This window comes from Desulfopila sp. IMCC35008 (assembly GCF_010646885.2).
Classification (GTDB): Bacteria; Desulfobacterota; Desulfobulbia; order Desulfobulbales; family Desulfocapsaceae; genus Desulfopila.
Genome location: NZ_CP050700.1, coordinates 4357718 through 4415388, shown reverse-complemented (window position 1 = coordinate 4415388; position 57671 = coordinate 4357718). Strand labels below are relative to the sequence as shown.

The following is a 57671-nucleotide window of genomic DNA, read 5'->3' as shown; positions in this document are numbered from 1 at the left end:
TTTACCACTCAGCGGGCTAAAAAGGAGGGCTATACCCAGGTGCTGTGGCTCGACGCCTGTGAACATAAATACATCGAGGAGGTAGGCACCTCAAACATCTTCTTTGTAATCGGTGACGAGTTGGTTACACCTCCCCTGGGAGGCTCTATACTCGAGGGCATTACCCGCGATTCTGTGTTAAAGCTTGCTGAAATGTGGGGTGTGAACACTATGGAACGGCCCATCTCCATTGATGAGGTAATTCAGGCAAGCAGGGACGGCAGTCTAAAAGAAGCATTCGGGACCGGAACCGCAGCAGTTATTTCCCCGGTCGGTGAATTCTATTACAAGGGTGAGACGTTTTCCGTAAACAATGGGGAGACCGGTGAACTCAGCGAAAAATTGTACTGTGAGCTGCAGGCCATTCAAAAAGGGGAGACTGAGGATCCTTTTCAATGGGTTGAGCGTGTAGGCTAGGCTTAAACAGTATTTTTGTAATAACGTATTTTCAGCCAGTTGTATCGGATGTTTTTATTCGGACAACTGGCTGATTTTTTTTTGATGAGCGGCCTTGATTTTTAATCAAGCGCGCATATATTTTTGGCCAGTTTACGATACCCGCCCGTGAATCGGGCGAAAACTAACGAAGCAGGGAACCATACACTCATTCAATGGGCCCGTTCGACAATACTAACTAAATTAATTTTGCAGGAGGAAGTAATGAAAATTCGTCCATTGAACGATCGTCTTTTGGTCAAGCGGCTGGAAGAGGAAGAGAAGACAGCCGGTGGCATCATCATTCCAGACAGTGCTAAAGAGAAACCCGCAGAGGGTGAAGTTGTAGCAGTTGGTCCTGGTAAGCTGAACGATAAAGGTGATCGTATTGCGTTGCAGGTTAAAGAAGGCGACCGCGTTCTCTTTTCCAAATATGGTGGAACCGACGTGAAGCTTGAGGGTGATGATTTTCTTATCATGCGCGAAGACGATATCCTTGGTGTAATCGAATAGTATCGGTTGTAAAACTTACTTCTTTCAACCCGCACAGACGGGTATAACAGATAACGGAGAATTTGATAATGGCTGGAAAAGACATTAAATACGGAGTTAAGGCCCGCGAGTCCATTCTTGCAGGCGTAAACACCCTTGCTGATGCAGTAAAAGTTACCCTCGGACCGAAAGGTCGTAACGTCCTGATCGAAAAATCCTTCGGCGCACCAACCATCACCAAAGATGGTGTAACCGTTGCCAAAGAGATTGAGATCAAGGACAAGTTTGAGAACATGGGCGCTCAGATGGTTAAGGAAGTTGCTTCTAAAACCTCTGACGTTGCCGGTGACGGTACCACCACTGCTACCGTACTCGCTCAGGCTGTTTATACCGAAGGTGCCAAGCTTGTAGCAGCAGGCGGCAACCCGATGGAGATCAAGCGCGGAATTGACGCTGGTGTTGAGGTTGTTGTTCGAGAGCTCGCCAAGATCGCTACCCCGACCAAAGAGCAGAAAGAGATTGCTCAGGTTGGTACCATCTCTGCCAACTCAGATGAGACTATCGGTAACATCATCGCCGAGGCCATGGACAAAGTTGGTAAAGAGGGTGTTATCACCGTTGAGGAAGCAAAAGCCATGGAGACCACCCTGGACGTGGTTGAGGGTATGCAGTTTGATCGCGGATACCTCTCTCCGTACTTTGTAACCGATCCGGATCGCATGGAAGTATCCATGGAAGATCCTTACATCCTGCTTGTAGAGAAAAAAGTTTCCAACATGAAGGACCTGTTGCCTTGCCTTGAGTCTGTAGCCAAAATGGGTAAAGGTCTGTTCATCGTTGCCGAAGATGTAGACGGCGAAGCACTTGCAACTCTCGTTGTAAACAAGCTGCGCGGAACCCTTAATGTTGCTGCTGTTAAAGCACCTGGTTTTGGTGATCGTCGTAAGGCAATGCTCGAAGATATCGCTATCCTTACCGGTGGTCAGGTTATCACTGAAGATCTCGGCATCAAACTCGAGAATGTGACCGTAAACGATCTCGGAACCGCTAAGCGCATTGTTGTGGACAAAGACAACACCACCATCGTTGACGGTGCTGGCGACAAAGCGAAGCTTGAAGCACGTGTTAAGCAGATCCGTACCCAGATCGATGACACCACCTCCGATTACGATCGTGAGAAGCTTCAGGAGCGTCTGGCCAAGCTGATTGGCGGCGTTGCTGTTATCAATGTCGGTGCTGCTACCGAGGTTGAGATGAAAGAAAAGAAAGCTCGTGTTGAGGATGCATTGAATGCTACCCGCGCAGCTGTTGAGGAAGGTGTTGTTCCTGGTGGTGGTGTTGCGTACATCCGTACCCTGAAAGCTCTTGAAGCCCTTGAGCTGAAAGGTGACCAGAAGCACGGAAAAGAAATCCTTCTCCGCGCTCTTGAAGAGCCGGTACGTCAGATCGCTTCCAACGCCGGTCGCGAAGGTTCCGTTATTGTTGAGCACGTAAAAGGACTCGAAGGCGCAATGGGTTTCAACGCTGCAACTGAGGAGTACGAAGACCTGATCGCAGCCGGTGTTATCGATCCTGCAAAGGTTACCCGTACCGCACTGCAGAACGCTGCTTCCGTATCCGGAATGCTGTTGACCACCGAGTGCGTTATCGCCGATATGCCGGATGATAATGAAGGTGGCGGAATGGGTATGCCTCCGGGAGGAATGGGCGGCATGGGCGGAATGGGTGGAATGGGCGGCATGATGTAAACCGCTTCCCTACCCGTTCGGACATAGTCCGTACCTTGTAGTTTAACAAAAGGCCTGCTAAAACGAGCAGGCCTTTTGTTTTTGTTAAATCAATAGTAAAATATGTTGACAATGGTACATTGATAATGTATTTATCTTTGGCCTAATCGCATGGCGATGTAGCTCAGATGGTTAGAGCATACGGCTCATATCCGTAGTGTCCGGGGTTCAATTCCCTGCATCGCCACCATTACACAATCCAGTATCGTCCGATACTGTCCAAAAAGGCCTGTTATTACAGGCCTTTTTCTTTTCCTGTTGTCCAGCTAAATCCAGTACGGTATACTGAAATCCAGTAGTTTTGGGGGCCTTTTAGACCCCAAAAGGCCCCCAAAGCAATTTGGAAGCCCCCAAAAAGTCGGGAGAGCCTATGCCTAAACGGATTGTACCGCTTTCAGAAACCAAAGTCAGAACAGCAAAGCCCAAAAAAAGCCCCCAAAAACTCTTCGACGGTGGGGGCCTTTTCCTCCTCGTTACCCCTTCAGGGGGGAAATTGTGGAATTTGAAATATCGCTTCAACGGCAAGGAGAAAAAACTCTCCCTTGGCTCATATCCTGAGATTTCATTAGCCGAAGCCAGACAGAGGAGAGAGGAAGCACGGACTCTGGTGGCAAACGAGGTTGACCCGGGAGAGATCAAAAAAGCACAGCAGGCAGCAGAGAGTGCGCAAGCAGACACATTTGAGGTGATTGCCCGTGAATGGCACTCACGATTTGCACCGACATGGGCTAAAAGCCATGCCGGGAAAATCATTCGCCGATTTGAGTTGTATGTCTTTCCTTGGATAGGAACAAAGGAGATAACCTCCATTTCAGCAAAAGAAATGCTGGAAGTGCTACGACGGGTTGAAGAGAAGGGCATTATCGAAACCGCTCATCGGATTCAGCAGAGTTGCGGACGAGTTTTTCGTTATGCCATTGCTACAGGAAGGGCTGAGCGTGATCCTACTGGAGACCTGCGTGGCGCACTCCCTCCAGCAAATACCAAGCACATGGCATCGATTATAGATCCAAGGGAGATCGGTGGGCTGCTCAGAGCCATCGACGGTTACAATGGAAGCATTGTTACCCGGTGTGCCTTACAGTTGGCTCCTCTGGTTTTTGTTCGTCCAGGAGAGCTTCGACACGCTGAATGGACAGAGATCGATTTTGATGCCAATGAATGGCGTATCCCTGCAGAGAAAATGAAATCAAAATTTCAGCACATCGTCCCCCTGTCGAAGCAGTCAGTGAAAGTGTTAAGGGAGATAATGCCACTGACAGGTAAGGGGAGATATGTCTTTCCAAGTCCAAGGACTGGCAACAGGCCAATGAGCGATAATGCAGTACTGGCTGCGTTGAGACGTATGGGGTACGAGAAGGATGAGATGAGTGGTCACGGCTTCCGAAGTATGGCCAGTACACTTCTCAACGAACAGGGATGGAATCGTGATGCGATTGAGCGACAACTCGCTCATACTGAGAAAAACAGTGTTCGAGCATCATATAATTTTGCTGAATATTTACCTGAACGGCGAAAAATGATGCAGAGTTGGGCGGATTATCTGGATTCTCTCAGGTTAAACAAACAGAAAAGATGACCATGTGGTCAACAGTTTGTAATTATTGCATAAAAACATAAAATATCTTGGCTGTAAACTCCTGTGCCGTGTAATATGGTGCAATAAGAATCGATTCCGTTTGATTTGGCGGATTTTTCTTTTTCACCGAGAAGTTATTGAAATTTATGCATAGCGATTCAATCTGATTCAGTCTGTTGGATCCAGATTTCCCGTCCGTGTCTCCATGTATGATTTGGATGGGACCTGAGACAGCTGCTCACCTGTCATTGTTAGAAGACAGAGCTATCCGGTATCCGATCAATGTGACTTGTGGCGGGTACACATCATGAAAATATCATTGATTTCTCCTGCATGGGAGAGGTTTACGTCTACTTCCATCTGTTGCATCACAAGCAGATGCCCTGATTTTTCCGTACTCCATATATTGGAGACACCTTCAATCTGCCGGATCAGAGCTGGACACAGGTCTTGTCCAAAAAGCAAAAACGGAATCATGACTATTTGCCTGAAAAAATAGGAGAATGACATGGTTTTACCAGAAACTGGATTTGTTCGTTTGCAAAGCATCATAGGAGATTCAAAGAGCAAACCACCTATACCGGCGATCATTCCTGTATCCAAAAGTACTTGGTGGGCAGGGGTGAAATCCGGAAGGTTCCCAGAGCCAATAAAACTTGGCCCGCGTATCACCGTCTGGAGGGTGGAAGATATCCGTGAACTAATAGAAAACAATTCAGCTTCCCAAGCCACCTCCGAGTGATGAAAATCGAGGTGCTTCCGATCCGGATATTTCGTTCTATAAAAGATTAAAGATGATTAAAGAAAGATTAGCTGTTTTCTGCCGCTCTCTGTAACGACCGTCGGTAAGGGGATTGAAAGAAATCTGCGATTGGGTTTTACGACTGCTATGCCCCCACCTTTACGACTGCTATGCCCCTTTCGTGCGACCGTAATGCCCCCTCGTGCGACTGCTATGCCAACCATCTACGACTGTAATGCCCCCTCCTTGCGACCGTTATGCCCCTCTCGTGCGACCGCTGTACCTCCATTTATTTTCTAAATGCGACTGCTATGCCCCCCCAAAAAAATTAGAGGGCCAAATGGACCTGAAGGCAAATTTTCCTATCGTTTTTGAAGCAAAATAGGAACTGCTATCTGGAAGTAAAATGGCAGAAAGACACTTAGGTTAGCAGGAGTATTATACAACTCAACCATGCAAGTCAGGCACTTCCCTGTCAATTAGAAAACGAATCGAAAAATCCTCCAATGTATTTAATTGAAATGGACCGCAAGAAAAATATTGAAGCATCTTCGTTGATACAGAACGGAAACAGGCTATAACAAGCAATCATGATCTATGATTTTTCGCAGAAAAAAAGGAGCACACAAAAATGCCAATTCCAGGAAATCTCTTGACGACGGCCATGGCAGTCATGCCGCAAACGGATGTAAAACAGGCCCTGACCCAGGCTCTATCTTTAGATGTGCCATTCTGGCCGCAACTTCCTAACTACAGTTACTATGAAGACATGTATGTGCAAGCCGCCGAGCATTTTCCAGGTATTGTTCTTGATTTGACTCAAAAGACGCTGCGTTTTTCTATGGACAAATTTATAGAGGAATTTGAAGAGACGATGAGTCATTTTGATGATCCGACCTATTTTGATATCAGTGAGCAATACTCCGTTGTTTATCATGATTTTCTTTCGCTTGGTCTTGCAGAGAAGCCAGCTATCCGAGGTCAACTAGAAGGACCTGTGAGTTTCGGATTCAATATCCATGACCAGAATGATAGGCCTATTCTCTTTGAAGACACTATACGACCTTTTATGTTCGAATTTATGGCGAAGAGAATTAATGTGCAGCTTGCAAGGTTAAAAAAGAAAAACCCAAACGCATTCATGTTTATTGATGAGCCAGGGCTACAGTTCATCTTTTCAGCCCTTTCAGGGTATGGGGAACTGCAGGCAAAAAATGATCTTGAAGCTTTTTTGGCCACTGTAGACAAGCCACGTGGTATACATCTCTGTGGAAATCCCGATTGGGACTTTTTGCTCAACCTGGACCTGGATATCCTGTCATTAGATATCTATACTAACGCCGAACGATTCTCCTCCTGTACAAAATCAATAAAAATATTTCTCGATAGAGGCGGTATCCTTGTTTGGGGTATTGTCCCAACAGGATACGAAGCTTTTGGAAAAGAAAGTCTTGGTTTTCTCTCAATGAAACTGGAAGGGGTTTGGCAATATCTGGGCCAAAAGGGAATAGAGATTGAGCAAATCGTTAAACAGAGCATGCTTTCTCCCGCAACTTGCTGTCTGGTAAACCCAGATAAAGGCAAAACTGTAGAAAATGCTTTTTCAATGACTAACCAATTATCTGAGATGCTCAAAGATAAGTATTTATAGCTTTAGCCAAGATACAGCACTCAATTATGGCGTTTTAAAGATTACGTATGGTTGCTAGGATATCTGTTGTTCAGATAGAGAAGCTACCTGTCTCTCTGAAATTACAGTTGTGTCAATAATAGTCTGAAATTTCCCAACTGCTTGACATGTTTACTTCAAGTAGACACCCTCAGGTAGCCTTTTCCTCTCCTCCCGCATCAGGGTGCCATTTGCGAATCTGTAAAAGCTCAGGGAATGCATGGGGCTTAAATACAGACTTTTCAAGCAGCATACGTAAACACTCTTCAATTCCTTCAGTAATTGTGGGGTGCGGGTAAATGCTCTTTAATACATCAACCACTCCTTTTCCCTGGTCCATAAAATGGGCAATGGACATGATCGTGCTGGATACCTGCGGGCCGGCAGCCCGCATGCCAAGTATACGTTGTTGCTCATCATCACTGATGATAATCTTAACAAAACCATGGGTAGCCCTCATGGCAATAGCTCGATTACACAGCGCATTGGAGTAATATGCGACCCGATAGGGGATTTTTTTCTGACGACAAGCCTTTTCGCTTAATCCCACTGCGGCGACAGCAGGATAGAAAAACATGACTGTTGACATGTTGTCATAATTTAGAGGCCAGCGTTTTTTGCCGAACATGTGTTTTGCTGCATACCGGCCTTCCATTTCAGCAATATTGACAAGGCCGGGATGGTGGGTAATGTCGCCTGCTGCATATATATTGTCAGTGACGCAGCAGTTCTCGTCTGTTCTGAGTATTCCTCGCTTTGCAGTATCAATTCCGAGTGTCTCCAGCCCTAAGCTGCTCCGGTCAAATTCCCGGCCAATGGATATAAACACAGCATCCGCCTCAATAACTTGAGAGTGACCGTCATGGAAATCCAGAATTACCTGCAGGTATTCGGTAAGGGGAAGTATCGAGCGCAGCTGAGCTGACTGGATGACCTTCACGCCGTTGCGCTCCAGGTTGTCCTTGACGAAGGACGAAACATCTTCATCCTCATAGGGGATAACACGCTTGGCATGGTCCACCAGATATACCTGGGTTTGTCCGAAGTTCGAGAAAATAGTGGCATACTCACAGCCGATGATGCCTGCACCAATAATAACCAGCCGTTCGGGAAAACACTGCAGGTTGAGAATACCGTCGGAATCGAAGACCCGCTGCTGGTCAACAAGAATATTCGGAAAAGTTCTCGGTTTCGTGCCCGTCGCAATGAGGAAATAGCGAGCCTTGACCTGTTCCCGCTTTCCATCTGGATACTGTATCTCCATTTCATTGTTGGAGAGAAATTTTCCCCGGCCGCTTTTAAGTGTCAGGGATCCCGGCCCATCCCACCTCGCAGGTGAGTAACTCTCGATCTGGGAAAGCATCTGGTATTGCTTTTCTTTGGCTGCCTGCAGCACCGTTCTTCGTACGGCGCAATAATCAACCGACAGAGAGCTGGCCTCATACCCTCTGTCCTTTTTATTGGCAATTGCATAATCTTTTGCTACCTCCCACATGGTCTTTGACGCCAGGGCACCCCACATGATTCCAGCACCGCCGATTTCTGAGCCTTCAATAATGCAGACATGCTTGCCGAAGTCCAGGGCCCGCATCGCACCGGCAAAACCTGCAGGGCCGCATCCAAGCACGCATAAGTCATAAACTTCAGGAGTTTTCTGAGCCACAAATCACCTCTCACTGAGGGGGATATAAGATCTTTTTTGTGCGCCGGTATAGATTTGGCGCGGTCTGGTTATCCTCAGATTCTGATCGTGCAGTTCCCGCCAGTTTGCTATCCAGCCGGGCATTCTGCCGATTGCGAACATCACAGGGTACATATCCAGCGGAATGCCTATAGCCCGCAAAAGAATACCACTGTAGAAGTCGACGTTCGGGTAAAGTTTGCGACTGATAAAAAAGTCGTCTTTTAAGGTTTTTTCCTCAAGCTCCAGCGCAATATCAAGCAGTGGGTCGCTTTTGTTGAGCTCTGCAAGGAGGTCATAGACCTTTTCCTTGAGGATGAGGGAACGGGGATCAAAATTCTTATAGACCCGATGGCCGAAGCCCATAAGCCTGTAATCGTGGCTTTTATCTTTTGCCTTGTCAAGATAATAGTCAACTGGCCGACCCGAGGATCTTATGTCTTCCAGCATTTGAACCACGGCTGAATTGGCACCGCCATGCAGAGGTCCCCAGAGTGCACATACCCCTGAAGCGATGGAGCTGAACAGGTTTGCCCGGGAACTGGCGACGGTTCTTACCGTAGAGGTAGAGCAGTTTTGTTCATGGTCGGCGTGAAGTATCAGAAACAGTGAAAGGGCTCGTTCGACAACAGGGTTAGGGATATATTCCCGATAGGGCTCTGAAAACATCATGTGCAGAAAATTGGCACAATAATCTAAATTAGGATTCGGGTGATTAAAGGGTTTCCCGACGGACATTCTATAGGACCAGGCAGCTATGGTTCGCACTTTGGAGAGGAGCAGTGCGGCAGTCCTGTCAAAACCATGCCCTTCTGAATAGACTTCCAGCACATCGGGGTGAAAACACGAAACCAGATTGAGCATTGCAGAGAGGATCGCCATGGGAGGTGCAGACTCGGGAAATCCGGAAAAGTGATGGGTGAGGTTGCCGTGCAGAGCAGTGTGTTCCGCAAGTGCGTTGCGAAACTTGGTCAGGGTTTTCTCATCCGGAAGTTCACCATAAATAAGCAGTGAACATATTTCCACAAAACTCGCCTGTTCGGCGAGTTCCTCAATAGGATATCCTCGATAATGGAGAATGCCTTTCTCTCCATCAACGAATGTGATACTTGAGAAGCACGACCCGGTATTACCAAAACCCGGGTCCATTGCGATGCAACCGGATTGTTCGCGCAGCAGCCCGATGTCGAGACATTTTTCGCCCTCGCTTCCGATTGATACACCAAGGTTATAACTGGCATCGCCAATAGTCAAGGTTGCTTTTTCACTCATTGGACCCTCCTTGAGAAACGTTGATTGCGAAATATTGGTTTTGATTATTGCATGTTCCCTCTGTCCAGATACGGTTTATCCAACCGAGGATTCGTCAACTATGTGATCGCCATTATAAATTGCAGGAAATGATTTACTCGATTTCTGAAAGACGGTTTGGCATTTCAGGTTTTCTACAATTTCCTCACGAATGCATGACCATATTCTTTGCAACGTTTTTTGCTTTCCTCGTCTGGTGCCCATGTGAGACGAAGGCCCTCGTCAACAACTTCAAAGCCTGAGTCAACCAATCTTTCACTGATTATTTTTGCCGCTTCACCACTCCAGCCATAGCTACCAAATGCAGCGGCTTTCTTATTTTTGAATTTCAATCCTTTTATCTCCTCTATCAGACCGGCAACGGCAACAAGGATACCGTTATTTACTGTTGGAGAACCTACGAGGATTGCTTTTGACTTAAACACCTCGGTAATTACATCGTTTTTGTCTGTTTTGGCGAGGTTGTATAGCTTTACGGTGACTGTTGAATCAGCCTCTCTTATTCCCGCCGCTATCTGCTCGGCCATGATTCGAGTGCTATCCCACATGGTATCGTAGAGCAGGGTAACCTGGTTTTCCTGATAACTGTCCGCCCATTTCAAGTAGTGTTCCACGATCTGTGCGGGGTTGTCGCGCCAGATGATACCATGACTTGTACAAATCATATCGAGCGGCAGATTGAACCCAAGTACTTCATTGATTTTCTTTGTGACCATTGGGCTGAACGGTGTAAGAATATTTGCATAATATTTTATGCACTCAGCCATTAACTCATTTTGATCGACCAGGTCGTTAAACATATGTTCTGAAGCATAATGCTGGCCGAAACCATCGTTGCTGAATAAAATTTCATCCCCAGTCAGATAGACGAACATGGAGTCGGGCCAGTGAAGCATTGGTGCTTCAACAAATATGAGATCTTTTGAACCGAGAGAGAGCTTATCTCCAGTCTTCACAACCTGGAAATTCCAATCTTGGTGATAGAGCCCTTGTAAAGATTTTATCCCGTTTTTGGTGCAGTAGATAGGCACATCCGGTATGTGCCGCATCAGTTCAGGTAATGCTCCGCTATGATCGTTTTCAGCATGACAAGCGATGACATAATCAATCTTCTCAAGATCAATGTGTTGTTTCAGGTTTTCAACATATTCATTGGCAAATGGAGTCCAGACTGTATCGATCAAGGCAACTTTCTCTTCTTCAATCAAGTATGAGTTGTAAGAAGACCCCTTGTGCGTGGAGTACTCGTCACCGTGGAATTTTCTCAATTCCCAGTCTATCTTACCTACCCAATGGACGTTATTTTTTATATGAAAGCTCATGTTTGCTCCCGAGTAATCATTATTGGTTGGGGATACTTTTTTTCTTGTTGCTTAAAGGGCGACAGCATGCAGCTGCCACCCTTTGTTAAAAAAATTATTCCTTATGGATGCACTCAGCAGGGCAGGAGGCAATAGCCTCATCAACGCAATCCTCATTTGAATCTGCAGCTTCATTTACATAAGCCTTCCCTTCATCGTCATCGAAGGAAAAAACAGATGGGCAGATCTCGACACAGGCTTCACAACCGATGCATTCATCTTGGTCAATTTTTACTTTTTCAGACATAGCTATCTCCTTTTGCTTGGTCTTTGTTATACAGAATTCATATAGTCTCTCCTGGCTGACTATCAAATAGGCGGTGCTATAGTTACCAGAATTCTCATCCGCGTTTTCGCTCTCACACCATGGGGTTCACGTATTTCAGATATGAGGATATCCCCTTTGGTCGCCGGTATCTCTGAATCCTTTTCGCCAAGAAAGTATCCTTCACCCTCGAGGACCTGTATGGACAACTCGCCATCAAGGTCATGGGAATGAACTGGAAATGTGACCCCTTCATCGAGATTGAAATTTATGATCTTGAAGTTTGGTGAATCTTCAACCAGGAAGAACCGTTTCATTACTCCCTTGTCAAATTCATTTGTATTATCCAATTTGAGAACTTTCATAAATCTGCTCCTATTGATTTCTTTTTTATTGTAAGGCTGCTTGAAAATTTTTCGAGCAGCTGCATTTATTTACCGCGATCATGATACGTATCGTTGATAGTCACTGAGATGAGCGCGTTCTTTGTTCTATGTATAGCAACTAGTGTGCCAATAGTTATATGACGAGAATACAGCTAGTTGCGGGTTATGTTGTGAAAAAGAAACTATTCTGATGTTGTAAACATGAATACAATGTTGTATATTTGTAACTATGGATACTTTTCAATCAGTTACTGACATTGCTCTAGATCTTACAGCTGATCTCAGCGCAGATGACCGTTACGATCGATTACTGAGGACCCTGCATCGTGTGATACCCTTTGACGCAGCAACTCTCTTACAGGTCAAAGAAAACAAACTTACACCACTGGCAGCAGTAGGGCTCACTCCAGACGCAATGGGGAGGATCTATGATCGAAAAGAACATCCCCGCCTTGATATCATCTGCAATTCAGATAAGCCTGTCTTATTCTCCAAAGACAGCATGCTTCCCGATCCTTTTGATGGGATGATAGTCTCTGACCCACAGGGTTGCGAACATATTCATGCCTGTCTTGGTTGCCCTCTCTATGTACATGACAAACTCGTTGGCGTTTTGACTGCTGACGCTCTTAACCCGGAAGCATTTGATCGGCTGTCTCTTGAATATCTGCAGGCTGTCGCATCGCTGGCAGGTGCTCAGATGCAAACAGCTATTCTCATTGAAGCACTGGAAAAACAAGCAGAGAGACAGGGACAAATAGCAACCAATCTCATGCAAGATGTGGAATTACGCCGTGGTTGTGAGATACTTGGCCAAAGTCCATCAATGCTGCAGTTACGCAAAGAAATTGAACTGGTTGCTAAATCAGACTTTACAGTTCTCATTCTTGGGGAAACCGGTGTCGGCAAGGAACTAGTCACCAGGGCAATTCAACGACAGTCCAGACGTAGTGAAAAAGCAATGTTGTATCTCAATTGTGCAGCACTGCCTGAGACCTTGGCTGAGAGTGAGTTGTTCGGCCACGTTAAAGGGGCTTTTACCGGTGCAACTCAAAACCGAGCAGGGAAATTTGAGCTGGCAGATGGTGGCACCCTGTTTCTGGATGAAATTGGCGAGCTTTCGTTGGAAATCCAGGCAAAGTTGCTTCGCGCTATACAAGAGGGTGAAATTCAAAGAGTTGGATCAGAAACAATTCTCCATGCCGATGTGAGACTGCTAGCTGCCACCAACAGAGACCTTGAATACGAAGTGAAACAAGGAAAATTCAGAGCAGATCTCTATCACCGGCTTAACGTCTATCCAATAACTGTACCTCCACTTCGAGACCGTAAAGATGATATTGCTATTCTTTCAGGTTTTTTCATAACGAAAGCTCAAAAAAAAATGGGTTTACAGGAAGTAAGAATTAGCGAAACAGCCCTGCAGCTACTCAAACGATACAATTGGCCAGGTAATGTAAGAGAATTGGAAAACATAATTTCTCGTGCCGTTTTAAAAGTGTCTCGACACCTGGATGGTAATACAATACTGCAAATACGGCCTGAACATCTTGCCGGTGACCTTGGTTCAGCGATGTATGTTCAGCCAGTTCAGGAAGTATCAGGTCGTATATCAGAGAAAATTTCTTTTCGTGATGAAGTAAAAAGGTTCCAGATTAATCTTATTCAAACTGCACTGGAAAAGCGTAATGGAAACTGGGCGGCTGCAGCTCGGGATCTGGATATGAATCGGAGCAACCTCCATAATCTTGCAACTCGTTTAGGCATTCGTCAACGACGGCAATAACCACTTTTACCCTGTCAATTTTTGGCGTTGTTTCTCACACCACATGCTATTTTTCTTTTTTATTCTTATGGAATGATTTTCAACGAGATTTGTACTATGTAACACTGAACAATTGTAGGGAAATTTAGTTTCAATAAAATTTCAAAAAGGAGGTGAATTATGCATTTGTCGCCCAATCATTCTGGATACAATCAAGATGATACCGGCGAAACGATTATGACAACGAAGATTACACACTCACTCAATCAGGATTTCAATTATGAAAACAGGTAAAGTATTGATATTTAGTTCAATCACCGCTTTGACCGTTGCCTTGGTTATGTTTATCTACCTGGTTAACGCGTCCCAAGCGCTCTCTTACCTGTCAACCGACCCCAAGGCTTGTATTAATTGCCACGTAATGAATACTCAATACGCAACGTGGCAACATTCCTCCCATGGCAGGAGCGCAACATGTGTTGAATGCCACCTTCCCCGCGATACCGTATTGAACAAATATATGGCAAAAGCGCGCGACGGCTGGAATCATTCAGTTGCGTTTACAATGAACAGTTATGGACAAAACCTAATTATTAGTGAAGATGGTGCCAATCGTGTCCAAGCAAACTGTATATCCTGTCACGCCCGGTTGACGAAGGTAATAGTATCGAACGCCGAAAAATACCATGATTTTACTGGTACTACTCAAGCTGAACGTAAATGTTGGGAATGTCACCGGGATGTCCCACATGGTAAAGCAAGAAGCCTATCAACAACCCCGTACAATCTTGGTGTCAGGGGACAATACTAACGGAGGGGAACGTGAATTTTTTTAAAATAATCTTAAGTGTTTCTATACTTGCTATTATTGCGATGGGATTTTTAGCAAATTCTATTAGCGGTAAACAGGACGAGAAAGCTGCTATTAATACTAGTCCGGTGGTCAAAGCGGATGGGGTAGAGAGCAGAAATGAGGAGTGGGCAAAATACTTCCCACGCCAATACGACTCATGGAAGCAGACCAAAAAGAGCGATAAGATAACCGATATGCTTGAGGAAAAACCTCAGCTGGTGATTCTTTGGGCCGGCTATGGTTTTGCAAAAGATTACAATGCACCACGCGGGCATTTTTATGCCCTTCAGAGTAATATTAACACATTAAGAACAGGTTCACCTGTCGGCCCTGCAACCGGACCAATGCCAACCGCGTGCTGGACCTGTAAATCTCCGGATGTAGCAAGAGTTATTGATGAGCAGGGAGAAAACGAATATTTCACCGGAAAGTGGGCACGACTAGGCGATGAAATCGTTAATCCGATAGGTTGCGCTGACTGCCATGACAGCCAAACTGCCAATCTAGCGATCTCCAGACCATATTTAAAGCGAGCGCTTGAAGCAAACGGAAAGAATCTTGATGAGATCACCCATCAGGAAATGCGATCCTTAGTATGTGCTCAATGTCATTCTGAGTATTATTTCCTACCGACAGAATACACCGATACAAAGGGCGAAAAACAGGTCGCTAAAGTTGTTACCTTCCCGTGGGCTGAAGGGTTGAGCGCGGAGAACATGGAAGATTATTATAACGGTTATGATTTTAAAGACTGGACCCACAAGATCAGCAAAACCCCCATGCTGAAGGCCCAACACCCCGGGTATGAAATATTCAGCACCGGAATTCATGCAAAACGTGGAGTTTCATGTGCCGATTGCCACATGCCATATAAGCAAGAAGGCTCAGTCAAATACTCTGACCATCATATTACCAATCCGCTCGACAATATTGCCAACACCTGTCTCACCTGCCATCGTGAGAGTGAAGAGGAATTTAAGACACTGGTAAAGACCAAACTTGAGCGCAAAGAACAGTTAATGGAACTTGCCATGAACAGTCTCGCCAAGGCGCATCTTGAAGCCGGTAAGGCTTGGGATTCGGGTGCAACTGAGGATGAAATGGCAGATGTACTCGAACTTATTCGCTCTGGTCAGTGGCTTTGGGATTATTCAATTGCCAGTCACGGTTCTTTTTTCCATGCTCCAGAAGAGACTTTGCGACTTCTTGCAGTCGCCAATGACAAGGCTCAACAGGCAAGGTTAAAAATAGTGACTGTTCTTGCCGCTCATGGTGTTTTTAATTATGAAGCTCCCGACTTTTCCACAAAAGAAAAGGCACAGAAAATTGCCGGTGTTCCTCTGCAGAAACTGGTTGACGAAAAGTTGACGTTTAAAAGCACTTTGCTCCAGGAATGGAACCAGGAAGCAATTGAAAAAGGGAGGGTAAACCCAGGATCTAGAAAAGGAATGAGCGACAATACCTCGTATTCCAACTAAGCAGACTTTAGTCTAACAATCCAAGGAAGCCCTGGAAGATTTTTTTCCAGGGCTTATGGGGACATTTTTTCAGAGTAAAACAATTCTCCGTTAAAACAAAAAGCAGCTACACTTAACAATTTAATTTTACAGCCAAAATTCTGGATAACTTCTTTTCTTGGGTATGTTGTTGACCAATAGAGCAATGACCAACATTATCAGAGCTCCGATGCCGACAGGTAATACTACATAAAGGTAGCCTAAGTTATGTATCTTAGCTGAGCCGATTACTGCAATCAACGCCGTGGCACCACCTGGTGGATGCAAGGTTTTTGTTGCATGCATTACGGCTATTGCAGTGGCTACCGATAATGAAGAGGCCAGCCATAGCTGTTCTGGGAAGAGTTTATAAAATGTCACTCCAATAATTGCTGAGAGCACATGGCCACCGATAAAATTTCTGGGTTGTGCAAGAGGACTTTTCACAGCACCATAAATCAAAACTGCAGATGCCCCAAAAGAACCGATGAGCATAACGCTGTCCAATCCGTCAAACAGATTAAAGTGAATATATGAAACAGCTCCGATTCCTAAAAAAGCCCCGAGCCATGACCATAAAATCTCAGCAAAGCTCACCCTCGGTGGACTGATCGTGGAGCCCTTCATCTTTTCTAGATAACGCATTTACTGATCCTCATATTCTAAATGGGCTTCAAGAATGTCGGTCCTGGTAACAATTCCTGCAAGCTTTCCTTCATCATCGATGACCGGTAACCGATTAATTTTTGTCACCCTGTATAACTCCAGTGCATCCCGAACAGAGGCCGTTTCCTTAATAGTGACAGCTGGTGCTGTCATAATCTCGTTTGCCGTTACCGAGGTAATAGACTTCATTAAACATTTGTTGCTATGCAGACAGCCTGACAAAACTTGCCAGAACGATGCGCCGTCTTTCCCACTTAATTTGTTAAATATATCTTTCTCAGAGACGACCCCTACAGGTTGTTCAGCATCATTTATGACAGGAAGACCGGATACAGAATTGTCTGCAAGTGTACCTATTATTTCTTCAAGTTTTGCAGCGGCTGTTATAGTGGCAACATCTACCTGCATGATCTCCCTGACAGGAGTAGAGCGGAGAAAGCGCTCACGAGCAAGCTTCATTGCTCGTGTGTATAATTCCCGAAAATCTTGAACAGAAATATCAAGATATCCCTCAATCTCCTTCATTGCCCCGATAACATCATCGTCGGACAGATGGAACGCATTAGCCGAATTGAGGGTTTCTTCTAGTTGTTTATTCTCAATCACAACAGCACCTTGTGTCAATCAATTAAGTGGTGTAGTTAGCCGATACTAACGTTAGAATTCGTATTAGCTTATGCTTTTATGTAAATAGGAGAGAATATCAGCCATCAACTTATTTATGCTATTATATCGACCCGTTGAAGCAGAAAGAATATCCGTTTCTTTTTGAATATATCTCCCATCAACAAGTTCATCATGACAGTTTTCAACGAGAGCTTCTGCAGAGTTTGGTGTTGTCTCTAGATGGAATTGCAGACCAATTACATTTCTGCCTATCTGAAACGCTTGATTTTTACACCCTTGACTTCTTGCTATTTGCACCGCTCCTTGGGGCAGGGTAAATGTTTCTCCATGCCAGTGAAAAACAACGACTTCTTCGGGAAACTGAAAAGTAGAATCAGTTGATGTTTTTACGAAATGTACTGGGAACCACCCAATTTCCTTTTCTGAGTTAGGATAGACTTCAGCTTCTTTTAACTTCGCAATAAGTTGTGCTCCCAGGCAAATACCCAAGACAGGTTTTTTCTTCTCAATTACCTTCCGTACAAACGCCATTTCATCTAATAGCCATTGATAGTCCTGTACATCATTCACACTCATGGGGCCACCAAGGACTATGAGGAGGTCAATCTCATCAACATCAGGAAGCTTGGCTGATGGTTGGTAGAGTTGAGTACTGGTTATTTCATATCCGGAGTTGTTCAACCAATTTTCAATGCTTCCAAGACCCTCAAAGGGGACGTGCTGTAAATAGTGCGCTCTCATTCTCTCTAAAAAGTACCCTCAGGTGTTTCAACAACTCTTCTGTTTTTTAGATGCTAATTCCCTCAGCACTGCATTTTTCGCCATCCTTGTTGACTGAATCGTTGCTCTCTGTCCATTCCCCAACTTTTCATAGCATTCAGGTAGGCCTTCATATCTATTTTTGCCAACTTGAGGATTTCAGCACGTTCAATATTTCTGGTTTCACCATCGTTTGGAGTTATCCCAACCCAGGTAACATACCCGTGATCAAACACCCAGTTGGCGGAGAGATCGGCAGGTGGCATACCAAAAGTTGAACTATACATGTTTGATGTGGTCCATATTCAGGACCAGAACCCAACCATTGTCGACAATTCGATCGTGGTTGCCGTTCAACTCCATCGCACTACAATCTGGACAATACAAATGATCGAGTGCCTGATTATCAAGAAGCATTTTTCCGAAAAATATTTCAGCACTTTTCCGGCCGCATTCACAACGCATATGATAGCTTTCACACATAATTACTCTCCGAAAGTAAATTACTGCTCATGATTCAGCGACAGATTTTCTGACGAGGTTTCTTTCATTATATTTGAGGAATTATGCTTTCCCATTGATCTATATCAATTGGATTACATTTTATCTGCCGCACTCATTTGAGATCTATCTAATGGCTGCCACCATAATCCTGCTCAATGATGAGTGCTGCACGAATCAGCCAGGTGACAATGGTTATGCCCAGGGCAAATACGCCAAACGTTACGCATAGTTCAACCCAACTGGGAAGATAATCGACCACTTCCCCCAGCGGGCTCGGCAAGAAACCAGGCACAATCAGCCCGATTCCTTTTTCCATCCAGATGGCAATGAATAAGAAAAGACAGGCAGGTAGGAGTACTTTCGGGTTGTTTTTCCCGGGATTAAAGGCGAGAACAAGTGTTGAGAACAGATTCACCCCTATAGAGGTCCATATCCACGGCACCAGGGCACCATGTCCATCCATGCCAAAAAAGAGATACACTGCAGAGCTGGAATGATGGGTGGGAAAGTAGAACTCTTTAAATATTTCTGAAAAGAGCATGAGAAGATTAATGATTGCAGATATAACAATTATCAGCCTCAATTTGTTGAATACGCTTCGATCAATCTTGTATGTGGTTGAACTGTGTATAACGGCAAGAATAAGGGTTATCAATGCAGGGCCTGCAGCAAAGGCAGAGGCAAGAAATCTCGGTCCCATCAAGGGATTGTTCCAGAACGGACGAGCAGGTAATCCCTGATATAAAAATGCAGTAACCATGTGTATGGAGAAGGCCCAGAAGATAGAAAGAAAGACAAATGGTCGATACTTCCTTTCATCAGCGGGTCGTCCCTTGTAATGGCAATAAAGGATATAGGCAGGAACCAGTGCATTGAGCAGCAGGTAGCCATTGATTACAACAACATCCCAGGCAAGAATGGAGGATGGAAAATTAAAAAGCCCGATTCCAGGAATCAGATGCCAAGCCTGCAGCGGCCCACCGAGATCAACGGTAATGAATGTCAGGCACATAACGAGTGCACCCACCGCTACTCCTTCACCGATAATCACTACCCTGTGAAACTCTGGATCGTGGAATACATAAGCCGGGAGGATGAGCATTACTGCTGCCGCAGCTACACCAACCAGAAAAGTGAAGTTGGATATGTAGAATCCCCAGCTGACGATATCATTCATACCGGTAACGGAGAGCCCATATCTGGCCTGATGAGAGTACGCGAATATACCAAGACCGATGAGTGCCAGTAAAACAAGACGGAACAATTGAAAGCCAAAACTTCCTTTCAAGTTCCACTTGATGACATCGAGAACGAATGTTCTGAGATTTTTTTCATGCAGTGGTCGCATCACTTCCCCTTATTAATCAATAAAATACCAGAACTTTGGTTGGGTACCCAATTCTTCCTTCATCCTGAACACCTTCTTGTGTTTGAGGACATAGCGAATCTCACTCTCGGGATCAAGAAGATTACCAAACACCCGTGCCCCCGTAGGACAAGCTTCGACACATGCGGGCAAACGACCTTTCCTGGTCCTCTGGATGCAGAATGTGCACTTCTCCATCTTGCCTTTGGGCCGGATACGGTTGCCTAAATAATGCTGCCTGCGAGTGACTTCTTCTTCTGGTATTTCGGACTTTCCCCAGTTGAAGCGTCTCCCATAGTAGGGACATGCAGCCTGGCAGTAGCGGCAACCAATACACCAGTCGTAATCCACGACGACTATACCATCCGGTTCTTTCCAGGTCGCCTTAGTGGGACACGCCTTTGTACACGGAGCATTTTCACAATGAAAACATTGCGTTCCCATATAGAATTTATTTTCCACCGGTACTTCATGGTAGTACTGGCCATCACCAGTACTTGGGTCCAGCTGTCCCGGTTCCATCTCAAAAATTCGGATATACTGTGTGTCCGTCTTGCGGTCTAAATTGTTTTCTTTAACACACGCGGTGACGCACTCCATAAATCCTTCACATCTCGTGATATTAAACGCATACCCATACAAGACGTTATCAAGAGGCGGATAGCTGCCCATCTGGATATCCCGGTTGTCACGCAGCTTTGCAAGTCGCTCAAGCCTTGCTACAGTGGCATCCTTCTCATCCTGTGTCATAAGGCGATAGTTTTTCTTGAAGAATTCCTGCCAGCGCAGCTTCAGCTCTTCGGAACCTGCAGCTTCGACTGTGGGGATACACCCGGTTGTCAATGCCGCACTACCAGCTGCTGCTGCCAGTCCTTTAAGAAAAGTTCTTCTGTTACTTGTCTTTTCCATCATTTGCTGGCATGAATCTTGTTTGCTTTTGTCTGCAGTCATAAATATCCCCTATCAGTCCAACGGTACCGAATAGGTTGCCGGAAATCGTTTTGTGAACCGAGGTGAATGTGGATTATGGCATGATGTACAATTAAAGATTACTCGCTCGCCGGCCCAGTTTGTCGCTCGTTTCCCATGGGCACCGCCCAGCCAGTCGCTCTTCTGCCTGAAATGGCATTGACCGCAGAGTTTATAGCTGTGATTGTAATCAATTTTGCTGCCTTTCTTATCTTCAAGAAAATCCCTCTCCTCATCATGATGACAGTCAATACAGCTCAACTTATTATTTTGCCCATGCTCAAGAACCACATCACCATGGGTGAGTTCCAGACCATTTCGTGCAAGCACCGGTTTGTCGGTATGACAGCTGCTGCATTTGTACCTGCCGATCTTCTTCTTTCTTTCCAGAACCCGAAAGGATCCACCCTGGTACATCTCATCTGCCAATACAGACTCCTCGGTTACTTCCCTCATTAAGGGAACGGAGCGAGAATCAAAATGGTTCTCCGCCTCCTTCACCTCATCAAGGAATGAACTTTCGCTCGCAATACTGATCACTGAAGTTGCCGTTAAAGCAATCAACAGAAACAGTGAACCAAGTAGTTTTTTCATATTTCCCACGCTGATTATTTTCTTGAAAACTCTAGTGGTACTGAAGTCTTTACATTTATCGCGTGACACTGCCTGCAATCTCCACGTGATGCATGCGAAACCCGTATCTCAGCCACAGCACCTGGACCTGTATGGCAGGCAATACAATTCTCTCTTAGCTGCAAGCTGTGGGGAACCGGTGGAGGAGAGCTCGGTAAAGATGATTGACCGAGCCTGGGGGGCGAAAGAGACTTCCACTCCGACTCGACAAAGAGTCTCTCAGTCGTAACCTGAGCATGACACTGATAGCAAAGAGTGTTTTCAGGATGAGGTGTTACCGGTACAAAGCTGCCAAACTCAGGACTGTAACCGCCTTTCTCATGACAGGATAAGCAATCGGTTTCCTTGCCGCTAAAGGTGAGATCGACTTCATGTGGAATCCGAGGAGGGGAGCCCGGATATTGCCTGAGCCCGTAAAATTTATTCAGATTTCTGCTGCCTGAGTCGGCTTCAAGGTTCTGAACCGGCGTTGCTTTTTGGGCATCGAAAATCTTCTTTCCCTGATTATCATAGTTTTCCGGTACTTGAGAACCGGATTTTCCATCAACAACTGCAAAAAAGAAGAGGGTGGCCGAAAGTGCAATTACACTCATAATCGGTTTTATTTTTCTTTCTTGAGGATCCATCATGCTTTCTCCAGTCTGACAGCACATTTTTTATAATCAGGCTGTTTTGATATGGGACAGAAGGCATCAAGCGTGACTTCATTAATGAGATAACTCTCATCAAAAAACGGAACAAAGACCATTCCACGCACAGGAACACCTCTTCCGTTTATTTGCGCGGGCATAGTAATTTCACCACGCCGTGAAATGATTTTCACCATCTCACCGTTCACAACACCAAGCTCTGCTGCATCTTCCGGATGAATTTCAACATAGGAAGACGGTACGGCATTATGAAGCACCGGCACACGTCTTGTCATCGAACCGGTGTGCCAGTGTTCTATGACTCTGCCCGTATTGAGCCAGAAGTTGTACTCACTGTCTGGTGACTCTGCTGCCGGCTCATAGGGGCGAGCCCAGATCCACGCCCGATTGTCTTTCTTGCCATAAAAGTGAAAATCTTTCCCGTTGGTACAGGCAGGGTCATGTTCAGGGTTAAACCTCCACCGGGTCTCTTTGCCGTTAACAAACGGCCATTGGACACCGGATCGTTGATTCAAAACTGTATATGGTGCCATTTCGTGCTTCGGCCCCGCGTGAAAGAGTCTGTATTCTTCCCATATCTTCCCGATATAGTCACTCTTGTCCCAGGGGAATTGCTTCTCGAACCCCAGCCTGCGTGCAACCTCTATGAGCTGCCAGGTGTCAGACATTGCGTCTCCCGGGGGATCGACAATCTGCGTGAAATGCTGAGTGCGCCGCTCTGAATTACCATACATCCCTTCCTGCTCAATCCACATGGCTGCAGGCAATATTACGTCGGCGACATCCGTGGTTGGGGTTGGGTAAACATCAGAAACGACAACGAAGCGGTCATCTTTTAAGGCACCGTCCCGATATCGTTTTAAGTTGGGCATTGTAACCATAGGGTTGGTTACTTGAATCCAGATAAATTTAATATCACCACGGTCCAGAGCGCGAAACATCTCAACAGTATGATAGGTGGGTTTCGGGTCGATATTACTTAGCGGCACATCCCAGATCTTCGCTGCCATTTCCCGGTCATGCTCATTCATAACCACACCGTGCGGCAACCTGTTTGTCAGGGTCCCGACTTCTCGTACTGTCCCACAGGCGCTTGGCTGACCGGTCAGAGAAAATGGGCTGTTTCCAGGGGTTGAAATTTTCCCGACAAGGAGGTGGATATTGTAGACCAGATTGTTGATCCAGGTCCCTCTTGTATGCTGATTCATCCCCATACACCAGAATGATGTCACCTTGAGAGAAGGGTCACCATAGAGAGCGGCAAGATATTTGATGTCTTTTGCAGGAACACCGGAAATCTTCTCAACTTTATCAGGTGTGTAATCCTCGAGAAACTCTTTAAATTCATCAAAATTGATCCCTTCAGCCTCATCTTTGAAGGCAAAGTGATCTTCAGTGCCGTACCCGATATTGGTCTTACCCTTGTGGAACGAGACATGCTCGTTGACAAAATTCCAGTTCACCCTGTCGTTGCGAATAATTTCATAACAGATTGCATTTGCCACGGCCAAATCTGTCTGAGGCTTGAAAATGATTGACGAATCAGCGGCCTGGCTTGTCCGTGTGTGTCGTGTGGCAAAATCGATTATTTTTACGTTGCTTCGTCTTTTTCTGTTCGCGATCATGCGTGAGAAAAGCACCGGATGCATCTCTGCCATGTTGTTGCCCCAGGTGATAAAGACATTTGCATGATCGATGTCTTCATAGCACCCCATAGGCTCATCGATACCAAATGACGTCATAAAGCCTGTAACGGCACTTGCCATACAGAGTCTTGCATTGGCTTCGACGTTATTGGTACCGAGACAACCTTTAAACAGCTTCGATGCAACATACCCATCCGGGATGGTCCACTGCCCGGAACCATATATCGCTACGGAATCTTTACCGTGCGCATCTTTTGTTTCCTGAAGTTTTCGGGCAACAAGGTCAAGTGCCTCTTGAATCGGCACTTCAACCATTTCTCCATTCTTTCTGACCTTGGCTTTTGTGAGTCGGTCCTTCCCGTACAGAGCCTGTACAGAATGGTATCCCTTCATACAACAAAGCCCTTTATTTACGCTGCAGTTTGGATCACCTTTCACGGCGACCGCTTTACCGTCACTTACCCCGACGAGAACGCCGCAGCCGGTACCGCAAAAACGGCACGGGGACTTTTGCCATGAAATAATTCCTGTATTATTTGCCAGCTTGGACCAGTCACCAAAACTCACTCCAGGAAAGATTGCTCCGGCTGTTGCAAATGCACTGCTTATGGCAGCCTGTTTGATAAACTCTCTTCTATCAAGTTTCATGGTTGCGTGTTCTCCCTTATCAGACTTTTTCGTTATAGCCGAAGGACAAGCTCAAGGAATGCAGGCACTCCAAACCTTTAAGCTTCTTTTGCAGTTCTTTTTCCACCGATTCATCTGGGGTGTCAGTCACTAAAACAACAATATCCCTATTATCCGCGGGAATAATTTGACAGTGTTCTATTTTGGCGAGTTCGGCACACAAGACATCTCTGGCACCGTCTTTTGGTATGGCAAGATAGCTGAAGATTGGCATAGTACTCCTATAGTTAAATGGCTGTACTACAACGTGATAATTATACTTTATCAGAACGAAGAAAAAAAAGATTGATTTAAATCAATTTTCCTTAACAAAAAAAATCTGGATTAATTGACAACTTTGGGGGAGTAACAACATGACTACGAACCAAGCACAGACAGCTATATATGCCTGGATCGAAAAATCGTAGATTCTCTTCCTTACCTTCTCAGGCAAACCTCTTCGCCTCTCCCTCTAAGCTGATATCCAGCCAATTAAATTCTCATCATTCATCAAAATACGTGAACAATTACATAAGTATAAGATCAATTTAAAACCTGGCGATACGGGTGCCGTTCGGGATCTATGCGTAACGAACGAAGAACACGTTCATGCTGTGGTTCCGCACTACTGCCGGTTATCCAGGGAGGTATCTGGCAAGAATCAGGGTGATATTATCCGTTCCTCCTCGTTCCAGAGCGTCGTTGATAAGTACGTCTGCGACTGTTTTCAGGTTTGGTTCAGACTGCAGTTTCAAAACTATCTGCTCAGGCAGCACAAGGTTGTGAAATCCATCTGTGGAGAGCAGGAGGATATCGTCTGATTCAAGTTTGAGTGAACCAGTCTCTGGACCATCCAGGATATCTCCTAAAGATTGATCCAGGATGTTTCGTGAGTAATGCTCCGCAACTTCCTCGGGTGTAATCTCTCCCTCTTCAACTAAATATCGTGCAAGGTTCTGGTCTTCGGTCACCTGCTTGATAATCCCATTTCGATAAACGGACAACCGGCTGTCGCCAACATGAACCCAACTTACCCGGCAATCCCTGATGAGTACGCAGAGAAGAGTCGTGCCCATGCCTTCTAGACCTTCATCCTCTTCGGCGGCGGCAAGTATAAAGCGATCTGTTTCAACGGCTAGGGCTGAAAGAACCTCCTCCTCCTGGCCTACTGGAACCTGCTGTAGGCTGGCAAGTCTGCTTCTCAGAATTTCAGCGGCATACTCCCCCGCAGCTTGTCCACCCAGGCCGTCGGCGACTGCGAAAAGTAAGGAGTCGTCCTTGAGTCTTTTGTAATAGTACCGGTCCTCATTGGTTTTCTTGACATACCCTATATGGGTTGCGGCATAAAAAGAGATATCTTTTTCTGCCTTTTTGAATGAGTGTTCTTCTTTCTGTACTTTCTGGTAGAAGCTGCAGTTTTTGCAGGTATCAATTTTCTCAGCGAAAGTGCCCATGATCTCATTATCGCAGAAGGTGCCTGCTACCAACCAGCACGAACGGCCTGCGTTTATGCCGTTGTTGAAGGTGTCAAATACATTTCCTACTGCCGCCGGACATATTCCTTCCGTATCGGCTTTCGCGCCACCTGGTTCACGACCGCATTTTTTATGCTGCCAGCAGTTTGTTTTCAACCTTGCCATTACCTTGCCACACTAAATAGTTTTGTCGTCTGTCTTTCCCTTTATTCCAAATATTTGGGATCAGGATTCATCAATGCCGATGCCAAGGCTTTTCGCCCTAAGTCTTAACTCTGCCATGAAACACTCGAACTCCTGCTGCTGTTTCGCGGAATATCTCAACGTTACCGTTGCACCTTGCTGGTGTTTTTCCAGCGTGAGCGCCGTTGCCGGTTCTGGCTTCGGCAGAGCTTCCAGGTCATTGATCAGTTCAGGTACAGTGTGGTACCGTTGGCTTCTGTCGTGATGACAGGCTTTTATGATAATCCGGCGCAGTTCCGTATGAATATCAGGCACCAAAGCGGCCGGATCGACCATTGTCCTCGGCCCGCCTCCCTGAAATATCGCCATTATCTCATCGGCTGAAAACGGGGTCTTGCCGGTGAGGAGTTCAAAGGCGGTTATACCCAAGGCGTAAATGTCTGTCTTGCAATCGGCTCTGCCTCCTTCGAGGAGTTCAGGGGCTTGATAGGTGAGTTTTCCCCCAATCTGTTCGTCATCAGTGCCAACGGGACAAGCCAGACCGAAATCCAGTATCTTGATACGGTCATCCGGCAATACCATGATGTTGTCAGCGTGAATATCCCGGTGAATGATTTCCCGTCTGTGGGCATATGCCAGGCCTTTGCAGATCTGGAGAGTGTATTTTATTGTTAGGAGCTGGGGAATCCTTCCCACTCGTCTGAGGAGGCTGCTCAAGGATTCTCCTTCAAGACATTCAGAGACAATAAAGACTGTTTTGTACCGTTCCTCAAAGTCGTAAACCTTGAGAATATTGCTATGACTGAGTGAGGCGATGATCTGCGCTTCATGGCGAAAATTTTCTAGGAAACTCGAGTCGACAATCATGTGGTGGCGCATCATTTTGATCGCCACCACCATCTTCAGATCACGATGTATAGCCTTGTAAACAATGGAATACGCTCCTCTTCCAATGATATCGGTGGCAATATATTTACCGATTTCTCTGTCGGCCACCGGTCGTTTTGAGTCAAACTGACTCGCCACGATTTCTGTGACCAGGGCAAGAAGATCCTGGTTGTTTTTGGATATATTGTCGATTTGATGTTTGTGGAGAACCCACAGGTGCATGTCTGTTTCCGCTTCGACATGTGCCTCATGCGGCTCGCCGGTAAACAGGCCACGGATGCCGACGATATCGCCGCGGCTCCAATGCCCGGCAGGATGGAGGGAACCATTCTTCTCTACAACAGTCATGCATGTCCCTTCCTGGATTATATAAGCGGTATCTCCAACAACTCCCTGGATCAGGAAACGCTCACCGGCCTTTACCCATTTATAGGCCAGTTCCCCAAGGAAAGAGGCATCGTTTGTATCGGTCAGAAACTTGAGCAGCTTGGTCGGGCGGTTACTTACGCTTTCCTGGCGGCTGACAATCTTGAAGAAATCGCATTTAACGCACGATTCCCGTTTGCTTTGAAATGCACCCTGTTTTTTCCCTTCACACAGAGTGCCGGTGACGGCCCAGCAAATTCTCCCGCCATTGACCCCGCTGTTGATTCCGTTGAAAGATTCATCGACGGCAGCAGGGCACGTCCCCATATCCTGGACGTTGATGCCATTCGGCTCCCTCCCGCATTTTTTGAAATCCCAGCAATTGATGAGTCTATTTTCATGCATAAAAGTAGATTGGCAAATGGGGTTCAGGCAGCAAGTACTGCTGTAGGGTAACTCGGTATGCAGCCAGGTCGGTTTCGGCCAGTGCCTGGATTTCTTCCCGTTCCCTGTTTCGAGTCAAAGTGTCATCCATTCATCTGTTGTTCCAGTCTTTTGACGAAGCTGCGAAACGCATGATCATCGATAACAAGGTTTCTGTCGGATTTTTCAAAACGCGTTACGAGTTCCAGATGTTCTTTCTCCGTCAGTCTGCTGTCAAGCCAGGGGAAAAGTATTTCATTCTCTTTATGGATATGCTCTGTCAGGAGATCTGCATATTCCTGCAGATTAGAGGTGAAAACTTCAGTGTTCTGTGAATTGAGGGCAGAAACCATTTCCTGAACAAGAGCTCGTGCTCTCCGGTGATCCTCATAAATAACTTCGAATATGTCAACAGTGTCATCGAAATAGCTGAAAAGGATACCCTCTTCCTTACCGTGATGCAGCCGGTCGGCATAAATGCGGATGAATTGCACGCCTTTTTCCGCCGTCTGACGATCATCTGCCGAAGCGAGGTCGAGGTGTGTAGCGATGGCTGGAATCAGCGCCAGCCATCGCTTGATGAGTTTATGCTCATCCACAAGGATCTGGATTGGAATGGAATATTCTTTTCTTTCAGGAGATACCATGCCTCGAGTTGTGAAAGGAGTAGCAGGCATATTTTTATCAGGAGCGAGCACTGCTTCGATACGACGAATCATCTCATCTTCCGTTTCCTGGGGCAGTCGGTGGATCTCGACAACATCCTTCAACCGGCAGACACCGATGGTGCAAGGTCCGCAACCTATACCGTATTCCTCGAGTACACTTCCAACTTCGGGAAATTCAGCGATGATTTCCTTGATCCCTCTATTTGCATATTCTTTCACGATGGACCTCTCTGCTAACCCTTTATTTTGAGTCTATTGCTACAGTTATAAAACGATGTTAGCCGAGATGGACAAAAGCCGCCTTGACTTGTGTCAAGATTCGGCCAGTCTGGTGCCGCACATAATGTGCTACAACCCTTCTCCCATTCCCATCTGGATGTAACCACAGGGACATGTAAAAGCACAAATATGGCATCCGATACATTTGTTGTAGTCTGTATACATTACCTCTCCAATCAGATTTTGTGGAAATGCCGAGATTGCTTCCTGGGGACAAAATATCCTGCACTGGTCACATTCAAAGCAGAGGCCGCAACTCATACACCGTAAAGCTTCCGCACGGAACTGCTCTTCACTTATGCCGAAATCGATCTCCAGTTCGACAGTGCCGTTGAACCGCTTTTCTATTGGCATCCAGCGCCGTTCATTACGTTTCCTTTTTTCGTAATAGGCAAGGCGAAGTTTCTCCTCTGTGATGACCTCAGGGCGTTGTGGTGGGTGGACAGGTCCGCCCTCGAGCAGGGCTGCTATCCGTTCTGCGGCCATGCGCCCTTGGCCAATGGCGGTCGTCACCCGGTCCGGTGTGATGATGTCACCACCCGCATATATCGACTCGCCAATCGACCAGTTTTCATCAGGTGTAAGCCAGCCGGAGCTGTTGACGTACCGTTTGGCGTCTTTCCAGTCAGGATGCTGACTGATGGCAAGAATAAGGGCGGTACACTCAACTTCTTCAAAGGAGTTCTCAATGGGTATCGGTCTGCGTCGACCTGTATCGTCCAGTTCTCCGAGTTGCATGCGGGTGCACTGCACGGCAGCGGCAAGATCATTTTCGGTTCGAATACCGACAGGAGCGAGAAGATAACAGATGTCGACACCTTCGGCCATCGCTTCGTGCACTTCCTCTTCCGTGGCCGGCATTTCAGCTATGGTCCTCCGGTACAGCACCGTAACTTCCGATCCGAGTCGCCGCGCGACACGGGCTATGACCAGGGCGCTATGTCCGCCGCCCACCACGATGACCCTAGAACCAAGGCGCACGGCCTTACCAGAGTTTATGAGTTTGAGGAACCGGACCGCGCTGAACACGTTGGCCGCATCCTCGCCATCTACACCGAGCCGAAGGCCCACATGCGCGCCAATGCCGATGAAAACCTTGTCAAATTCGGACGCCAGCAGGTCTAGGCTCATATCAACGCCAATAACCGTATTGCAGACTATTTTTACTCCGGTTTCAACGATGGCCTCGATCTCCGCGTCCAGAATTTTCCGCGGCAGCCGATAGGGAGGGATGCCGTACCGCATCATGCCGCCCGGCCGTTCAAAGGCTTCGAACACTGTTGCCGGAAATCCCCGCCGCGCCAGCTGAAAGGCACAGCTCAGTCCGGCAGGACCCGCACCGATTACAGCGACTTTCTTGTCCTTGGTTTCTGTGGTTAGCTTTTTATGCCGCAATCCGGCATGGATACCGTAATCACCGATAAAACGCTCAAAGGAGCCGATATTGACAGCCCCGTCATCTTTTTTGCTCCGGTTGCATTTCGTTTCACAAGGGTGAGGGCATACTCGGCCGCAGACAGCCGGAAAAGGCGTGGTCCGGCTCGCCTCATGCCAGGCCAGTTCGAATGACTGCTGCCAGCTGCGCTGTCGTTTTTCGGTATGCTGGACAAGGGTGAGCCAGGAGCGAATGTCATTGCCGGCCGGACATCCATCAGTGCAGGGAGGGGTCTGTCTGACATAGACAGGGCCTTTATGGCTGTGATCCCCAAAGGCCACAACCTTATTGATCCCCTTTTCCTCGCCGAATTCCGGAAAATTATAGTTTAGTGCAGAGTCGAGCAGAGGGTTTGATTCTTCAGGACGTATTTGCATGATGCTGCTCCTGTGTCACCCCTGACAAACGGGATTATTAACTTCAGACCAGAGAGTTGTACCAGTCAGCAGAGCTTTCCACTAAAATCGGACATGGGCTGATTGATTGAATGTTGTCCGGGCATGCCGATAACTGTCTATCATGTCTTTCTCGAACACCAGCCCTGTCACTGCAAAAAAGTGTTTCCAGCCGACCCTCTCTATCCACTCACCCAGCCGTTCCCATGGGCGGCCCTCTTTCCGGAACGCATCGAGAATCCGGCCGACAACCTCAGACACTTCAGGCCAGCGCGGCGGATTGTTGGGCAGGTCTTGGGCCACCAGGCTCATTACGGTTGGCCGTGAACGGGCATTGGAGTTTTTGCCTCCCACCCAGATGGCAAATTTTGAATGTATCGGATGATTGATCTCCATTGCCGGACAGGCACCGAAGCAGGCTCCGCAATACATACATTTATTATTGTCGACCACCAGGGAAGGTTTGTCGTTGACCACTTCAGGGCGGATTGCCGCAACGGGGCATCGGGCCACGACTTTCGGTAGTTCACAGATATTTCCTATGATACCGTGATTGATACGAGGAGGGCGGGTATGCTTGACGACAATAGCGATATCAACCTGACCACCGCAGTTAATGGAGCAGCAGGAAGTCGACAGCCGCACCTTACTGGGCAGTCGCCAGTTCTTGAAGTCGTCTATAAGAGTGTCCATGACAGCTTTGACCACTCCCGAGGCATCGGTCGCCGGAATATCACAATGCAGCCACCCCTGGGTGTGGGCCATGGAGGAAACGCAAGGCCCGGCTCCGCCGACAGGAAGGCCGATCGATTCGAGTTCCCTGATCAGCGGTTCGACGTTTTTCTCATGCGGTGTCATGAATTCGACATTGTTGCGCACGGTAAAACGAAGGTACCCATCTGCATATTTGTCGGCTATATCACACATTCCCCTGATAAGATCGACGGAATCCTGACGCGGGGTAGCTGCCCTGACAGTAAAAAGAGTGTCCCCGCTCTCGGCGATGTGCTTGAGTACTCCCGGTTTGGGCATCTCATGATAATGCCATTTTCCGTAATTTTTTATGACTACAGGATGGAGAGCCTCCTGGTAGTCATAAGGGCCGGATTCAATAGTTTTCCATGTTCTTTCGCTGCTCATGTCCTTCTCCAGCTATACATGTATTGGGGAAATGATATTGGGTTTGATACGCTAATATTCAGATTTATAGTAAGGGTTATTACGTGGCCTGGATACCATATCTACGGATGCCTCCAGACCCACACCGTCGAGAAACTGTTTCAACCCGACCCGCTCGATGGTCTCACCGATGCGTTCATGGTCAAAACCGTTATCGTTCCACCATTCGATCATTGTTTCAGATAGACGGATAAAGTTGTCGATGTCCTCATCAGTTTCCATCTTGAGAAAAGGAACAATCATTGACCCGCCCATTGTGCCAACTTTCAACACGCTCTTGCCGCCTAGCAGCAGGGTCACTCCTCTCTCCTTGCCGGGGGAGAGGGCCTGCGGCATCACGTTGATGCAGTGCATGCAGTGAACGCAGTTTTTGTTGTCGATCTTTATCGTGCCCTTCTGCAACAGGAAGGCGCGGGTCGGGCAGTTGTTGATGACAATGTTGACCAGGGAGTCGATGCCGTTTTTTTCAATCCAGCCTTGTACCGCCACGGGATCTATCTGGATCGCATCCCGCCACATGCCGATGACCGCCATGTCGGAGCGAAATATGGAGTTGCTGCAGTCGTTGGGGCATCCTGAAAATTTGAATTTGAATTTATAATTGTACTGCGGGCGGTGAATGTCGCTTATGAAATGAGTCAATGTCCTGTAATGCATCTTCAGGGTGTCGTAACAGGCATGTTCGCACCGGGCCGGGCCAACGCACGAGGTAGCGGACCGCATGGCTGCTCCCGCCCCGCCGAGATCCCAGCCCGCTTGATTAATCTCGTCAAAACAGTCCTGGACGTTTTCCTCTTCGATGCCCTGGAGCATGATGTCTCCGGTTTGCCCGTGCAAGGCGATCAGGCCGGATCCATGTTTTTCCCAGGTGTCGCAGAGGTTACGCAACATCCTTGTGTTGTAATGCAATCCCGGCGCAGGCTGAACACGAAAGGTATGGAACTCGGCCGCCTCCGGAATCTTGTCCTTGATCATGCTGCGACGGCCGATGACTCCGCTGCCGTATCCTTGGACGGTCACAAGACTTCCGCGCCAGTAGCCTGTCCTGGTTTGATAGGAATACTCCAGCTGGTCGAGCACCCCTCTCAATATCGGTTTTCTGGTACGTTCCGCCAACTCCTTGAGGCCGGAGATAAAGCTCGGCCATGGCCCGGACTCCAGCTCATCGAGCATGGGAGTCGGGTTCAGGAATGTATCTTCCGGAGAGGCTGCTGTTTTGCCAATTTCACTGTCCTTTCTGGTTTTCATCATAACATTCTCCTGGCTGCAAAACCGGAAGGAACACTCTATTTTTGCCTGGGGATAAATCCATCCGGTTCTGGCTGAGGGAATTGGTGCAATTGAACAGATGCTATTCAGGCGACAATCAGCGGGGAACTGGCTCCTGTTTCAAGGCTGTCATCACTGTGGAAAGTTCGACCAGAATGCCCAATCCTTCCTGGACCTCAGGACGTTTCATGGCTGACATCATGCCCCAGATACCCCGAATCGGTTCGATCTTTTCAAAATCGACCTGCTGCACCTTGCTGCCGACTCGCTCCGTCATCCCCAACACGTGCTCGAAAGCTTCAAATGTCCCTCGCTGTTTGAGATTTTCAAGCCTTTCTACCGAATCGTTAAATGCCAGTTTCGTCAGCGCGTTCGCATCCTTTTTCATTTCCATAAGCGAGCCAAGCATTTTCAACCCTTCCGCCATATTACCCATATTGACGATAAATTGACGTATGAGCTCCTGCAGGTTTCCTGGTTCAAAACCATGCAGGGAAGTTTGCAGCTGTTCGGTGAGTTCCTTGAAGACATCCTTGGAGTAGGGCTCAAAATCCTTTTTGAATTCCATGAATTTATCCAACGTTTTCAATCCCTCCGCCAGGTTTTTACTGGAGATAAGTAGCTGGCCCAGCATGTCACCGATATCTTCCAGGTCAAATTTCCGATCTAACCCGCTGAGTTTACCTATGGCACTGAGCACCATATCGTTGATGAGCGGCTCAAGATCCTGCTTGAGTTCCACATACGGCCGAATAGTCTGCTTCGCCTCCTGTATCTCAGCTGTCAGTTCATCCAGCTTTGCCAGAATTTTTTCTTCATTGGTCATGGCACTCCCCCTTTAGTCCTGGAATTTTCCGGCAAGCGACATCTGGGCTTCTAGTGGCATCTCCTCACCACTGACAAGCTTGTTCCAGTACACCCATTTGAACATCATCTTACCCCAGTGGTTTGCCTTGGATTCGCCAAGCAATGAAAAGGGTCCAAGTCCGGGAAGTGGAAATTTGCCCGGCAGAGGTTCATATTCATAGTTGAAATCGATGAGTGCAGCTTTCTCAAATCCTGTCTCGATAAAGCAGTTCGCGTGGCCGTCAAAATCCTTGCGCAGTGGCTCGTTATTGATTTCACGCATAAAGTTCTCCACCAGGACCTCTGCGGAGAAATGGGCAACCGAACCGGCCTTGGAGGTCGGGAGGGTCGTTGTATCGCCCAGGACAAACATATTGTCGAAATCTTCAGCCTTGAGGGTATGGTGATTCGTCTTGACGTAGCCGATTTCATCCATGGCCAGGCCTGATTTCACCAGATAACGGGCACCGACGTTAGGAGGAATGGAGACCAGCAAGTCATACTCAAGTTCTAGCCCTCCTGCGGAGATGATTTTCTTGTTCTCTGTATCAACTTCCGCCAGATCATAGCTTGAGGTGATTTTGATGTTTTTCTGCTCGATAAGCTGAGAAAAGAAGGCACTTGCCTTGGGCTTGGTAAACGCACCGGGAAGCGGAGTGACCAGCCTGATCTCAATCTGGTCGCGGACACCGCGTTCGGTAAAATAGGCGTCGGCAAGATAGACAAACTCTAGGGGTGCCACCGGACACTTGAACGGGAATTCGGCGATGTTGAGAATCAGTTTCCCTGATCTGAATTCGCGTAAGGCCTGACCCAGATTTGCAGCTCCTTCCAGCGTATAGAAATCAAAGGCAGTCTTCTGCCACCCATCCATAAGGCCGGGGATTTCCTCAGGAGCGAGTGAGACGCCGGTACAGATGATTATTTTATCATACTTGTAACTGCCGGCAGTTGTCTCCACCCTTTGTGTTTCTGTGTCAACAGCGACTATTTCATCAACAACAAAGTTCACACCTTTGGGGATGAATTCACTGCGACTGCGGACAACATCTTCAGCTTTATATATCCCGAAAGGTATAAACAGCAGACCCGGCTGATACACATGCTTGTCATCCTGATCGATAATCGTTATTGACCATTCATGATGACTGAGCAGTTTGCGCAGCTTGTTGGCGACCATACTTCCAGCACATCCTGCACCAAGAATTACGAGCTTTTTCATTCCACACCTCCAGTTTAAGGAAATATGTCAGGAGATTCTGTAAATTGAAATCCTCTGACGCGGGACTGCCTGTTGCTCAACGTTCCGGCAATAAAATGCTAGTTGGGTTGATATGTATAAATTTTGTTTTTCTCGGAGATTTTGCTGCAGAGCCGGTCTAGCAGTTCCTCGTCAATTGACCGATGGTGCTGCTTTATTGGTGATCTTAGCGTACCATATCATAAATATTGCAAATTGACATAAGTCAAATTTATCACAATTTAGTGAGAAATAAAAAAAGCTGGACTGATTTTGCGTCAGCCCAGCTTCATGAATAATAAAGAATTTGAATTATCCCAATATGGTTTTCAAGTCCTCATCCGGTGTGGCAGCAATTGGCTTGCATTCGAAATTCTCTACAAGAACGTTAAGGACATTTGGTGATATGAATGCCGGCAGAGAGGGTCCAAGCCGAATATCTTTTATGCCCAAACTGAATAAGGTAAGAAGTATTACCACAGCCTTCTGCTCGTACCATGACAATATCATCGACAGGGGCAGATCATTGACTTCACACTCGAATGCACCTGCAAGAGCAACAGCTATCTGGATTGCGGAATATGCATCATTGCATTGTCCGACATCGAGTAATCTTGGAATTCCTCCAATGTCACCCAGATCTTTGTCAAAGAATCTGAATTTACCGCATGCAAGTGTCAGGACCATGCAGTCTTCCGGTACTTTCTCTACAAACTCGGTGTAATAATTACGTCCAGGCTTAGCACCATCACAGCCACCAACAAGAAAGAAGTGTCGAATCGCTTTATTCTTGACCGCATCAATAACTTTATCCGCTACACCAAGAACGGCATTTCTTGCAAAGCCAGTCATAACACTGCCCTTATCCGTATCTTGTGCAAAACCTGGCAGCTCAAGGGCTTTTTCGATAACTGGTGTGAAGTCCTTGCTCTCACCAATGTGTACAAGACCAGGCCAACCTACGAGACCAGTGGTGAACACCTTATCTTTATAGGAGTCAGCGGGCTTTTGAATGCAGTTTGTCGTGAACAGTATAGCACCAGGAAACTCAGGAAACTCTTTAGCTTGATTTTGCCAGGCTGTTCCGTAGTGCCCGTAAAAATGGTCATATTTTTTCAATTCAGGATAACCATGACACGGAAGCATTTCACCATGAGTATAAATAGTGATGCCCTTGCCTTCCGTCTGCTTTAAAAGCAGTTCTAAGTCATTCAAATCATGACCAGAGACAAGAATCGCCTTTCCCGCTTTTGCTCCCAGAGGGACAGAGGTCGGTGTGGGATTCCCATATTTGCCGGTGTTCCCGGCATCAAGCAATTCCATCGCCTTCAGGTTGGTTTCACCGCATTTCAAAGTCAACGCGACCAACTGATTGAGATCCTGTCCGGTGCTTGCGAGGTCAGCCATTGTTTCGTGGATATACGCATAGACAGAGTCATCTTCCTTGCCAAGGATTGCTGCATGGTCAGCATAGGCTGCAAGGCCACGGATGCCGTAAACGATAATTTGCTTTAACGAGCGAAGATCCTCATTCTCGTCGAGCTTGTTCATAAAATCCAGATCTCTACCTTGAGCAACAAGACCGTCAATTGAGCTGGCAGGGGTGAAACTATATGCCGGTGCAGCAAAATCGATATTGCCGCCCGCAGTTTTTACTTTAGCAGCCAGTTGGTCACGTAATGTGACAGCTGTATTGATCCACTGCTCAAACCTTGCAGGGTCAAAATCCACATTTGTCAAGCAGGCAAAGATAGCCTCACAGCTGAATCTGTTGACCTGATCATCGACTACACCGTTTTTGCGTCCTTCATTTGCAACTAACGATAGTCCCTGGATAGCATAGGTAAGCAGGTCCTGGAGAGCGGCGACCTCATCAGTCTTTCCACAAACCCCAATTTTTATACAACCTGTTCCTTTCGCGGTTTGTTCACATTGGTTACAAAACATTTCTTCCTCCCAATTGTATTGTTCTTATTCGTTCATGAACTTTACTTCGCTACTGGTACGCTCTCAAAAAAGGAGAACGTTGTCAACCCACTTCATAAATTTAATAAATGGTTATTATTGAAAGTAATTCCCAATGTTATATCAGTTTCCAGCCATCATTGCTGCGATGTCGTCTTCAACAGTACCGATTGGTTTGATGTCAAAATTTTCCACCAGAACATTTAATACGGTTGGGGAAACGAAGGCTGGCAGGGACGGTCCAAGGCGGATCCCTTTCACACCAAGATGTAACAGGGCCAGCAGCACCGCTACTGCTTTCTGCTCATACCAGCCGATGTCAAATGAGATGGGCAATTCATTGATATCTTCAAGCTCGAAAACCTCTTTGAGCTTTAAAGCGATAACCGCGAGAGAGTAGCTATCGTTGCACTGTCCGGCGTCGAGAACTCTCGGGATGCCTCCAATGTCGCCAAGATCAAGCTTATTGTAGCGGTATTTGGCGCAACCCGCTGTCAGGATTACTGCGTCCTGGGGCAGGTTTTGAGCAACCTCTGTAAAATAGTTGCGGCCTTTCTGCCTGCCGTCACAGCCCGCCATCACGACAAATCGCTTAATGGCTCCAGATTTGACCGCATCCACCACCTTGTCTGCCAAGGCAAGTACCTGGTCGTGAGCAAATCCGCCGACGATGGTGCCTGTCTCAATTTCTTCGGGTGCTTTACAGCCTTTTGCCTGCTCGATAACGGCTGAGAAATCTTTGGGTTTTCCGTTCATCCTCTCAGGGATGTGAGTTACTCCGGGATACCCTGCCATGGCGGTGGTGTACATCCGCTCTTTGTAGGTGTTTGATTTTTTAATGGGGATAATGCAGTTGGTGGTCATCAGGATTGGTCCGTTGAAGGATTCAAAATCCTGGTTCTGGTGCCACCATGAGCTGCCGTAATTCCCTTTGAGGTTGTCGTATTTCTTGAAAGCCGGGTAGTAGTGGGCCGGCAGCATCTCGCCATGGGTGTACACATCCACTCCGGTACCCTGAGTTTGAATGAGAAGTTCTTCCATGTCTTTCAGGTCATGGCCACTGATAAGGATGCCCGGCCTGTCGCTAACGCCCAAATCCACCTGGGTTATTTCAGGGTTCCCGTACGCTGAGGTGTTGGCACTGTCCAGGGCAGCCATGGTCGTTACTGCGCACTCACCAGCTTTCAGAACTAAACCAACCATCTCATCAACTGAAATGTTTTCAGTGGTAGAGGCCAACCCCTCGATGACAAAGTCATAGATCTCTTCTTTCTCAACCCCGAGGACCGCCGCATGCTCAGCATATGCTCCTATACCTTTGAGGCCGAGAATAAGCAGTTCACGCAGAGAGCGGACATCTTCATTTTCCGTTGCCAGAACTCCGACTGCAGCGGCTTTCTCCTGGAAGATTGAGGTATCGCTGGAAAACCATAATGCCGAATGATGCAACTGCTCTGCTGCGCTTTGCTCCTTGCCGACACCGAGAAACTGCATCAGTTTCGCCCAGATCGAAGCCTTTTCCTGGGAGGGGTTCATGGCGTCGAACTGTTCTTTGAGTCTCTGTTTTATGACCTGGGATCGTTTTACCCAGGACTCCAGGCTTGCATTGTCAAAGTTGGCGTTGGTGATGGTCGTGAACAGTCCCTGGGCGAGAAACAGACCGACAGACATGTCAACCGATACACCCGCCTGTTTCAGGTTCTTTGCCAAGACCGCAATACCTTTCATGTCGTAGATGAGCAGGTCCTGCAGTTTTGCAGTTGATTCCTCTTTTCCACACACGCCTTTTACCGTGCACCCTGTACCTTTTGCTGCCTCCTGGCATTGAAAACAGAACATACTCATAGAATTATCCTCAAGTTAGCTGCATGTTTCTCTTCCAGCAGAGTGCGAACAGAAACACAAGTTGTCGTAACATATGGAACCGTTCATTCGGTTCCAATCCTGATGTTTCAAACCATCATACAAGCTTGTGTAGGATTATCCTTGACCCAGATCAATTATCAGTAAATTTCGAAACAATTCTGATGTCGCGGTTGATTCTTTGATCACAGAAGAAATCTTTATTTTCATGCTTTCCTTTGACGTGGATCAATTTTAAATTCGCCAATCTCAGTATAGTGGAGACATAAATTACAGGTAGAGGGAACAGCAATGTCCTCAATAGGAATCTGAGCCTCCCTCTACCTGAGCTGTAAAATCGCCTATAAAAGCGCATTAAATTGTGGAGTAAACAATGGCACACTATTTCCAGATCACGGACACCCTGCACTCGATAGCAGAGCGATATCCTGAAACTGTTGCAGTTTTTGCAACCAACGGATTCCCACAAATGGAAGATGACACCCAGCGAGAGGTATTCGGCAAGATGATTACCTTTGAGACCGCGCTGCAGATGAAAAACCGGAATCCGGAAACCTTCATGGCCCTTCTCAATGAAGTGATTGACTCGGAACGAAGTAACTCCGATGCGACACTTGCCAGAGAAGAAGAAATAGACCAGGAAGGTGTGAATGTGGTCGGTTTGCTCCCGTGCCCGGTCCGTATCCCGCTCCTTGAACAATATAATTCGTTTGTTGAAGAGACAGGACTAAGCGGCGTTAATACAGATCTCAAGGCGGCCAGTGTCGGTATCGATTGGGTTGCAGAAAACCTGGAAGGGATAACGAACCCGGAACAACTGCCCGATCTTTTTATGTCGGCAGGTTTTGATCTCTTTTTTGATGCGACCAAGATCGGTCGTTTTCGTCAGCAGGGAGTTTTTACCGATCTGGTTAACTATGATCAGGAAAACTCCCTGTTCAAGGGACGTGGCTTGCAGGACCCCTCACATAACTACTCTGTAATATCGGTTGTGCTGGCAGTCTTTCTTGTCAACACCAAGGAACTGAATGGTCGGGAAATCCCCCGCTCATGGGAAGATATTCTCAAGCCGGAATGGGAACAATCCGTTTCCCTGCCGGTCTCTGATTTTGACCTGTTCAATGCGATCCTGCTTAATATTCATGATCGATATGGTGATGAGGGTGTTGAAAAACTGGGACGATCCATGCTGCAGGCGATGCACCCCGCGCAAATGATAAAGAGTAACCGGCTCAAGGAGCAGCGACCAGCGGTTACCATAATGCCTTATTTTTTCACCAAGACAGTACAGCCTGGCGGTACCATGGAAGCGGTCTGGCCTGAAGACGGCGCTATCGTGAGCCCGGTTTTCATGCTCGCTAAGAAGGAACGGGCCGAAGAGCTGCAGCCGGTGGTCGACTTTTTTTCCTCAAAATCTGTGGGTGAAACCTTATCGCACCAAGGACTTTTCCCTTCACTGCATCCTGAGGTGGACAACAAGCTCCCCGATGACACTCCCATGATGTGGCTCGGCTGGGATAAGATCTCACAGACCGACCTCTCAAAAGAAATAGCTCGCTGCGAAGAGCTGTTCTCATCTTCATTCAGGGGAGGTCTCGCATGAATCTCGTAACAGTATCCGGCCCGCCTTCATCGGGAAAAACTGCTGTTATCCTGAAGACGGCTGACGCGTTGAGAAAAAAAGGCGTCAAGGTAGGGGTGGTCAAATTCGACTGCCTCACAACTGACGATGACCTGCTGTATGAAAAGGCCGGCATACCCGTACGCAAGGGGCTTTCAGGTGCGTTGTGTCCAGACCACTACTTTGTCTCCAATATTGAAGAGGTAACCCAGTGGGGGCTGGCGCAAGGATTCGATCTCTTATTCAGTGAATCTGCCGGCCTGTGCAATCGCTGTTCACCCTATATCAAAGAAATTGGGGCGGTCTGCGTTATCGACAATCTCAGCGGCATTAATACCCCGAAAAAAATCGGACCGATGTTGAAAAGTGCGGATGTGGTCGTTATCACCAAGGGTGATATCGTTTCCCAGGCTGAACGTGAAGTTTTTGCCAGCCGTGTCAATTCAGTCAACCCCAAGGCCACGATCCTGCATATCAACGGCCTTACCGGCCAAGGGGCTTTTGAGCTGGGAACACTTATCTATCGTGAGGAAGACCACGTAGACACCGTTAAAGGGAAACAACTCCGTTTCCCCATGCCATCTGCGCTTTGTTCTTATTGCCTTGGTGAGACCCGGATTGGAGATGAATACCAGCTGGGTAACGTACGCAAGATCAACCTGAACACCTAATACCGGACAAGGATGAGTAACTGTGGACCATATACAACAAGAACTTGAGACATTGGGAATAAAAGACCTGTTCGGACGATATCCTTTTCTGAACGGTTACCTTGCCGGCCAGGGTTTGAACCTGACCGGAGACGAGACAGTGACCATACCGACCCTGCTCGCAGGCCTCGACCCCGATGAAGTCGAAGACAAGGCAATTGATACAGAAACTCTAACAGCCGGTATAGTTGCCTACATCGAGCAGATGCTGCAGTTTATCGGCGGCGGAGAGGATCGTTCGGTATCTGAGGTGACTCTCTATCCGGGAACCGACAAGAGCGGTACGCCGGAACAGTTTGAACAACTCACCATCAGGCGCGGCGAGATAGTCTGCATTGTCGGACCCACAGGGTCTGGCAAAAGCCGGCTGCTGGCAGATATTGAGTGGATGGCGCAAAAGGACACGCCAACCAGCAGGCAGGTCTTGGTGAATGGGAAAGAACCGGACCCGAAATGGCGCTTCAGCTCCTCGGATAAGCTCGTTGCGCAGCTCTCACAGAACATGAACTTCGTTATGGATCTCACTGTTGAAGAGTTTGTCCGGCTTCATGCAGACAGTCGTATGGTGAATAATGCGGATGAGGTTGTAAAAAATATCATTCATGAGGCCAATGAACTGGCCGGTGAACAGTTTACGCCCGATACCGCCATCACCTCCCTTTCCGGAGGCCAGTCCCGGGCACTTATGATTGCTGACACCGCCATCCTCAGCAGGTCTCCCATCGTCTTGATTGACGAGATAGAAAATGCTGGGATAGATCGTAAAAAAGCATTGAGACTCCTGCTTAACGAAGACAAGATCGTACTTATGGCCACACACGACCCTATGCTCGCGCTCATGGGGGATAGGCGCATCGTCATAAAGAACGGCGGTATCCACAAAGTTATCGATACCGATAACCGTGAGCGGGCCATTTTATCGAATATTGAAGCCCTGGACCGCAAGGTGCAGTCAATGCGCCAGATGCTCAGGCAGGGTGAATCACTGGAATATTTTTCTTTTTAACACCATTCTTTTACAGGAGGAAAACATGCACGATGGATGCAACGGAAGTTTTCAGAACGGACGGCAGGTAGTTGACAAAGTACGAATGATGGGTTTCGCCGAACAACCGACACCGGTTCCGCTTTCAGTAACCTGTGGCGAATGCAGGAACCCTTTTGAGATGGAGACGTATGAGGCACGCTGCCCAGAATGTGGCTGTGTTTATGCGGTAACGCCTTGTCACGCCTTTGACCCCGGCAATGTTTCTTCTGCCGGGGTTGGTTATTGATCTGGATGGCAGTGGGGGATATTCGTACAGGCCAACATTAGCCACAAAAACTCACTAAACTTGAATCGTGACTGTGGTCACAGGAATTTTCGAATAAATTTGAGGCAATAGATGATCGTTTTAACCTGTATGCCATTAATACTAAGCTCTTTGCTGATGGCAGCTCACCTTTATCGTTACGGATCGACATATCTCGCGGTCTCATGTCTTTTTCTGTTGTTCATGCTTTTCGTTAAAAACCGCTGGACACCTCGGTTGTTGACTGGTGCTATGCTTGTGTACACGGCGGAGTGGATACGAACTCTCACTGTTTTCATTTGTCTCTATTTGGAAAATGGGCAGCCGATAACCCGTTTGACTGTAATTTTGGGAACGGTAGCGTTGGTAACGCTGTTGTCAGCATTAGTCTTCAAAACGAAAACAATGCAGCAACGTTATATCTTTAGTGTGTAGTCAAAAAAAGTGGGTTATCAATCGTGAAACGTTTGTTCAAAATCTCACGTTTGCTTCGCAAGTCTTTTGGTCTCCTGATTCTCGTTGTTCTCGTAATGATAGAACTACAGAGATGAGGCGTGTACATAAGAATACGATATTGTCGGCTATTATAAGCATGGCAATTGAGGCCCCGTTGCAAATTCGATCAAGTGAGAGCTGTTGATATTCAGATTCATATTTTCACATTTCATCAGCCAATCAGTTTTCTCCAAACCGGTCCCTTTTCACAACATTCGATGGCTTCAGCAAGGCTGGGAAACATTCCCCAGACGGTGGGTCTGTCCCATGCCCCACCGTCCAAACATCTAGCCTCATACCTTATGCCTGAAGGCCAGTGTTTGTACCAATTTTCTCGAAACTCTTCCTTTCCCAAGAAGGAAGTTGTTTCAATGAACGGCCTGCCCCATAGGATTTCGATCTGCCAAGCAGGACGTTCATCATTTGGGGTATCATAGAAGTCTACCGGCAACGGAGGGTTAATGGGGATACTGTTCTTCAGGAATGCTTTTATGGTTTCTGATTTAGACATGAATTAATTTCAGTAGGCATGCATCATTCGTCTGCTTTATCAAGCACCTGTATGGCCTTCAATTCCTCAGGAGTGTAGTAACGAAACCCAATCTTCTTGCTCAGATCTCTGGTTAGATCGGAAAATTCTACGGTTATATCCCTTGCCTTTGCCATCATTTGAGCACCGTCATCGTGGGAAATACCACCTGGTTCTCCGAGCTTGCCTTTGAAGCTTGCATAGGCCTGATCAAACTGACGCAGTACATTGAACATTATCGATCCCAGGGGCGAATTTACCTTTATCACCCTGGCCCCTCTTTCTCTTGCCATGTTGATCTTTCGTTCCAATATTTCTTCTCGGGTTGGTTTTTTGCGTTTGTTTCCGTTTTTTCCATTCTCCGTGGCCGATTTTTGTTCTGTCATTTCCATCTCCTTTAAGTGAAGATTATTGTATCATTTCCATATTTTTCTTTGCTTTATGTAGTCTCCATTTATCCAGAATATACGAGGCGATATACGGTAGGATGGCTGCAAAGCACATCCCTACTGCTGTCTCCGTGGCCAGGGGAACCAGCTCCGGAAGGATCTCTAAATAGCCTTGGTATATCTTCTCCGGCTGACTGAATTTCTGTGATACAGCCCAGACATATTCAGGAGTGCTCAGTTTGTAGACGATCTGGTAGATCACATAGATCAGGAACCCTTTCAGCAGCAGCACCATGCCTCTCCCAATGAACAGTGAGTTGATGGCACGCCTGGTTATGTTTCCGACGTAGTATCTGCCGATATAGACGCATAGTACGGTATTGATAATTAGAGGAAGGTAGGGGACCAGCGTCACCATGCTTTTGGCAAATTGATCTGAAGTATTGAGAACAAAAGGCAGTAGGTAAAAAGAGAAAATGGGGAACAGCAGAAGGATAAACAGTCCTTCGTTAAATCCGCTTCTCATCCCGATTTTGAAAAGATCCAAGGACCCTTCCAGCGTCAGAAATTCAGAGGGGATATCCTGCCCTTGACTTTCGATGACGTAGAATTGCTGGATCTCGGAAATGGCACTGATAATATTGCGTGGTCTGTATACGCCGCTGCCGCCAAGAGGGATAATTGTGGTGTTTGTGCTGTAATCGTCTTTTCCTGCCATGGTTTTTCTCAGCTCTGATACACGTCTACGGATACAAAATTCTTGAGGATGCCTTTTTTGCTATTTTCCAGTTCAGCTATGGAGCCAAATGGTTCAGCCTTAAAGGGCGTGAAATAGCCTTTCATCGTTTTGCCGCTCTGCATTTTAATGGAGAAATAGCCGCCGAAATACTGATCCTTGATCAGGTCTCTTGCGATCATGTCATGACCGGTCCGAAATTGCTCCACCACACTGTAGAGGACTTTTTGCATGGACTTGTCTTTGTCTGCCATGGTGGCAATGTCCATTGCATCGGCTTTTTCAGCCAATTTTCGTGTTACTTCCTCAATGGCTCTGGCTTGAAAATAGACATAGCCGTTGGGCATTGAGAATGCCTTAAACCTCCTTCCTTCAAGCCGGTTGATATAGGGTTTTAATTCATCGAGAAATGCGTCAGGCTCAAACCAGCTTGAGATATTTATCTGGTTAATCGCCCCTGATGAGGTTTTGTTCTTCGAATCAACTTTTTCATCCCTACCGTAAATGTCCGCATCAGCCTGTCTTGCCAGATTGTTTTCTGCTGCAGGCAAAGGCGTTGCCTCATCGACGGTTTCTTCACCTGACTCTGCCTGCTGTTTCTGTTGATTTACAGCATCTTCAAGTTCCATCTGCCTGGCTTTCTGATCCGCTTTTTTGAGGATTTTACCGATTAGCCCTTCAGGCCTCATATGGTGGTGCTTGATTGCCCTGGAAATCTCTTCTTTTCGAGAGAGGTTCCCAAACAGCTTAGTCTCCGCAAGTACTCTGCCTGCAGCCAGAGGGTGCTCACCAAGACTGTATAAATGGGTTCTATTGGTGGGGAGTTTGCCGATATCATGTCCCAACGCGGCAACCATGGCATCGGGGATGACGTGATGAGCTTCAGCATCTATCAACAGAGCGACAGTTTGCTCGGCTACATGTAGGCTGTGGTCAAGAAGTGATGTCCTGCCAAGCATGTTGTAGGTATTGGTATCCCAGGAGGCTTCAACATCGTTGGAGGGATTTACAACTGACGGGGATGGATCTTCTGCTTCAAGCATTCTTAAAAGCTGGTAACAGATTTCCCTATGTGCTTCTGCCTGGTTGAACCAGGGTTGGTCTGAAATGTTGGTATGAAACCAGTCATCAACCTCGGGATATTTGAACGTATATTCAGAGCGTTCACCTTCGGTGATTGTACTTTTTCGCCATAGAGGGGCGATGTCTCTGATATGAATCTGGCCGGTGCGCTTACTTTCAGCCCAGATTTCGGCAAGTTCACTGAGGGGTATTTCCTGTTGACCAACATCTCCTGTCTGCTTTTTCCTGCCAAAAACCACAATGCTCAGGATATAAAGGAGTAGAGTGCCAATCGCAGCTATGATGAGCCCGTTAAAACTGATCATGACTGAAGTCCCCCCTGTACATCAGGGAATACAACCTTAATAGAGGCCTCTGATACATCCCTGGTTACTCCTCGGTATACCCCGGAATAGGTGGTGAGGAAAAATTGTCTGGGAGCCAGGTTTAATAGTTCGGTGTGTTTGATCCGGGTTTCTTCTGTTTCACGAATAGAGAGTCCACCGCCAAGAGAAATAATCGGGCTATAGGTACGCTTCTCACCTAGATGTGTTGATATATATTTTGCCGTCTTGGTATCCGGTACCCGCATGAACAGCTTGGTGTTACAGTTATCAAGGATGGTGTTGGCCCGATCCTGACCGATTTCTGAATAGAGCTGACTGATGGATTGACAGTATCCATGGATATAGATCCCGGCACCACCGGCTTTTGCGAAAAGATCCTCGATACCGTGATAAAGAACAGATTGAGCTTCGTCTATATGCAATGCCAGTGGGGGAGTAACCCTTTTATCGCTTGAATACCTGCGGCCGACAAAGGCCTGAAGCATGGATATAAGCACTTTCCCTGCTGAGTATGCTGCACGTTTAGTCAGCAGCGAGCCAAGCTGAACAACAAGAATTACCGGTTTTCCTGCCTCAAGTCGCTCAATGAATCGGTCCTCTTCAGCGTTGCCAATAATCTTTCCAATATTCCCGGAGGTCAGTTCGGTGAGGGCTACACGAAGAGAACTGCCCACTTTAGAGTTGAATTCTGCCGGGGTAACCAGAATTTTAGCTAGATCTCTTGAAAGCTGCTCAGCCTCCGGATCATCAATGTAGTCGAGTTTTTCCTTGAGTGCAGCCAGGTCGTCATGACCGATATTGTTTTTGATATCGCTGAGGTTAAACGAAGGTTTTTGACCAGTAGCCCGGGCGAGCATGATGAGGGACTGTACGACCAGCAAACTCACTTCGTAAGCCACGCTGTAATAGTATGGTTCCCTGCCGATTGTTACCCCTGCTGTGATATGGGCAACCAGTTCCTCGACCATGTAGTAAGAAGAGAGGGGATCGAGGGTCGCGCTATATTGCGGAAAGATCGGGTTTATCAGCATGAGATCCTGCTGGCGATCGTTCGCGAACGCGACCTGGACTATTTTGGAGAACAGGTCGGCGTCGCCTTTGGGGTCAATGGCCACCACCGAATACCCTTTACGAATGTCCTGCTCGATGATGTTTTCCATTGCCCTAGTCTTGCCGACCCTGGTGGTCCCGAAACACCAGAAATGTGCTTTCCTGTAACTGTCCGGATACCGGATCTGCATGATCGTTTCAGGCGCGTCCAGGTTAATTCCGCTTCCCAGCTCAACCGCACACTCGTTGTTTGTTTTGCGTTTGAATATCATGGGTTCTGGAATTTCCTCTCTCGGATCACGTTCACCTGAATATGCTCTCCTAACTCTTCCGCCGCCTGAAGGATCACTTTTTTGGGTAAATACATGCTGGATTGAATAAAGCTCTTATGCCCCACATACCGTTTGGCACAGCGAATTTTGATATCCTTGAACTTCGGGTTCAACTGTTGTCTGAGCAGCTTGACCACAAGGGTTTTGGAGACCCGGTCGATGGTGATCTGTGTTCGAGGGATATCGCCAACCATGACAGATTCAACCCGCCTGATATGGAAGATTTTTTTGTCACCTATGAGCATTTGGTCCCGCTCATGTCTACCGAGGTATTGCAGAGGACAGGTACCATAAAGATCAACTCCAAATTCTATATCCAACTGAACACCAAGGCTTGTTTCATCCCGCGAGATAACCTCTCCCCACACAATATCCTTTTCCTTTCGCTTGTATTTGCCGACCTCATCAAGACAGGCAGCTGTACTGAGATTCCTGTCCAATATCCTTTTGATGGTGTTCCATCCGCGCATGGTCTTTATATCAATCGGTACCTGGGCAGGCCCACCGCTATCATCGTGGTAGCCAAGCGCTGAAAGCTGATCGCCTGTGAAAACAACCACCACGTTTTTCCGGTGCCAGCGTGACAGCATTGAGGAGAACGTCCGCTCAATTTCAGCTATTACCTGCCCTTTGCTCAAGCCGTGCTTATCGACGAACGCATCTATGACCTGGTGGAATATTGCATCCATAGTTTCCGCTCCGAAAAAATTCCCTCCTATATACTCTTTTCCAGGGGCGGAACATTTTTCTTTGATTTTTTTGAAAAAAGGGATAATTTTTAAGCATTATTCCACTTGATTCTTTCAAGTAACCCCGCAAAGTCGGGAACTAGCTGGGATCCAGACAAAATGTTTAATCACAGAAGTGAACCTCTTTTGTTTTGTGGATGACCCTTGGAACCTTTTTAAAGCCGAACGGCACGTCTGGTCAGCAGAGTTTAATCGCAGAGGCGAACTTCCCCGCTATAAACCCAGGCAACTTCCCCAGCAGAATTGATTTACGAATAGTTCTGCGCTCTTTTTTTCCCCATAGAAAATCGTCCAGGAGAATTGCGTCTTTTTGATGCAGCACCTTGTTGTGCCTCGCTGTGACTTTTTTCCTCATAGACGTATCAAACCCTATTATCAGGGAGTGAAATTTCATACTCCCGCCAGGGGTATTGTTGTTTCCCTCCCTATCAACGACGAGGAGGAAACAGCAATGTCAGAAACTTTTTCAGAGACAGTGAAGGAGATCAATGCAAAGATCCGGAGCTTCGGTTCCGAAGCGGTGCAGCAGGTAATGTTCAAAGACAGAGATGGCAAAGTCATCGGCCAGGTCAGGTACGGGTTCAAACCGCAGTACGTTTTTGATGCGGTCAACGAGATCCTGCAGCCGGAGAACTGGCGCTATGAAATTGTCAGCAAGGAAATTTTTGATTTCCAGGCAGTGGTGGAGGTAAAGCTCTTTATCCGCATAGCAAACGAGTGGCTATGCAAGGGTTCACAGACAGGGCAGATGAATATTGTGAAGAAGAACGTTGGTGATGCCTATAAGGGCGCTGTGACCGACGCGATTCAGAAATGCTTCTCCCTTGTCTCTATTGGTTCCGATGCCTATCGGGGATTGCTTGAAGATGTCTATAAAAGCGGTCCCGGAAACAGGCCTCCGGCAAACAATAGCCAACCCGAACCACAAAAACAAAGACCTGTGCAGAAGAATCAGAAACAAAACAGCCAACCAACTCAACATCACAAAGCATCGGTTTCACCGACACCAACACCCCAATCCGAACCTCAAATCGCCGGTGTTGACTACCAGCGACTCAATGGCAGGCTTATCGCCACCGGAGACACCTTTAATAAGAAGGAATTGCTGAAGGCAGAAGGGTTCAGGTGGGATGGAGCTGAGAAGAACTGGTACAAGGAGGTGGCCGTACATTAACGATACCTGTTAAACCAACAAAACACCTTACCCAATGAGGGAGTATTACACTTTTCCCTCAACGGGATATTCGTGTGTTCTCCCTCGATTCAATTAAGGAGAACAGACATGGATATTCGAAATACCCTGCATAACAGCTTACAGCTTCTCTCGAAGCAGCACACCGAAGAGACACTTGGAGACAGACGAAATTACCTGGGTGCATCCGATATTGGATATTGCCCTCGGAAAGTAATTCTTGAAAAGATCTCACCCAAAGTACATGACCTGACTACCCTGCTCCGTTTTCAGCGGGGACACATGGCCGAAGATATTGTTGCCGCAGCGTTTACCGCAGCCGGATTCAGTAATTTTGAGCGACAGGTGGAGGTGGATATCTCCACTGACAAGCTCCCGGCCCTGGTGCATATCGACTTTGTATTCACGGCTCATCAAAAGAAAATAAAATCCATCCTGGAAGTAAAAGCCGGAAAGATACCGGATCAGCCGTACAGCTCATGGGAGTCGCAACTGTATCTGCAGATGGGAGCCCTGGCTAAGAAGTACCCTGACTATATGATCAAAGGCGCGGTGTTATCCCTTGACCTGAGCGAAGGTGATGTTGGTTTCTTCAACGGCTACACCCCTCAGGATACGCTTTATAATGGACTGATCACGCGGGCTGAAGCTATCTGGAAAGACTATCAACAAAGCTTGAAGGGTCAAAAAACAGAACTGAAGACAGAGCCTGGGCCGCTATGTGGGTTTTGTAACCATATCAGGACATGCCCCCGGTTTGCAGCGGATGATATCCCTGAAATGGATGATTACATCACAGAATTTCAGGAGCTCAGGGAACTGGAAAAGAAATATAAGGAGAAAGTTGCTACCCAGAAAAAGATACTGCTCACGATGGTTAATGGCAGGGGAAATTTCAGAGCCGGTGGCTATCTCCTCAAAAAAACAACCCGTACACGTCAAAATCTGGACATGACCAGCCTCGGTCAATTTCTATCCGATAACGGCACGTCGATATCTGAGTTTCAGGAGCCTTCCTCTTTTTCCTTTCTGGATATAAAGAGGGCTCCACAAGAAGTAAGCCCAACGAACTAATTCTTACCCAACCCGACCAGGGGAGCCTTTTCCCCGCGGTGGGGCACTGTTCTCCTGGCACCATTTTATCTACAAGGAGAATCATCATGCAAAAAACAACTTTGATTGGCAATCTCGGCAACGACCCTGAACTTCGAGACGCAAACGGCACCCATGTATGCTCATTTTCCGTGGCTACCACTGAGCGCTGGAAGGATGGACAGGGAAACAAGCAGGAAAAAACCGAGTGGCACAGGATCGTCGCTTGGGGAAGCCTGGCCAATATTTGTGCCGAGTATCTTGCTAAAGGCTCAAAAGTCTACATCGAGGGAAAGAATAAAACCCGCAAGTGGACGGATCGAAACAATGTAGAGCGCTATATCACAGAGATCCATGCCAAAGAAATGGAGATGCTTGGTAATGCAGAAGGCGGCAATGGGAACTCCGGGAATGAAGCGCCCCCGAGCTACCAGGATGATGTGCCGTTCTAAAAGCTGATCATTCCAAGAAGAAAAAGAAAACCCGGAACCATGCCTTAGGCGTAGCCGGGTTTTCTCATCTCTGATTTTCAACTCTTTTCAGTGAGGAGAAGATATGGCAAGACTCGCATCCCAGGCAAAAGCAGGTTTTTATCCGACTCCGGATAAGGTATGCGACCTGCTCTCATCAAAACTCGAAATAGAAGAAGGTGCACGGCTACTCGATCCCTGTTGCGGTAAAGCTAAAACCCTTTGCCGGCTGGGGGCCGATGGAGTCACCTATGGAATAGAACTTGACCACGAGCGGGCTCAGAAATCACGAACCAGGCTGCATAAAGTCATCTGGGGTGATGCGTTGACAGAAGTTCGTATCAGCCCGGTGAGTTTCAACCTGCTGTACCTCAACCCTCCCTATGACACCGCCCTTGCCGCAGATGGTAAGGAAAAGCGTCTGGAGGAGCAGTTTCTCAGGAAGTATATGGGAAACCTGGTACAGGATGGATACCTGCTGTTCGTCATCCCGTATTACGTGCTGAAACACTGCGCGAAACCGCTGTCCCGGTATTTCAGGGATGTGCAGGTTTTCAGTTTTCCTGAAAGTGATTTCGGGGGATTCAAGCAGTGCGTAGTTATCGGCCGTAAACGGAAACTGATCCCGAAAAATGAAGCTCAAGATACCCAGGAATACCTTGAAAAGTTTGCGACCCTGTTGCCGGAATTCTTTCTTTCTGCAGCCCCTCCCCTGGAGGAGATGCCGGAAATCACAGTTCCTGCAGCACAGGGTCCGTTAAAAACGTTTCAAGGTACAAAAGTAGATCCTCTGGAGGCAATACCGCTCATCAGGAAGGCCGGGATTATGTCAACCGTTCTCAGTGAGCTGGCTCCAAGGAAAAACAATCATATTCGTCCATTGAACCCTCTGGAAAATGGTCACATGGCCTTGATGTTGGCCGGTGGCTATATGAATGGCGCTGTCCAAAAAGACGGTCGACAGCTGGTGATAAAGGGCGTGGTTGATAAGTCGGAAGAGATCGTCAAATCAAGTGGTGACGGCACCGGCAAAGGAACGATCACGACCAGGGATCAGTACAAACCGACGGTGAAGGTCATTGACCTGCAGGTAGCCGAAATTTTCACCATTCAGTAAGGAGGGCTTATGAACTATCTCACCGTGAAATGCGTTGGATACCTCACCTATTGTGACGCCTTGATCGCTCGGCGGATCGGTGGTGAACTCCAGGCGTTTCTTTTCAGCATTATCGGATCACCTTCCCATGTTCAGGCGACATCAGCTGTTTTGTTCGGCGGGGAGTCTTGCCGGGTAAATCAGAATGAGGATCCTGCGTTGGAACTTTCATTTTCCACTGGAAACATCCGCACATATCGGAACCGCAAGGTCGGTAACACGGTGAACAAGATCCTGATAACAACCGGCTATTTCCTGGAAAAGAAGCAAACCGCAACCATCGTTTTTGGCTCGAACCTGTCCACTGTTCAGGACCGGGCTTTTTTGAGCTTTGATGCTGCTACAAGTATTCCGCTTAAACCTGAGTGGCAGAGCTGGCTGTGGGATGAGGTCCTGGAACCTGAAAAACTCTACTCCTTCGGGGGTGGTGATCTCCAGGAAGCATACCTCATCAAGTGGCCCGATGATGCCAGGCTGGAAGAACAGATACTGGAAGGGATAAAGCTGAAGTATCTCGATTAACAAGTTTCCTGATAAGGGGGAGATGAACACTCCCCTGGCGGGAGCATTGTTTATCTTCTCTGTAACCAAAGAGGATAAACAATGATAGATGTGGAAACTCCTGCAGGACAGGAGGAACAAAAAGCCATTAAACTGGCTGATTTCCTCGATGACTGGGGAGATGTTCTCAAAGCCCAGGTCATCGAGAATATGGACCCGGTTTATAATCCGAAGTCTGAGGATGACTGGGATCAGGTAGCCAGGGAAAAACTGAAAAATCTTGTCCGCCCTCCGTTTGAGTCACAAACTCAGCGGGGCATTTTGCCGGTGGCAAGATCACTGTATAAGGAAGATTACAAAGCAGCCACCCTAGTCGGGGAGATGGGGACCGGTAAATCTCTGATGGGACTTGCCGTAGCCTATTTGGACCCAAAGCCTGAAAAGCGTATCTGCATCCAGGCCCCAGGTCATCTGGTCAAGAAGTGGATCAGGGAAGCTCAGCAGACAATTCCAAACGTTGTCTGCATTAATCTCAACGACAAGAGCCTGTCCAGCCTTATCGCCCATAAGCAGGAAGTGAAAAAGCCTGTTGGAATAGAGGTGTGGGTAATCGGCAAGGAACGGGCAAAACTTCATTTCCAACGAAAAAAACAGACAGTCTTTCGTCGTGGCGGCATCGAATCCTGCCCGGAGTGCGGAAACCCCGTTGAGTACAAAGGTAATGATCAGACCCCGGTGTGTGAGCATTGCCAGGCTCGAATGTGGTCTGCAGACCGGGATAAGGTGCGGCGTTATGCCAAGGCTGAGTTCATAAAAAGGTACTTGCCTAAAGGATTCTTTGACCTGCTCATTTTGGACGAAATGCATGAGCTGAAGGGTGGAGGGACCGCCCAGGGCCAGGCCATGAGCTGCCTTACTACACGTGCCCGTAAGGTCTTGTCTTTGACTGGGACTTTGATGGGAGGGTATGGCCGCGATTTGTACTACATCCTCTGGCGGATGTTCCCGGCCAGAATGGTACAGGACGGTTTTCAATACGGTAGGGCAATGCAGTTTGCGGAACGCTATGGAGTTATCGAGCGGACCTACGACAGCGAGGATATTGCCGCCAGTCTGAATGCGGCGAGTATAGGTCGGAAAATTGGTCGCTCCAGGGTGAAGGAATCCCCCGGGGTTTCCCCGCTTCTTCTCCCGGACCTGTTATTGGAACGGTCTGCCTTTGTACGGCTGAACGACATTAGTGACGAGCTGCCGGATTACGATGAGATCATTGTGCCGGTGGAAATGGTTGGTAAACAACAGGAAGAGTACTACCGGTTATCTGACGACCTTATCTCCGCTACACACAAGGCTTTGGCCAAGGGGGATATGCGGTTACTGGGGAAGATGTTGCAGGCTCTGCTTGCCTACCCTGATGGTTGCCGGAATGCGGAGTGCGTCACCCTGGAACAAAACGGGGTTGAGGAGGTTGTCGGTTATGCCGATCCCCTCGATATCGACCTGTTACCCAAGGAGGAACACCTGATAAAAATCCTTCAGGCTGAGAAGCAGGAAGGACGCAAGACGGCTGTCTTTCTGGAACATACCGGTACAAGAGACCTTCTCCCAACACTAACTGAAAAACTCACAAAACACGGCATTTCTCCCCTGGTGCTTCGCAGCCAGGCTGTAAAACCTGAGCACCGCGAAGAGTGGTTGAAGGTGCAGACGGCAACAGGGCTGTATGACTGCCTGCTTGCCAATCCCAACCTGGTGAAAACCGGTTTGGATCTGTTGGAATTTCCGACCATCGTCTTTTTCCAGTGCGGATATTCTGTGTTTACACTCAGGCAGGCGAGCCGGAGATCCTGGCGGATCGGTCAGGACAAACCGGTTCGGGTGTTTTTTATGGCGTATGCAGCCACCATGCAGGATCAGGCCCTTTCGCTTATGGCGCAAAAGATGGAGACGTCTCTTGCCGTGGAAGGTGAGCTGTCCGACCAGGGGCTCGCAGCATTGTCAAAATCGGAAAACTCCATGGTGTATGAGTTGGCCAAGGCGTTAACCGGTCAACAGTCCACCGAGAGCATGACCGATGCCTGGACCAGGTACAAGCAGCAATCACTTGTTGCCGGCCTTGCCCTGGATGGAGATCAGGAAGTGGTAGAAACCACCACAACGACTATTCAAACCACAACCACCATGACCACTGCAGATGGCAGTACCTCGGTTACCCACGAGTATGTTGTCCGTGGCAGGGTGCAGATCCGCAACAGCGGTGCCATTGTTTATGTTAACCGTAACCGCTTTGACCTCCGGGACGGCAACGTCTTCTGGCATGGGCGCAAAGTCGGTTGGTACGACAGGCAGGGTTGTGGAGAGATCAACAAGAAACCGATCCGGATCTATCGACCAAAGCAATCCAATTGCTATCTGCTGGCCGAGGTTCGATCACAAAGCGCGGCATAATCCCATAAACCAGGGGAATCATATTTCCCTGACAGGGCATTGGTTCCCCTTTTCTATTTTGAGGACCAACCAATGCTCTATATCAAAGAAAAAGACGGCCAATACAGCCAGGCCCCTGAAGACAGGATCTTTGCAGAAGCAAATAGCATCTGCATCTCCCGACTCGAACAAAGAGAACGGATCAATTCTTCCCATGATGCGATCCAGGCCATGGAATGGAGAATGCGGCAATACCAGGTGGAGGTTTTTGCCTGCCTGTTCTTGTCGTCCTCACATTCCGTCATCGCCTATGAGGAGATTTGCTTCGGGACGATCAACGTAAATGCTGTTTACCCGAGAGAGGTTGTGAAAGCTGCATTTCGTAATGATGCAGCTGCAGTGATTTTTGCGCACAATCATCCTTCCGGAGAACCAACACCGAGCAAAGAGGATATTGAGTTAACCAAAAAGCTCAAAGAGCTTCTGGAGCCATTACGGGTGCGGGTGCTTGATCACCTGGTTGTCGGCAATCAGGTCACGTCCTTTGCCGATCATGGCTTGTTAAACTGATTTTTCCCTTTCACCAGGGGCAATTCTGCCCCGGTGGGGAGTCTTGCCCCTTTTTTATTCATGGAGGCAAGATATGCAAACAGCAGACGTTATCTATCCACTTATCGCCGATAAACCCCAGGATATGGTCAGCGACCAGCTGCTCAACGAAGTACACGGGGAAGTCCTTTTAATCCGTACAGCATACGTAACCACTATTTGTCAGCGTTCTGCCAGGAACATGAGCAAGCACGTTATGGACTGGCTTGTCTTGGCAGGCACCGAAAAGGCCAGCTTCATTGCCGGTAAAATGTCGGAAAATGGTGGTCGGTTCCAGGTAGTCACCAGGGACCAGGCTATAGAGCTGATTGCAACATGGATTTTCAAAGAGGCAATATGATGAGTGAAACCAAAATAAATGAAATTCCTCAATCAGAGCATTATCGAGTAGGCGACAATCTGCAAGGCGCCTTTTCTCAACCATATACCACCTTTGAAGCCGAAAGGAGCAACGAGAGGTGCTCATCTCTAAGGCTATGGAGAGACTTCATGGAAGCTCTCTTTCACCAGAAGAAGCGCGGGCTCTCGCCGAGGATTGGTATTGGGTGTGTGATGAAAATGAGAAGATAATTGACTGACCAAACATAGAAACCTATCGGTTCAGCGGAGACGCCTGTTCCGATATCCCTCAACAGGGGCAACATACAGCCCCGGTGGGGGAGGTGTGTCCTGCCTCTGTCTCTATTTCAATAACAGGAGATAGGACCATGACACGAAATATTTCTATCCTTTCAAACGACGATATCATCGAAATGGCACCAGCCGCCGGAGCCTGGGAACCCATGGAGGGTGTTTCTTCCAAGTATTCCTTTGTTCCTACGGTGAAGGCCATAGACCTGCTCCGGGAAGTAGGATGGCAGCCTATCTTTGCTTCGCAGTCAGGAGTGAGGAAACGGGCTCGTGATGGTTACCAAAAGCATCTGATCCGATTTGCGAAACCGGATTTGATAATGCGTGATGAACGTATCGACCTTCTTCTCTACAATAGCCATGATCGAGGTTGCTCGTTCAAACTGATGGCAGGGATTTACAGGTTCGTGTGCAGTAATGGGCTGGTAGTTGGTGATGAATATGCTAACTTCAGCCACAAACATATCGGGTTCAACCCGGATGACTTCATGCAGTCCGCTGTACAGATTGCAGGTTCTGCCGGTGACATCGCTTTGCAGATGGATGAGCTGAAACAGATTGAGCTCATACCACAGGCGAAAAGTATCTTTGCCAAATCAGCCCATAAGCTGGTTTACGACGAGCCGGATGAAGCTCCCATTCAGCCTGATGATCTTTTGAAAACACGAAGGTACGAGGACGAAGGAAGTGATGTCTGGAGTGTCTTTAACGTGGTTCAATCGAATATCATCGATGGCGGTCTTCGTGGAGCAAAAATCGGTGCAAACGGCAGAAGGCGCAGGGTTACAACCAGGCCGGTAAAAGCCCTGGATAAGAACCTCAAGCTGAATCAGGCCCTCTGGGTGCTGACTCAGGAAATGGGGAAACTCGCCAAAGAAATCGCATAGGGGCTTATCTGATTCCTGATACCCTTAGACTACCAGCCGCTTTCCTTCGGGGAGGCGGCTTTTTTTATGGCCAGTAAGAAAACAAATTCACTGCTGGAAGTGCTCATGTATACAGGTCAGAATCTCACCCTGCAAAACAGCCTTATGAACACTCATATCTTCCCTACTTTGATCTGAAGCGTGAGGGGTGGCACCTATATCTGACATAAAGTTCAAATAATCTCGATGGTTACTTTCTCCAATTGTTTCGTCGTATAGGTTGGTCAAAAATACTGCCACGTATAAAATGGATATATCAGCCCCTGCAGCCAACGTACCTGCGGTTGCATACAAGAGCTGATAGCGAACATCAAACATAGAAACGTTAGGTTCCGTGAAATGCATTGATAGCAGCTGCTCAACTCTCTTTGGGGCATTTGTCGAGATGCCGGTTATCTGTTTGGCTTTTGCTGCCAAATAATAGTCATGTACTGTGGGGCCGAAGGTCTCATCAACTTTTGCTTCAACACCGACAAAAACGGTTTGGCCATTTTGGGCTTTTCCGAACATTGCCAAATCATGTACTCGCCCTCGG

The 57671-nt window shown here is 47.4% G+C and carries 56 protein-coding genes, 1 tRNA gene and 1 pseudogene (1 of these 58 cut by a window edge); 23 read left to right on the top strand and 35 right to left on the bottom strand.

Going from position 1 to position 57671, the window contains the following annotated elements; translation table 11 throughout:
* From GA520_RS19075 to GA520_RS19055, 5 genes are all read left to right on the top strand, one after another.
* Nucleotides 1-456: the 3' end of a branched-chain amino acid aminotransferase gene (locus GA520_RS19075; protein ID WP_163338829.1), read on the top strand. The gene continues 627 nt to the left of window position 1, outside the view; the window shows 456 of its 1083 coding nt (coding positions 628-1083); its start codon lies beyond the left edge, outside the window; its stop codon occupies nucleotides 454-456.
* Between the two features lie 243 nt (nucleotides 457-699).
* A complete protein-coding gene (groES, locus tag GA520_RS19070) occupies nucleotides 700-987 on the top strand; it encodes a co-chaperone GroES (protein ID WP_163338828.1) in 288 nt (95 codons plus the stop codon).
* Between the two features lie 68 nt (nucleotides 988-1055).
* Nucleotides 1056-2714: a chaperonin GroEL gene (groL, locus tag GA520_RS19065; RefSeq protein WP_163338827.1), complete on the top strand. Its 1659-nt coding sequence runs from the start codon at nucleotides 1056-1058 to the stop codon at nucleotides 2712-2714.
* 152 nt (nucleotides 2715-2866) lie between these two features.
* Nucleotides 2867-2943, top strand: a tRNA-Met gene (locus GA520_RS19060).
* A 180-nt stretch (nucleotides 2944-3123) separates the two neighbouring features.
* Nucleotides 3124-4332: an integrase arm-type DNA-binding domain-containing protein gene (locus GA520_RS19055; protein WP_163338826.1), complete on the top strand. Its 1209-nt coding sequence runs from the start codon at nucleotides 3124-3126 to the stop codon at nucleotides 4330-4332.
* Nucleotides 4333-4611: 279 nt separating this feature from the next.
* On the opposite strand, the gene GA520_RS19050 is transcribed toward GA520_RS19055, so the two are convergent.
* A complete protein-coding gene (locus GA520_RS19050; RefSeq protein WP_304511249.1) occupies nucleotides 4612-4809 on the bottom strand; it encodes a hypothetical protein in 198 nt (65 codons plus the stop codon).
* A 31-nt stretch (nucleotides 4810-4840) separates the two neighbouring features.
* Between GA520_RS19050 and GA520_RS19045 the strand changes: the two genes are divergently transcribed.
* The gene (locus GA520_RS19045) at nucleotides 4841-5074 is read left to right on the top strand and encodes an AlpA family transcriptional regulator (RefSeq protein WP_163338825.1); all 234 of its coding nucleotides are present in this window, start codon (nucleotides 4841-4843) and stop codon (nucleotides 5072-5074) included.
* Between the two features lie 631 nt (nucleotides 5075-5705).
* Complete coding sequence (locus tag GA520_RS19040) at nucleotides 5706-6725, top strand: hypothetical protein (protein WP_163338824.1); 1020 nt, start codon at nucleotides 5706-5708, stop codon at nucleotides 6723-6725.
* A gap of 169 nt (nucleotides 6726-6894) precedes the next feature.
* Here GA520_RS19040 and GA520_RS19035 read toward each other — a convergent pair whose 3' ends face one another.
* The 5 genes from GA520_RS19035 to GA520_RS19015 all read right to left on the bottom strand — a co-directional run bounded on the left by GA520_RS19035 (nucleotide 6895) and on the right by GA520_RS19015 (nucleotide 11726).
* Nucleotides 6895-8406 (bottom strand): NAD(P)/FAD-dependent oxidoreductase, encoded by a 1512-nt coding sequence (locus GA520_RS19035; protein ID WP_205749307.1) that lies wholly within the window; start codon nucleotides 8404-8406, stop codon nucleotides 6895-6897.
* Between the two features lie 3 nt (nucleotides 8407-8409).
* Nucleotides 8410-9696 carry a citrate synthase gene (locus tag GA520_RS19030; protein ID WP_163338823.1) on the bottom strand — a complete coding sequence of 429 codons (1287 nt, stop codon included), beginning with the start codon at nucleotides 9694-9696 and terminating at the stop codon, nucleotides 8410-8412.
* Between the two features lie 173 nt (nucleotides 9697-9869).
* Nucleotides 9870-11057: an anaerobic nitric oxide reductase flavorubredoxin gene (locus tag GA520_RS19025; RefSeq protein WP_163338822.1), complete on the bottom strand. Its 1188-nt coding sequence runs from the start codon at nucleotides 11055-11057 to the stop codon at nucleotides 9870-9872.
* A gap of 94 nt (nucleotides 11058-11151) precedes the next feature.
* Nucleotides 11152-11343 (bottom strand): ferredoxin, encoded by a 192-nt coding sequence (locus tag GA520_RS19020; protein WP_163338821.1) that lies wholly within the window; start codon nucleotides 11341-11343, stop codon nucleotides 11152-11154.
* A gap of 62 nt (nucleotides 11344-11405) precedes the next feature.
* Nucleotides 11406-11726, bottom strand: coding sequence for a cupin (locus GA520_RS19015; protein ID WP_163338820.1), 321 nt, complete (start codon nucleotides 11724-11726; stop codon nucleotides 11406-11408).
* 250 nt (nucleotides 11727-11976) lie between these two features.
* Between GA520_RS19015 and norR the strand changes: the two genes are divergently transcribed.
* From norR to nrfA, 3 genes are all read left to right on the top strand, one after another.
* Nucleotides 11977-13533 (top strand): nitric oxide reductase transcriptional regulator NorR, encoded by a 1557-nt coding sequence (gene norR, locus GA520_RS19010; protein WP_163338819.1) that lies wholly within the window; start codon nucleotides 11977-11979, stop codon nucleotides 13531-13533.
* A 259-nt stretch (nucleotides 13534-13792) separates the two neighbouring features.
* Nucleotides 13793-14323: a cytochrome c nitrite reductase small subunit gene (gene nrfH / locus GA520_RS19005; RefSeq protein WP_163338818.1), complete on the top strand. Its 531-nt coding sequence runs from the start codon at nucleotides 13793-13795 to the stop codon at nucleotides 14321-14323.
* A gap of 62 nt (nucleotides 14324-14385) precedes the next feature.
* Complete coding sequence (nrfA, locus tag GA520_RS19000) at nucleotides 14386-15843, top strand: ammonia-forming cytochrome c nitrite reductase (RefSeq protein WP_370362806.1); 1458 nt, start codon at nucleotides 14386-14388, stop codon at nucleotides 15841-15843.
* Between the two features lie 126 nt (nucleotides 15844-15969).
* Here nrfA and GA520_RS18995 read toward each other — a convergent pair whose 3' ends face one another.
* From GA520_RS18995 to hcp (GA520_RS18890), 22 genes and pseudogenes are all read right to left on the bottom strand, one after another.
* Nucleotides 15970-16506, bottom strand: coding sequence for an HPP family protein (locus GA520_RS18995; protein WP_163338816.1), 537 nt, complete (start codon nucleotides 16504-16506; stop codon nucleotides 15970-15972).
* Nucleotides 16507-17133 carry a CBS domain-containing protein gene (locus GA520_RS18990; RefSeq protein WP_163338815.1) on the bottom strand — a complete coding sequence of 209 codons (627 nt, stop codon included), beginning with the start codon at nucleotides 17131-17133 and terminating at the stop codon, nucleotides 16507-16509. It abuts the gene before it with no gap.
* A 63-nt stretch (nucleotides 17134-17196) separates the two neighbouring features.
* On the bottom strand, nucleotides 17197-17895 hold the full coding sequence (locus GA520_RS18985) for a type 1 glutamine amidotransferase (protein WP_163338814.1): 699 nt from the start codon (nucleotides 17893-17895) through the stop codon (nucleotides 17197-17199).
* A gap of 62 nt (nucleotides 17896-17957) precedes the next feature.
* Nucleotides 17958-18200 (bottom strand): hypothetical protein, encoded by a 243-nt coding sequence (locus tag GA520_RS18980; RefSeq protein ID WP_163338813.1) that lies wholly within the window; start codon nucleotides 18198-18200, stop codon nucleotides 17958-17960.
* Entirely contained in the window at nucleotides 18193-18396 is a 204-nt protein-coding gene (locus GA520_RS18975; RefSeq protein WP_163338812.1) for a hypothetical protein, read from the bottom strand. The genes GA520_RS18980 and GA520_RS18975 overlap by 8 nt, the downstream gene beginning before the upstream one ends.
* Nucleotides 18397-18544: 148 nt before the next feature.
* Nucleotides 18545-19765: a sulfate reduction electron transfer complex DsrMKJOP subunit DsrP gene (dsrP, locus tag GA520_RS18970; protein ID WP_163338811.1), complete on the bottom strand. Its 1221-nt coding sequence runs from the start codon at nucleotides 19763-19765 to the stop codon at nucleotides 18545-18547.
* Between the two features lie 12 nt (nucleotides 19766-19777).
* Nucleotides 19778-20734, bottom strand: a complete 957-nt coding sequence (locus GA520_RS18965; protein ID WP_163338810.1) for a 4Fe-4S dicluster domain-containing protein — start codon at nucleotides 20732-20734, stop codon at nucleotides 19778-19780.
* A gap of 12 nt (nucleotides 20735-20746) precedes the next feature.
* Entirely contained in the window at nucleotides 20747-21346 is a 600-nt protein-coding gene (locus GA520_RS18960; RefSeq protein WP_163338809.1) for a cytochrome c3 family protein, read from the bottom strand.
* Between the two features lie 14 nt (nucleotides 21347-21360).
* Nucleotides 21361-22014, bottom strand: coding sequence for a nitrate reductase cytochrome c-type subunit (locus GA520_RS18955; protein WP_163338808.1), 654 nt, complete (start codon nucleotides 22012-22014; stop codon nucleotides 21361-21363).
* Nucleotides 22011-24329 carry a molybdopterin-dependent oxidoreductase gene (locus GA520_RS18950; RefSeq protein WP_163338807.1) on the bottom strand — a complete coding sequence of 773 codons (2319 nt, stop codon included), beginning with the start codon at nucleotides 24327-24329 and terminating at the stop codon, nucleotides 22011-22013. The genes GA520_RS18955 and GA520_RS18950 overlap by 4 nt, the downstream gene beginning before the upstream one ends.
* 19 nt (nucleotides 24330-24348) lie before the next feature.
* A complete protein-coding gene (locus tag GA520_RS18945) occupies nucleotides 24349-24582 on the bottom strand; it encodes a hypothetical protein (protein ID WP_163338806.1) in 234 nt (77 codons plus the stop codon).
* 400 nt (nucleotides 24583-24982) lie between these two features.
* Nucleotides 24983-25987 (bottom strand): PP2C family serine/threonine-protein phosphatase, encoded by a 1005-nt coding sequence (locus GA520_RS18940; protein ID WP_163338805.1) that lies wholly within the window; start codon nucleotides 25985-25987, stop codon nucleotides 24983-24985.
* A 60-nt stretch (nucleotides 25988-26047) separates the two neighbouring features.
* Nucleotides 26048-27115 (bottom strand): serine/threonine-protein kinase, encoded by a 1068-nt coding sequence (locus GA520_RS18935; RefSeq protein ID WP_240910177.1) that lies wholly within the window; start codon nucleotides 27113-27115, stop codon nucleotides 26048-26050.
* A gap of 9 nt (nucleotides 27116-27124) precedes the next feature.
* Nucleotides 27125-27586 (bottom strand): annotated as a pseudogene (locus tag GA520_RS27255) (cyclic nucleotide-binding domain-containing protein); the annotation flags it as partial.
* Nucleotides 27587-27786: 200 nt separating this feature from the next.
* Nucleotides 27787-28569, bottom strand: coding sequence for a hemerythrin domain-containing protein (locus GA520_RS18925; protein ID WP_163338803.1), 783 nt, complete (start codon nucleotides 28567-28569; stop codon nucleotides 27787-27789).
* A gap of 129 nt (nucleotides 28570-28698) precedes the next feature.
* A complete protein-coding gene (locus GA520_RS18920) occupies nucleotides 28699-30441 on the bottom strand; it encodes an NAD(P)-binding protein (protein WP_163338802.1) in 1743 nt (580 codons plus the stop codon).
* A gap of 81 nt (nucleotides 30442-30522) precedes the next feature.
* On the bottom strand, nucleotides 30523-31599 hold the full coding sequence (dsrB, locus tag GA520_RS18915) for a dissimilatory-type sulfite reductase subunit beta (RefSeq protein ID WP_163338801.1): 1077 nt from the start codon (nucleotides 31597-31599) through the stop codon (nucleotides 30523-30525).
* Nucleotides 31600-31650: 51 nt separating this feature from the next.
* The gene (gene dsrA, locus GA520_RS18910) at nucleotides 31651-32886 is read right to left on the bottom strand and encodes a dissimilatory-type sulfite reductase subunit alpha (protein WP_370362805.1); all 1236 of its coding nucleotides are present in this window, start codon (nucleotides 32884-32886) and stop codon (nucleotides 31651-31653) included.
* Nucleotides 32887-33004: 118 nt separating this feature from the next.
* The gene (locus tag GA520_RS18905) at nucleotides 33005-33733 is read right to left on the bottom strand and encodes a DUF1641 domain-containing protein (protein ID WP_163338799.1); all 729 of its coding nucleotides are present in this window, start codon (nucleotides 33731-33733) and stop codon (nucleotides 33005-33007) included.
* 12 nt (nucleotides 33734-33745) lie between these two features.
* Nucleotides 33746-34975: an NAD(P)/FAD-dependent oxidoreductase gene (locus GA520_RS18900; protein WP_163338798.1), complete on the bottom strand. Its 1230-nt coding sequence runs from the start codon at nucleotides 34973-34975 to the stop codon at nucleotides 33746-33748.
* 330 nt (nucleotides 34976-35305) lie between these two features.
* Nucleotides 35306-36940: a hydroxylamine reductase gene (gene hcp / locus GA520_RS18895; protein ID WP_163338797.1), complete on the bottom strand. Its 1635-nt coding sequence runs from the start codon at nucleotides 36938-36940 to the stop codon at nucleotides 35306-35308.
* Nucleotides 36941-37081: 141 nt separating this feature from the next.
* Nucleotides 37082-38803, bottom strand: a complete 1722-nt coding sequence (hcp, locus tag GA520_RS18890; protein WP_304511248.1) for a hydroxylamine reductase — start codon at nucleotides 38801-38803, stop codon at nucleotides 37082-37084.
* A 391-nt stretch (nucleotides 38804-39194) separates the two neighbouring features.
* Between hcp (GA520_RS18890) and GA520_RS18885 the strand changes: the two genes are divergently transcribed.
* Genes GA520_RS18885 through GA520_RS18870 form a run of 4 tightly spaced genes read left to right on the top strand, consistent with a single transcriptional unit; the run spans nucleotide 39195 to nucleotide 42426 of the window.
* The gene (locus GA520_RS18885) at nucleotides 39195-40424 is read left to right on the top strand and encodes an ABC transporter substrate-binding protein (protein ID WP_163338796.1); all 1230 of its coding nucleotides are present in this window, start codon (nucleotides 39195-39197) and stop codon (nucleotides 40422-40424) included.
* Nucleotides 40421-41113, top strand: a complete 693-nt coding sequence (locus GA520_RS18880; protein WP_163338795.1) for a GTP-binding protein — start codon at nucleotides 40421-40423, stop codon at nucleotides 41111-41113. The genes GA520_RS18885 and GA520_RS18880 overlap by 4 nt, the downstream gene beginning before the upstream one ends.
* A 31-nt stretch (nucleotides 41114-41144) precedes the next feature.
* Nucleotides 41145-42158, top strand: coding sequence for an ATP-binding cassette domain-containing protein (locus GA520_RS18875; protein ID WP_370362804.1), 1014 nt, complete (start codon nucleotides 41145-41147; stop codon nucleotides 42156-42158).
* A 25-nt stretch (nucleotides 42159-42183) separates the two neighbouring features.
* Nucleotides 42184-42426 carry a hypothetical protein gene (locus tag GA520_RS18870; protein WP_163338794.1) on the top strand — a complete coding sequence of 81 codons (243 nt, stop codon included), beginning with the start codon at nucleotides 42184-42186 and terminating at the stop codon, nucleotides 42424-42426.
* 1047 nt (nucleotides 42427-43473) lie between these two features.
* On the opposite strand, the gene GA520_RS18865 is transcribed toward GA520_RS18870, so the two are convergent.
* From GA520_RS18865 to GA520_RS18840, 6 genes are all read right to left on the bottom strand, one after another.
* Entirely contained in the window at nucleotides 43474-43854 is a 381-nt protein-coding gene (locus tag GA520_RS18865; protein WP_163338793.1) for a recombinase, read from the bottom strand.
* Between the two features lie 22 nt (nucleotides 43855-43876).
* A complete protein-coding gene (locus GA520_RS18860) occupies nucleotides 43877-44575 on the bottom strand; it encodes a hypothetical protein (RefSeq protein WP_163338792.1) in 699 nt (232 codons plus the stop codon).
* An 8-nt stretch (nucleotides 44576-44583) separates the two neighbouring features.
* The gene (locus GA520_RS18855; RefSeq protein ID WP_163338791.1) at nucleotides 44584-45981 is read right to left on the bottom strand and encodes an HD domain-containing protein; all 1398 of its coding nucleotides are present in this window, start codon (nucleotides 45979-45981) and stop codon (nucleotides 44584-44586) included.
* The gene (locus tag GA520_RS18850) at nucleotides 45978-47324 is read right to left on the bottom strand and encodes a type IV secretory system conjugative DNA transfer family protein (RefSeq protein WP_163338790.1); all 1347 of its coding nucleotides are present in this window, start codon (nucleotides 47322-47324) and stop codon (nucleotides 45978-45980) included. The genes GA520_RS18855 and GA520_RS18850 overlap by 4 nt, the downstream gene beginning before the upstream one ends.
* Complete coding sequence (locus tag GA520_RS18845) at nucleotides 47321-48073, bottom strand: hypothetical protein (protein WP_163338789.1); 753 nt, start codon at nucleotides 48071-48073, stop codon at nucleotides 47321-47323. Before GA520_RS18845 ends, GA520_RS18850 begins: the two co-directional genes overlap by 4 nt.
* Nucleotides 48074-48311: 238 nt before the next feature.
* A complete protein-coding gene (locus tag GA520_RS18840) occupies nucleotides 48312-48527 on the bottom strand; it encodes a hypothetical protein (RefSeq protein WP_163338788.1) in 216 nt (71 codons plus the stop codon).
* A gap of 57 nt (nucleotides 48528-48584) precedes the next feature.
* Between GA520_RS18840 and GA520_RS18835 the strand changes: the two genes are divergently transcribed.
* From GA520_RS18835 to GA520_RS18795, 9 genes are all read left to right on the top strand, one after another.
* Complete coding sequence (locus GA520_RS18835) at nucleotides 48585-49307, top strand: hypothetical protein (RefSeq protein WP_163338787.1); 723 nt, start codon at nucleotides 48585-48587, stop codon at nucleotides 49305-49307.
* A 108-nt stretch (nucleotides 49308-49415) separates the two neighbouring features.
* Nucleotides 49416-50399, top strand: coding sequence for a hypothetical protein (locus tag GA520_RS18830; protein WP_163338786.1), 984 nt, complete (start codon nucleotides 49416-49418; stop codon nucleotides 50397-50399).
* A gap of 86 nt (nucleotides 50400-50485) precedes the next feature.
* The gene (locus tag GA520_RS18825; protein WP_205749305.1) at nucleotides 50486-50869 is read left to right on the top strand and encodes a single-stranded DNA-binding protein; all 384 of its coding nucleotides are present in this window, start codon (nucleotides 50486-50488) and stop codon (nucleotides 50867-50869) included.
* 103 nt (nucleotides 50870-50972) lie between these two features.
* Nucleotides 50973-52004, top strand: a complete 1032-nt coding sequence (locus GA520_RS18820; RefSeq protein ID WP_163338785.1) for a DUF6094 domain-containing protein — start codon at nucleotides 50973-50975, stop codon at nucleotides 52002-52004.
* Nucleotides 52005-52013: 9 nt separating this feature from the next.
* Nucleotides 52014-52565: a hypothetical protein gene (locus GA520_RS18815; RefSeq protein ID WP_163338784.1), complete on the top strand. Its 552-nt coding sequence runs from the start codon at nucleotides 52014-52016 to the stop codon at nucleotides 52563-52565.
* 81 nt (nucleotides 52566-52646) lie between these two features.
* Complete coding sequence (locus GA520_RS18810) at nucleotides 52647-54992, top strand: DEAD/DEAH box helicase (protein ID WP_163338783.1); 2346 nt, start codon at nucleotides 52647-52649, stop codon at nucleotides 54990-54992.
* A 72-nt stretch (nucleotides 54993-55064) separates the two neighbouring features.
* Nucleotides 55065-55541 carry a RadC family protein gene (locus tag GA520_RS18805; protein WP_163338782.1) on the top strand — a complete coding sequence of 159 codons (477 nt, stop codon included), beginning with the start codon at nucleotides 55065-55067 and terminating at the stop codon, nucleotides 55539-55541.
* 73 nt (nucleotides 55542-55614) lie between these two features.
* Entirely contained in the window at nucleotides 55615-55920 is a 306-nt protein-coding gene (locus GA520_RS18800; RefSeq protein WP_163338781.1) for a hypothetical protein, read from the top strand.
* Between the two features lie 367 nt (nucleotides 55921-56287).
* Complete coding sequence (locus GA520_RS18795) at nucleotides 56288-57097, top strand: DUF932 domain-containing protein (RefSeq protein ID WP_163338780.1); 810 nt, start codon at nucleotides 56288-56290, stop codon at nucleotides 57095-57097.
* A gap of 87 nt (nucleotides 57098-57184) precedes the next feature.
* Here GA520_RS18795 and GA520_RS18790 read toward each other — a convergent pair whose 3' ends face one another.
* Nucleotides 57185-57646, bottom strand: a complete 462-nt coding sequence (locus GA520_RS18790; protein ID WP_163338779.1) for a hypothetical protein — start codon at nucleotides 57644-57646, stop codon at nucleotides 57185-57187.
* Nucleotides 57647-57671 lie beyond the last annotated feature (25 nt).

Bases quoted from the DNA above. Each gene is read 5' to 3' on its own strand.
- groES (WP_163338828.1), top strand. From the start codon at position 700: ATGAAAATTCGTCCATTGAACGATCGTCTTTTGGTCAAGCGGCTGGAA.
- groL (WP_163338827.1), top strand. From the start codon at position 1,056: ATGGCTGGAAAAGACATTAAATACGGAGTTAAGGCCCGCGAGTCCATT.
- GA520_RS19055 (WP_163338826.1), top strand. From the start codon at position 3,124: ATGCCTAAACGGATTGTACCGCTTTCAGAAACCAAAGTCAGAACAGCA.
- GA520_RS19050 (WP_304511249.1), bottom strand. From the start codon at position 4,809: ATGATTCCGTTTTTGCTTTTTGGACAAGACCTGTGTCCAGCTCTGATC.
- GA520_RS19045 (WP_163338825.1), top strand. From the start codon at position 4,841: ATGGTTTTACCAGAAACTGGATTTGTTCGTTTGCAAAGCATCATAGGA.
- GA520_RS19040 (WP_163338824.1), top strand. From the start codon at position 5,706: ATGCCAATTCCAGGAAATCTCTTGACGACGGCCATGGCAGTCATGCCG.
- GA520_RS19030 (WP_163338823.1), bottom strand. From the start codon at position 9,696: ATGAGTGAAAAAGCAACCTTGACTATTGGCGATGCCAGTTATAACCTT.
- GA520_RS19025 (WP_163338822.1), bottom strand. From the start codon at position 11,057: ATGAGCTTTCATATAAAAAATAACGTCCATTGGGTAGGTAAGATAGAC.
- GA520_RS19020 (WP_163338821.1), bottom strand. From the start codon at position 11,343: ATGTCTGAAAAAGTAAAAATTGACCAAGATGAATGCATCGGTTGTGAA.
- GA520_RS19015 (WP_163338820.1), bottom strand. From the start codon at position 11,726: ATGAAAGTTCTCAAATTGGATAATACAAATGAATTTGACAAGGGAGTA.
- norR (WP_163338819.1), top strand. From the start codon at position 11,977: ATGGATACTTTTCAATCAGTTACTGACATTGCTCTAGATCTTACAGCT.
- nrfH (WP_163338818.1), top strand. From the start codon at position 13,793: ATGAAAACAGGTAAAGTATTGATATTTAGTTCAATCACCGCTTTGACC.
- nrfA (WP_370362806.1), top strand. From the start codon at position 14,386: ATGGGATTTTTAGCAAATTCTATTAGCGGTAAACAGGACGAGAAAGCT.
- GA520_RS18995 (WP_163338816.1), bottom strand. From the start codon at position 16,506: ATGCGTTATCTAGAAAAGATGAAGGGCTCCACGATCAGTCCACCGAGG.
- GA520_RS18985 (WP_163338814.1), bottom strand. From the start codon at position 17,895: ATGAGAGCGCACTATTTACAGCACGTCCCCTTTGAGGGTCTTGGAAGC.
- GA520_RS18980 (WP_163338813.1), bottom strand. From the start codon at position 18,200: ATGTATAGTTCAACTTTTGGTATGCCACCTGCCGATCTCTCCGCCAAC.
- GA520_RS18975 (WP_163338812.1), bottom strand. From the start codon at position 18,396: ATGTGTGAAAGCTATCATATGCGTTGTGAATGCGGCCGGAAAAGTGCT.
- dsrP (WP_163338811.1), bottom strand. From the start codon at position 19,765: ATGCGACCACTGCATGAAAAAAATCTCAGAACATTCGTTCTCGATGTC.
- GA520_RS18965 (WP_163338810.1), bottom strand. From the start codon at position 20,734: ATGACTGCAGACAAAAGCAAACAAGATTCATGCCAGCAAATGATGGAA.
- GA520_RS18960 (WP_163338809.1), bottom strand. From the start codon at position 21,346: ATGAAAAAACTACTTGGTTCACTGTTTCTGTTGATTGCTTTAACGGCA.
- GA520_RS18955 (WP_163338808.1), bottom strand. From the start codon at position 22,014: ATGATGGATCCTCAAGAAAGAAAAATAAAACCGATTATGAGTGTAATT.
- GA520_RS18950 (WP_163338807.1), bottom strand. From the start codon at position 24,329: ATGAAACTTGATAGAAGAGAGTTTATCAAACAGGCTGCCATAAGCAGT.
- GA520_RS18945 (WP_163338806.1), bottom strand. From the start codon at position 24,582: ATGCCAATCTTCAGCTATCTTGCCATACCAAAAGACGGTGCCAGAGAT.
- GA520_RS18940 (WP_163338805.1), bottom strand. From the start codon at position 25,987: ATGGCAAGGTTGAAAACAAACTGCTGGCAGCATAAAAAATGCGGTCGT.
- GA520_RS18935 (WP_240910177.1), bottom strand. From the start codon at position 27,115: ATGCACCTGTGGGTTCTCCACAAACATCAAATCGACAATATATCCAAA.
- GA520_RS18920 (WP_163338802.1), bottom strand. From the start codon at position 30,441: ATGCAAATACGTCCTGAAGAATCAAACCCTCTGCTCGACTCTGCACTA.
- dsrB (WP_163338801.1), bottom strand. From the start codon at position 31,599: ATGAGCAGCGAAAGAACATGGAAAACTATTGAATCCGGCCCTTATGAC.
- dsrA (WP_370362805.1), bottom strand. From the start codon at position 32,886: ATGAAAACCAGAAAGGACAGTGAAATTGGCAAAACAGCAGCCTCTCCG.
- GA520_RS18905 (WP_163338799.1), bottom strand. From the start codon at position 33,733: ATGACCAATGAAGAAAAAATTCTGGCAAAGCTGGATGAACTGACAGCT.
- GA520_RS18900 (WP_163338798.1), bottom strand. From the start codon at position 34,975: ATGAAAAAGCTCGTAATTCTTGGTGCAGGATGTGCTGGAAGTATGGTC.
- hcp (WP_163338797.1), bottom strand. From the start codon at position 36,940: ATGTTTTGTAACCAATGTGAACAAACCGCGAAAGGAACAGGTTGTATA.
- hcp (WP_304511248.1), bottom strand. From the start codon at position 38,803: ATGAGTATGTTCTGTTTTCAATGCCAGGAGGCAGCAAAAGGTACAGGG.
- GA520_RS18885 (WP_163338796.1), top strand. From the start codon at position 39,195: ATGGCACACTATTTCCAGATCACGGACACCCTGCACTCGATAGCAGAG.
- GA520_RS18880 (WP_163338795.1), top strand. From the start codon at position 40,421: ATGAATCTCGTAACAGTATCCGGCCCGCCTTCATCGGGAAAAACTGCT.
- GA520_RS18870 (WP_163338794.1), top strand. From the start codon at position 42,184: ATGCACGATGGATGCAACGGAAGTTTTCAGAACGGACGGCAGGTAGTT.
- GA520_RS18865 (WP_163338793.1), bottom strand. From the start codon at position 43,854: ATGACAGAACAAAAATCGGCCACGGAGAATGGAAAAAACGGAAACAAA.
- GA520_RS18860 (WP_163338792.1), bottom strand. From the start codon at position 44,575: ATGGCAGGAAAAGACGATTACAGCACAAACACCACAATTATCCCTCTT.
- GA520_RS18855 (WP_163338791.1), bottom strand. From the start codon at position 45,981: ATGATCAGTTTTAACGGGCTCATCATAGCTGCGATTGGCACTCTACTC.
- GA520_RS18850 (WP_163338790.1), bottom strand. From the start codon at position 47,324: ATGATATTCAAACGCAAAACAAACAACGAGTGTGCGGTTGAGCTGGGA.
- GA520_RS18845 (WP_163338789.1), bottom strand. From the start codon at position 48,073: ATGGATGCAATATTCCACCAGGTCATAGATGCGTTCGTCGATAAGCAC.
- GA520_RS18840 (WP_163338788.1), bottom strand. From the start codon at position 48,527: ATGAAATTTCACTCCCTGATAATAGGGTTTGATACGTCTATGAGGAAA.
- GA520_RS18835 (WP_163338787.1), top strand. From the start codon at position 48,585: ATGTCAGAAACTTTTTCAGAGACAGTGAAGGAGATCAATGCAAAGATC.
- GA520_RS18830 (WP_163338786.1), top strand. From the start codon at position 49,416: ATGGATATTCGAAATACCCTGCATAACAGCTTACAGCTTCTCTCGAAG.
- GA520_RS18825 (WP_205749305.1), top strand. From the start codon at position 50,486: ATGCAAAAAACAACTTTGATTGGCAATCTCGGCAACGACCCTGAACTT.
- GA520_RS18820 (WP_163338785.1), top strand. From the start codon at position 50,973: ATGGCAAGACTCGCATCCCAGGCAAAAGCAGGTTTTTATCCGACTCCG.
- GA520_RS18815 (WP_163338784.1), top strand. From the start codon at position 52,014: ATGAACTATCTCACCGTGAAATGCGTTGGATACCTCACCTATTGTGAC.
- GA520_RS18810 (WP_163338783.1), top strand. From the start codon at position 52,647: ATGATAGATGTGGAAACTCCTGCAGGACAGGAGGAACAAAAAGCCATT.
- GA520_RS18805 (WP_163338782.1), top strand. From the start codon at position 55,065: ATGCTCTATATCAAAGAAAAAGACGGCCAATACAGCCAGGCCCCTGAA.
- GA520_RS18800 (WP_163338781.1), top strand. From the start codon at position 55,615: ATGCAAACAGCAGACGTTATCTATCCACTTATCGCCGATAAACCCCAG.
- GA520_RS18795 (WP_163338780.1), top strand. From the start codon at position 56,288: ATGACACGAAATATTTCTATCCTTTCAAACGACGATATCATCGAAATG.
- GA520_RS18790 (WP_163338779.1), bottom strand. From the start codon at position 57,646: ATGTTCGGAAAAGCCCAAAATGGCCAAACCGTTTTTGTCGGTGTTGAA.